Annotated in this window: 30 protein-coding genes, 2 other RNA genes and 3 pseudogenes; 10 read left to right on the top strand and 25 right to left on the bottom strand. The window is 65.2% G+C overall.

The window, feature by feature from the left end; genetic code table 11:
* Nucleotides 1–145: pseudogene (locus WJW29_RS11830) on the bottom strand (IS630 family transposase); the annotation flags it as partial.
* Between the two features lie 41 nt (nucleotides 146–186).
* Nucleotides 187–1,026 carry a glycosyltransferase family 2 protein gene (locus WJW29_RS11825; RefSeq protein ID WP_011407652.1) on the bottom strand — a complete coding sequence of 280 codons (840 nt, stop codon included), beginning with the start codon at nucleotides 1,024–1,026 and terminating at the stop codon, nucleotides 187–189.
* A gap of 610 nt (nucleotides 1,027–1,636) precedes the next feature.
* Between WJW29_RS11825 and WJW29_RS11820 the strand changes: the two genes are divergently transcribed.
* Together WJW29_RS11820 and WJW29_RS11815 are read left to right on the top strand one after the other, a co-directional pair.
* On the top strand, nucleotides 1,637–2,794 hold the full coding sequence (locus tag WJW29_RS11820) for a phosphotransferase (protein WP_011407650.1): 1,158 nt from the start codon (nucleotides 1,637–1,639) through the stop codon (nucleotides 2,792–2,794).
* A 35-nt stretch (nucleotides 2,795–2,829) separates the two neighbouring features.
* Complete coding sequence (locus WJW29_RS11815) at nucleotides 2,830–4,992, top strand: TonB-dependent receptor (protein ID WP_011407649.1); 2,163 nt, start codon at nucleotides 2,830–2,832, stop codon at nucleotides 4,990–4,992.
* Nucleotides 4,993–5,181: 189 nt separating this feature from the next.
* Here WJW29_RS11815 and WJW29_RS11810 read toward each other — a convergent pair.
* A non-coding RNA gene (locus WJW29_RS11810) (sX9 sRNA) lies at nucleotides 5,182–5,253 on the bottom strand.
* Between the two features lie 114 nt (nucleotides 5,254–5,367).
* Between WJW29_RS11810 and pnuC the strand changes: the two genes are divergently transcribed.
* Nucleotides 5,368–5,943: a nicotinamide riboside transporter PnuC gene (gene pnuC, locus WJW29_RS11805; RefSeq protein WP_011407648.1), complete on the top strand. Its 576-nt coding sequence runs from the start codon at nucleotides 5,368–5,370 to the stop codon at nucleotides 5,941–5,943.
* A 105-nt stretch (nucleotides 5,944–6,048) separates the two neighbouring features.
* The gene (locus WJW29_RS11800) at nucleotides 6,049–6,777 is read left to right on the top strand and encodes a UTRA domain-containing protein (RefSeq protein WP_011257733.1); all 729 of its coding nucleotides are present in this window, start codon (nucleotides 6,049–6,051) and stop codon (nucleotides 6,775–6,777) included.
* A gap of 283 nt (nucleotides 6,778–7,060) precedes the next feature.
* Here the strand turns inward: WJW29_RS11800 and WJW29_RS11795 are convergent.
* The 19 genes and pseudogenes from WJW29_RS11795 to xerD form a co-directional block, all read right to left on the bottom strand.
* Nucleotides 7,061–7,140, bottom strand: a non-coding RNA gene (locus WJW29_RS11795) — sX9 sRNA.
* A gap of 60 nt (nucleotides 7,141–7,200) precedes the next feature.
* On the bottom strand, nucleotides 7,201–8,040 hold the full coding sequence (locus tag WJW29_RS11790) for a hypothetical protein (RefSeq protein WP_011257732.1): 840 nt from the start codon (nucleotides 8,038–8,040) through the stop codon (nucleotides 7,201–7,203).
* Complete coding sequence (gene gspD / locus WJW29_RS11785; protein ID WP_011257731.1) at nucleotides 8,037–10,349, bottom strand: type II secretion system secretin GspD; 2,313 nt, start codon at nucleotides 10,347–10,349, stop codon at nucleotides 8,037–8,039. Before gspD ends, WJW29_RS11790 begins: the two co-directional genes overlap by 4 nt.
* Nucleotides 10,346–11,161, bottom strand: a complete 816-nt coding sequence (gene xpsN / locus WJW29_RS11780) for a type II secretion system protein XpsN (protein WP_011257730.1) — start codon at nucleotides 11,159–11,161, stop codon at nucleotides 10,346–10,348. Before xpsN ends, gspD begins: the two co-directional genes overlap by 4 nt.
* Nucleotides 11,151–11,804, bottom strand: a complete 654-nt coding sequence (gene gspM / locus WJW29_RS11775; RefSeq protein WP_011407646.1) for a type II secretion system protein GspM — start codon at nucleotides 11,802–11,804, stop codon at nucleotides 11,151–11,153. Before gspM ends, xpsN begins: the two co-directional genes overlap by 11 nt.
* Nucleotides 11,788–12,909 carry a PilN domain-containing protein gene (locus WJW29_RS11770; protein WP_011407645.1) on the bottom strand — a complete coding sequence of 374 codons (1,122 nt, stop codon included), beginning with the start codon at nucleotides 12,907–12,909 and terminating at the stop codon, nucleotides 11,788–11,790. The genes gspM and WJW29_RS11770 overlap by 17 nt, the downstream gene beginning before the upstream one ends.
* Nucleotides 12,906–13,757 carry a type II secretion system protein GspK gene (locus WJW29_RS11765; protein ID WP_011407644.1) on the bottom strand — a complete coding sequence of 284 codons (852 nt, stop codon included), beginning with the start codon at nucleotides 13,755–13,757 and terminating at the stop codon, nucleotides 12,906–12,908. Before WJW29_RS11765 ends, WJW29_RS11770 begins: the two co-directional genes overlap by 4 nt.
* Nucleotides 13,754–14,389 carry a type II secretion system protein J gene (locus tag WJW29_RS11760; protein ID WP_011257726.1) on the bottom strand — a complete coding sequence of 212 codons (636 nt, stop codon included), beginning with the start codon at nucleotides 14,387–14,389 and terminating at the stop codon, nucleotides 13,754–13,756. The genes WJW29_RS11765 and WJW29_RS11760 overlap by 4 nt, the downstream gene beginning before the upstream one ends.
* Nucleotides 14,386–14,802, bottom strand: coding sequence for a prepilin-type N-terminal cleavage/methylation domain-containing protein (locus WJW29_RS11755; RefSeq protein WP_011257725.1), 417 nt, complete (start codon nucleotides 14,800–14,802; stop codon nucleotides 14,386–14,388). Before WJW29_RS11755 ends, WJW29_RS11760 begins: the two co-directional genes overlap by 4 nt.
* Nucleotides 14,799–15,308, bottom strand: coding sequence for a GspH/FimT family pseudopilin (locus tag WJW29_RS11750; protein ID WP_011257724.1), 510 nt, complete (start codon nucleotides 15,306–15,308; stop codon nucleotides 14,799–14,801). The genes WJW29_RS11755 and WJW29_RS11750 overlap by 4 nt, the downstream gene beginning before the upstream one ends.
* Nucleotides 15,309–15,317: 9 nt before the next feature.
* Nucleotides 15,318–15,749, bottom strand: coding sequence for a type II secretion system major pseudopilin GspG (gene gspG / locus WJW29_RS11745; protein ID WP_011407642.1), 432 nt, complete (start codon nucleotides 15,747–15,749; stop codon nucleotides 15,318–15,320).
* A gap of 267 nt (nucleotides 15,750–16,016) precedes the next feature.
* On the bottom strand, nucleotides 16,017–17,234 hold the full coding sequence (locus WJW29_RS11740) for a type II secretion system F family protein (RefSeq protein WP_011257722.1): 1,218 nt from the start codon (nucleotides 17,232–17,234) through the stop codon (nucleotides 16,017–16,019).
* Nucleotides 17,234–17,413, bottom strand: a complete 180-nt coding sequence (locus WJW29_RS11735; RefSeq protein ID WP_041181968.1) for a hypothetical protein — start codon at nucleotides 17,411–17,413, stop codon at nucleotides 17,234–17,236. Before WJW29_RS11735 ends, WJW29_RS11740 begins: the two co-directional genes overlap by 1 nt.
* Complete coding sequence (gene gspE, locus WJW29_RS11730) at nucleotides 17,410–19,137, bottom strand: type II secretion system ATPase GspE (protein WP_012446069.1); 1,728 nt, start codon at nucleotides 19,135–19,137, stop codon at nucleotides 17,410–17,412. The genes WJW29_RS11735 and gspE overlap by 4 nt, the downstream gene beginning before the upstream one ends.
* 129 nt (nucleotides 19,138–19,266) lie before the next feature.
* Nucleotides 19,267–21,148, bottom strand: a pseudogene (locus tag WJW29_RS11725) (diffusible signal factor-reguated S8 family serine peptidase).
* A 220-nt stretch (nucleotides 21,149–21,368) separates the two neighbouring features.
* Entirely contained in the window at nucleotides 21,369–25,166 is a 3,798-nt protein-coding gene (locus tag WJW29_RS11720) for an ESPR-type extended signal peptide-containing protein (RefSeq protein WP_011257720.1), read from the bottom strand.
* 977 nt (nucleotides 25,167–26,143) lie between these two features.
* Nucleotides 26,144–30,196 (bottom strand): phosphoribosylformylglycinamidine synthase, encoded by a 4,053-nt coding sequence (purL, locus tag WJW29_RS11715; RefSeq protein WP_011257719.1) that lies wholly within the window; start codon nucleotides 30,194–30,196, stop codon nucleotides 26,144–26,146.
* Between the two features lie 398 nt (nucleotides 30,197–30,594).
* The gene (locus WJW29_RS11710) at nucleotides 30,595–31,392 is read right to left on the bottom strand and encodes a DsbC family protein (RefSeq protein ID WP_011257718.1); all 798 of its coding nucleotides are present in this window, start codon (nucleotides 31,390–31,392) and stop codon (nucleotides 30,595–30,597) included.
* 454 nt (nucleotides 31,393–31,846) lie between these two features.
* Nucleotides 31,847–32,818: a site-specific tyrosine recombinase XerD gene (gene xerD, locus WJW29_RS11705; RefSeq protein ID WP_011257717.1), complete on the bottom strand. Its 972-nt coding sequence runs from the start codon at nucleotides 32,816–32,818 to the stop codon at nucleotides 31,847–31,849.
* A gap of 426 nt (nucleotides 32,819–33,244) precedes the next feature.
* Here xerD and WJW29_RS11700 point away from each other — a divergent pair, with 426 nt between their 5' ends.
* A complete protein-coding gene (locus WJW29_RS11700) occupies nucleotides 33,245–33,712 on the top strand; it encodes an RDD family protein (protein ID WP_011257716.1) in 468 nt (155 codons plus the stop codon).
* Nucleotides 33,713–33,822: 110 nt separating this feature from the next.
* On the opposite strand, the pseudogene WJW29_RS11695 reads toward WJW29_RS11700, so the two are convergent.
* The 3 genes and pseudogenes from WJW29_RS11695 to lptF form a co-directional block, all read right to left on the bottom strand.
* Nucleotides 33,823–34,122 (bottom strand): annotated as a pseudogene (locus WJW29_RS11695) (hypothetical protein).
* A 4-nt stretch (nucleotides 34,123–34,126) separates the two neighbouring features.
* The gene (lptG, locus tag WJW29_RS11690; protein WP_011407635.1) at nucleotides 34,127–35,233 is read right to left on the bottom strand and encodes an LPS export ABC transporter permease LptG; all 1,107 of its coding nucleotides are present in this window, start codon (nucleotides 35,231–35,233) and stop codon (nucleotides 34,127–34,129) included.
* The gene (gene lptF / locus WJW29_RS11685) at nucleotides 35,230–36,312 is read right to left on the bottom strand and encodes an LPS export ABC transporter permease LptF (protein WP_011407634.1); all 1,083 of its coding nucleotides are present in this window, start codon (nucleotides 36,310–36,312) and stop codon (nucleotides 35,230–35,232) included. Before lptF ends, lptG begins: the two co-directional genes overlap by 4 nt.
* Nucleotides 36,313–36,419: 107 nt before the next feature.
* Here lptF and WJW29_RS11680 point away from each other — a divergent pair, with 107 nt between their 5' ends.
* The 5 genes from WJW29_RS11680 (at nucleotide 36,420) to WJW29_RS11660 (ending at nucleotide 42,123) form a co-directional block, all read left to right on the top strand.
* A complete protein-coding gene (locus WJW29_RS11680) occupies nucleotides 36,420–37,892 on the top strand; it encodes a leucyl aminopeptidase (RefSeq protein WP_011257713.1) in 1,473 nt (490 codons plus the stop codon).
* Nucleotides 37,892–38,197, top strand: coding sequence for a hypothetical protein (locus WJW29_RS11675; RefSeq protein ID WP_011257712.1), 306 nt, complete (start codon nucleotides 37,892–37,894; stop codon nucleotides 38,195–38,197). Before WJW29_RS11680 ends, WJW29_RS11675 begins: the two co-directional genes overlap by 1 nt.
* A 40-nt stretch (nucleotides 38,198–38,237) precedes the next feature.
* Nucleotides 38,238–38,663: a DNA polymerase III subunit chi gene (locus WJW29_RS11670; RefSeq protein WP_011257711.1), complete on the top strand. Its 426-nt coding sequence runs from the start codon at nucleotides 38,238–38,240 to the stop codon at nucleotides 38,661–38,663.
* 207 nt (nucleotides 38,664–38,870) lie between these two features.
* On the top strand, nucleotides 38,871–41,813 hold the full coding sequence (locus WJW29_RS11665) for a valine--tRNA ligase (protein ID WP_011257710.1): 2,943 nt from the start codon (nucleotides 38,871–38,873) through the stop codon (nucleotides 41,811–41,813).
* A 7-nt stretch (nucleotides 41,814–41,820) separates the two neighbouring features.
* The gene (locus tag WJW29_RS11660; RefSeq protein ID WP_113084415.1) at nucleotides 41,821–42,123 is read left to right on the top strand and encodes a methyltransferase; all 303 of its coding nucleotides are present in this window, start codon (nucleotides 41,821–41,823) and stop codon (nucleotides 42,121–42,123) included.
* Nucleotides 42,124–42,367 lie beyond the last annotated feature (244 nt).

Here is a 42,367-nt window from a genome sequence, read left to right as displayed (position 1 = left end):
GCCCGAACGACGAGGCCACTTCGGCCGGCGATTCGCCTTCGCCCATCCGTTGCAACGCCATCAGGCGCATTTCTTCCAGCACTGCCCGCGATACCAAACGTCCGTCTCTCTTCTTCATGGATGGTTGGACAGCAGACACCGGCATTTGCTCCCTAATTTACTGACTTATGAGTAACGCACAGAAAGTCACTTCTTCTGCAACAAACGCGGCACCTGCGCAGCCGCATGGGTCCAGATCGCAAGCCAGACGCCGAGCTGCGTCATCAAGCCGCGGTGGCGAGCTTCGAACTTGCGGAAATAGCGCCACAATCCACGATGTTTGTGCCACTCCACGAAAAATGGCCGCGCGCGGCTGGAGACGCCGCGCACATGCACTACCTGCAGATCGTTGGCCACCGCAACCAGGGCACCGGCCTGGCGGGCACGCCGGCACAGGTCGAGGTCTTCGGCATGCAGGCGATAACTGCCGTCCCAGCCGTCCAGCCGGTCGAACAGGCTGCGCTGCATGAGCATCAACGCGCCGGAGATGGCGTCTACCGGCTGCAGGGCCCGCGACGGGTCGGCCGGCACCGTCAGATTGGCGGCAGCACGCGGCGCGCGCAGCATCGCCGCAAAATCCGGGTCGCGGCGGCGCACAGCCATATCCGGACGCCCTTGCTCATCCACCTGCTCCACTCCCAGCAGTACCGCCGGATGCCCCGCTGCGCGGTCGCATAGCTGCAGCAAGGTGTCGCGCGCGACCATCAAGTCGGGGTTGATAAAGACCAGCCAGGGCGCCTGCGAGTCGCGCGCGCCCTGATTGCACGCAGTGGCGAAACCGGGGTTATCGGGGTTGGCGATGAAATGCAGCCGCGCATCGGCCAGGGCATGACGCTGCACGACTTCCAGGGTGTCGTCGCTGGAAGCGTTGTCGACCACCCGGATCTCGCTGATGCCCTCGGCCGCGCGCAATCGCGACAGGCAGGCATCGATGGTGCTGCTGCTCTGATAGGTGACAACGACGGCGGCGATCTGGACGGCAGTCATCCGCCCATTATCCGGTGCCGGAGCGGCGCAGCGCCATCTCAAGTTCGCAGCTGCAAGCTACGCATCAGGCGTTGTCGCGGCTGCATTGCGTTGATATTCCCGGGCGGGCTGGACATTGCGCCACGCTCCTGCTTGCAGGCAGTCACTCGCGCCGTATGCGCTTGGCGGCATGGCGACCCATGCTGGCAAAGCGCATACTGCGCGTCGGGAGCCGCCGTGCGGTCTCCGTTTACGACATTTTGAGCGACCTGCAAAACGACTGCGCAGCCACCAGGCGGGCGCGGGCGGCACTCGATGCATGTAACGCGCGTACATCCGCTTCAGAGCACACCGCCCACACCCATCTGATCGCCAGTTGTTTTGCCAATCGCTTTTGGTGCACTCCCACACCTGATTGTTGAGATGACGGCTAGCGATCTTTCGGTTTCGCGCTGCCTTTTCATTCCCTGCATCGCCGCTGCCTGATGGCGGATGCGATGCGACGACGGCCTGGCAGCGCCGTTCTTGTCATTGCCGGCGCGAGTGCCGGGTCCGCCGCTTCGCCCCCTTTCCATTGGTCTATACCACTCACCGGGGCAGAGCGATCCGTGGGTCTGTCAGGAATCAGGCCATGAACGTGCCGCATCAGGTGCATGGCATGAGCCTGGAACTGGCGCTGCCGGACTGGCCGGTGCTCACCACCGATGAAATCCATCGCGTGCTGCATGGGTGTGCAGCCGCAGGCCGGCTCATTGCGGTGCGATGGCAGAGCGCGCGCCCGTTCTCGGCAGCAGCTTGCGTGGACGCTGAAAGCGGCCCGGTCATCGTCAAACGCCACCATCGCAGCGTGCGCAGCGTCGCCGCGCTGCGCGAGGAACACAACTTTATTGCCCATCTGCGCTGGGCCGGCGCGCCAGTGGCGGAGGTGCTGCACGACGCCCAGGGCTGCACCGCACTGACGTACGACGAGTGGGTGTACGAAGTGCAGCGCGTCGGCGCCGGGCGCGACCTCTACCGCGATGCATTGTCGTGGACACCGTTCACCGACGTGGCACATGCGCGGGCGGCCGGCGCTGCGTTGGCGCAACTGCACAGCGCCGCCCAGGGCTTCGATGCGCCGGTGCGCTCCACCAGCGTGCTGGTCGCCAACCTGCGGCTGTTTGCGCAGGCGGACCCGCTGCAGGCGTTGCACGATGCATTGCCAACGCGGCCGCACCTGGCAGCCGCCTTGCAATACCGCCCCTGGCAACACGATCTCGCCACCCATCTGCTGCCCTGGCATGCGCGCGCGTGGCCGCTGCTGTCTGCGCCGGGCGCGCTACCGCCGCTGTGGACGCATGGCGATTGGCACGCGTCCAACCTGCTGTGGGACACCGACGACGGGCACACCCGCGTCAGCGCCATCTTCGATTTCGGGTTGAGCGATTGCAGCAGCGCACTGTTCGATCTGGCGACCGCCATCGAGCGCAACCTCATCCCCTGGCTGCGCCTGGACACCGGCGCACGCGCGCAGGCCGAACTGGCACAGCTCGACGCGCTACTGGATGGCTATGCGCAGCATCGTCCACTGGATGCCAACCAGTTGCGCCGCCTGGCCGCACTGCTGCCGATCGTGCATGCCGACTTCGCCTTGAGCGAAATCGAATATTTCGCCGGCATCACACGTTCGCCCACCAACGCCGACATCGCCTATCACCGCTATTTGCTCGGCCATGCGGACTGGTTTACCAGCGCCGATGGCCAGCACCTGCTTGAGCATCTGCACGCGCGTGCGCGCCGGCTGCCGTGAGCGCCCTCATTTCTCTTTCCTGTCGAGCGTTGTCAATGTCTGCGACCTTCCCCCTGCTCTCCCGCTGCCCGCTCGCGCTGGTATTGGCGTTGTGCTGCACCCCTGCACTGGCGCAGCAGCAACCCGACGCCAATGCCGTCGAACTGGATGCGGTCAACGTGCGTGGCGAGCGCGTCGAGACCAGCACGGCATTGAGCGGATTCGGCGCAACCCGGCTGCTGGACGCACCCGCGTCGATCGCGCTCATCGATCGTCAGCAATTGCTCGATCGTCAGGCACGCGTGCTCAGTGAAGTCCTGCGTGCCGATGCTTCCGCTGGCGATGCGTATGCGCCCATTGGCTATTACGAAAACTTCGTGGTGCGCGGCTATTCGCTCAATGCCGCCAACAGCTACCGTATCAACGGCATGAGCGCGGTGGGCGAACAATCGATCGCGTTGGAAAACAAACAGCAGGTGCAACTCCTCAAGGGTCTGGCCGGGTTGCAGTCGGGCGTCAACGAACCGGCCGGGCTGATCGACTACCGCACCAAGCGGCCCGAGCACGTGCGCAGCGTGACCCTGGGCACCGACGAACAAGGCTCACGCTATCTCGCCGCCGATCTGGGCGACTGGTTCGGTGCCGAACGCACGCTGGGCGTGCGCATCAACGCCGCACGCGAAGACATCGACAGCGATGTCGATCATGCCGACGGCTACCGCAATTTCCTGTCGCTGGCCGGCGACTGGAAGATCACCCCGCAAGCGCTGTTGCAGCTGGACGTGGAATATCAGCATCGGCAACAGCGCTCGGTGCCGGGCTATCAACTGCTGGGTGGCACGCAGGTGCCGCGTGATATCGATGTGCATCGCCTGCTCGGCTACCAGCCGTGGGCACGTCCGGTGGAAATGGATTCGCTCAACGCGCAGTTCCGGTACGCCTACCAGTTCAACGACGACTGGCGCGCCACTGCCGACGCATCGCGCAGCCGCTCGACGATCAACGACTTCTCTGCGTTCGCCTGGGGCTGTTATGGCGCGGCAAGCTGCGCCGACTTCGCCACGCCGAACTTCTTCAGCGCGCAGGGCGAGTACGACGTCTACGATTACCGCAGCCCCGACGACACCCGCGTGCACAATCAACTGCGTGCCACGCTGGAAGGCCGTGTCGCTACCGGCGCGCTGGAACATCGCCTGAGCGTCGGCGGCGAATGGTTGCGCCGCACCATCGACCGTTTTGGCTCAGTCAACGCATTCGTCGGCAGCGGCAGCATCGACCGCGACCCGGAGGTGTTTGCGCAGACCGATGTGCCGCTGGCCCCAAAGCAGCGCCGACTGGATAGCCGCCAGCGCGCGCTCGTGTTGGCCGACCGCATCGGCCTGGGTGCGCAATGGGAACTGTCGCTTGGCGGGCGCTACGTGCAACTGGACGAACGCAGCTTCGATCGCGACGGCCTGCTGGAACGACGCATGCGCAAAGACACGGTGCTGCCGCAGGCGGCGCTGCTGTTCAAGCCGCAGCAGAACGTGTCGCTGTATGCCAGCTACGCCAAGAGCCTGGCGGCCGGCGGCACGGCGCCGTGGTTTGCCGATAACGCCGACGAGATCCTGCCGCCCACCAATGCATATCAGCTGGAAACCGGCGCAAAGATCGACCTGCAGAGCCTGCGCCTGGGCGCGGCATTGTTCGACATCCGTCAGGCCTATCAGTTCACCCAACCGCAGGCCGATGGCGGTCTGCTCTATGTGCAGCAGGGCCGCCTGCACAACCGCGGCCTGGAGCTGTCTGCCGACGGTGCAGCGACCCGGCAGCTGCGTCTGTTCGCCAGCATCGCAGCAATCCGCGCGCGTGCAGAAGACACCGACATTGCCGAGTATGAGGGCCATCAGGCGATCAACGTGCCCAAGCTGCGCGCCAGCGTGCAGGCCGATTACAGCGTGCCCGGCGTCGATGGACTGGCGCTGCTGGCCGGCGTGCAATACAGCGGGCGCAAGTTCGCCGACCGCCTCGGCAACGCCAGCGTGCCGGCCTACGCCGTGGCCAATCTGGGTGCGCGCTACGCCACGGCGCTGGGCGGGCTGGCGACCACCTGGCGTTTGAACGTGGACAACGTGTTCGATAAGCGCTATTGGCGCGATTCCGGCGAATATCAGGGCGATGCGTATCTGTTCCCCGGTGCGCCGCGCACTGCGCGGCTGACCGTGCAGGTGGATTTCTAGATCGCCATGGCATGCACTCGCTACATGCCTTCCCGTGCCTGCGCGGGAAGAACGCGCAAGTGATGCGCTGCTTGGCAGCGTCGGCCGCCGACGCATCCGCAAGATGCTGTGATCAGCGGCTTGTCACCTGCCTTGCTGGCATGTTGCGCGCCGTGCGTTTGCTGCACGCAGCATCCGGGTTCGAAGGGCGGCTACCAGGACCTAGCAAGCATTCGTCAGGCGGGTATGAACGGCGCTGCGGAACCGGAGTTTTTGCGAGATGTACGCCACACCGCGCACTGGACGCCCCTGCATGGCGACTGCGCAGTGGTTTTGTTAGCCGCCCTAAGTTGTCTTACGCATCTCCACCATAATCCACACCGCACCAGATCCCGTATGTCGCTGCTCGAATCCATCGCCGTCGCGATCAACCTGCTGGGCGTGTGGCTGACCGCGCGGCGCATTCGCTGGTGCTGGCCGGTGGGCATCGTGGCGGTGGCGTTGTACGCGTGGCTGTTCTATCAGTGGAAGCTGTACTCGGACATGCTGCTGCAAGGGGTCTATGTGCTGACCCAGCTCTACGGATGGTGGCACTGGCAACGCGGAAGCCCTGCAGACACGCGCATCCGCCCGCTGCCGATGCCGGTGATGGAATGCTGGCTCTCGCTGTGCATCGGCGCCGCGTTCGCTGCGTCACTCGGCGCCTACATGCATTACCGCACCGATGCGGCGCTGCCGTGGCTGGATGCGGCGCTTGCCAGTTTCAGCCTGGTGGCCAGCCTGTGGGCAGCACGCAAGCGTATCGCCAACTGGGTGTTGTGGATCGTACTCGACTGCGTTTATGTCGGCGTCTTCATCAGCAAGGGGCTGCACCCTACTGCCGCGCTCTACGCCGGCTTCGTGGCGCTTGCGGTGTACGGCTGGCGCAGCTGGAAAACCCAACAGAACCCGAACCTGGCTAGCGCACGCTGAGCCAGGCGCGTTTTGTGCACGCGTTCTTCTTTACCATCGCAACATGCACGCCTTCCACCTCATGGCATTGCCTAGATCCCGCGCCTTCCATCAACGGTTCGCCGCATGAGCGTGTCGCGCCAGCACACCATCACCGAAGCGATCTCCGCACAGATTGCAGCAGGCGAATGGGGTCAGGATCAACGCTTGCCGGTGGAACGCGCATTGGCCGAGCGGTTCGGCTGCACCCGCATCACGCTGCGCGAAGCCTTGCAACAACTTGAAGCCGAAGGCCGCATCTACCGCGAGAATCGTCGCGGCTGGTTCGTCAGCGCGTCGCGCGTGCGCTACGACCCCACCAGCATCGCCGGTTTCATGCAGTACGTGGCCGCGCAAGGGCGCAAGCCGCGCACCGAATTATTGAGCGCTACCAGACAGGTCGCGGGCGCTGCCTACGCTGCGGCATTGCGATTGGATAGCCCGTACGACGAGGTTTTCGTGCTGCAACGTCGGCGTTGGATCGATCGTCGCGCCGTGCTGCTGGAAACCAATGTGGTGCTCGCGGCCTGGGCGCCGGGCCTGCTCGAACACGATCTGGCCGGGTCGCTGTCGACGGTGTTCAACCAGCAACTCGGCCTGTTTCTCAGCCGCGCGCAACTGTCGATGCACCCGGCCGGTTTGGACGCAGCACAGGCGATGCTGCTGCAGTCCGCTCCCGGCACGCCGTGCTTCCGTCTGCAGCGGATCAGCTTTGCCGAAGATGGCCGCGCGGTGGAACTGGATATCGAATCCTGGCGTCATGACGCAGTGGATGTGGTGGTGCGGACAGAGGCACCGACGCGGTCGGCGCTGTAGCGACGGGAATCGGGAATCGGGAATCGGGAATCGGGAATCGATTAAGAGCATGCCTCGCCGTCATCTTGGTTGCGGGTGCGGCGCCTCATTACAGACTCATTGCAACTGTCGCGATGGATGCGGGTGGTGTGCTCGGAGCAGAGCGCACAGGTGGCACCTGCAGTGGCTGGCAGCGGCTGCACACGGATGCCGACTGTGCGGTGGTGTTTCGGTCGCTTGATCAAGTGCATCACTGTGTCGATCCGAGGACCCTGCGAAGCACGGTCGCGAGACGACCAAGAGCCGCTAACAACAAGACGTGGCGGGCAGCCGTCAGGTGGCCGTAGCCGGCGCACGGGAAACCGCAGTGGACGAGTGGTGTACGCCGCACAACGCACCGGGCGCAAACATCTGGCTGTGCGCGAAATTGCGTTGTCAGCTGCTCTACGCGTCGAACAACGCGCGTTGCGGATCCGGTGGCGGCAGGTCGGCCAGTAAGTGGGTCAGCTGATCGCGCTGCGCACGCAGCGGGTCGTGCATCAGGAAGTTGGCCAAACGGGCATGCCAGGCCGGCCAGCGGGTAGCCAAGGCATCCATGTCGCCATCGGCCGGGCGGCCCTCGTGTGGCGAGGCGACGAAAGCGGTACCGCACAACACATTGCGCCAGCCCAGCCCGCCCATGCGCAGACTCAAATCCACCAGCGCGGCGTACCACGAACCATAGCTGCTGGCATCCAGGCCGCCGGCCTTGCGCCGTGCAGCGCCACGCAACAGCACCGCGTGCCCGATCGCCGATGGAAGTTCCGGATGCAGCGGCGGCATTGCGGCACAGGCAGCGGCAAGCCGCTCCGTTGCATCCGGCATGGGGTTGAGTTCGCCCAGCCGCGGCCAGCTGCAGGCTTCGCCCACATTGCTCCAAGGCGTGGCGGTGGCAATCGCGGCGTCGCGTGCGAAACATGCGGTCAGTTGCTGCAACCACCCAGGCAACGGGCGGGCATCCACTCCGAGCACCACCACGTCGGCATCGCCGCAAGCGATGAGCATTTCGTCCAGATGCGCGACCTCGCCCAGCATGCGCTGGCGACGGGTGTGATGCGCCTGCAATTGCGTGCGCACCAGCCAATGCTCGATTACTGCGCGCCCACGCGGGCCAGCTTGCGCATCGTCGGCCAGCCATACCCGCGTGCCTGCGGGTGTGGCGGCATCCAACGCCCCCAGACATGCATCCAACGCCTCCTCGTCGGTGCCGACCGGCACCAACACGACCGGCAGCGCTGCACTCATTGCGGTTTCTGGCTGGGCTTCAGCGGCTCCATGGCCTTGAATTTCTGACCATATTCGTCGGTGAGATTGCGCGCTTCCTGCGGGTTGCGCACGATCGAGGGAGTGATCAGCACGATGACTTCGCGGCGGGCGCTGTTACGGCTCTTGGATCCAAACAGCGCGCCAACAACCGGTAGCTTGCTCAGGAAGGGAATTCCGTTACTGCCATCACTGGTCGTATCGTCGATCAGACCGGCCAACATGATCGTATCGCCGCTCTGCACGGCAGCTTCCGTCTTTACACGGCGCGTATTGATATCAACGTTACAAGCGGCGGCATTGACCGTCGCAGTAGCCGAAGTACAGGCAGCGGGACGATCACCAGGACTACTGACTTCCTGCACGATATCCAAGAACACCATGCCGTCCTTGGTCACACGCGGACGCACTTTCAGGATTACGCCAGTGTCGATGTACTGCACCGAGGAAAAGCTGCTGTCGCTTCCGAGACCGGTATTGATAGACGTCGAATTGATCGCAATACGTGAGCCAACATTCAGCGTTGCCTCGGCGTTGTTGCGTACAAAAACAGAAGGCGTTTGCAGAAGACGCACATTAGTCACCTCATCAAGTGCATGGATGATCGAGGCCGCATTCTTGCCCAAGAACGTCCACTGAGCGCCTTTTTCACCGGTGATTTTCCCAGCGATATCTCCCCAAATGTTTCTCCCTGCTGCGCTTGCCAAGCCGGCACCAGCGCCAATGCCGGTGCTATTGGCGGCCGAATCCGCTGCAGCATTCACCGAGTTCTCGAAGTACCAATTCACACCATACTGCAGCTTGCCAGTCAAATTCACCTCGGCCACCTGCGCTTCGATATGCACCTGCATCGGCATCACGTCGAGCTTTTCGATGACATCGCGGATCGAGCTCCAGGCCTGCGGCGTGGAGCGCACCAGCAAGGTATTGGTCTCGGCCACCGCCGATACACCCACCTTGTCGCCGGCCACATCCAGCGTCACCGCGCCGTTGCCATTGCTGCGCGGCGACAGCTGCAGGCTGCCGTTACCCAGACCACCACTGCTGCTGCCACCTCCACTGCTGCCGAAGCTGCTGCCCGACGAGCTGCCATCGCCGCTGTCGCCGATGCTGCCGCCGGTCATGCCGGAGCTGCCACCCATGCTGCTGTCGCGATTGCCGAGCGCGCCGCCAAGCACGCTGGTTTCCGACCCTGGCACCAGCGATGCATTGGAATCGCCGCCGCTGCTGTGGCCGCCGAACACTTCCGACAGACGATCCGCCAGGTCCTTGGCCTTGATGTACTTCAACTCGTACGAAAACAGCCGTACCCCGCCGCCGGCACTGTCGATACGGTCCAGCCACTGCTGGATCTGGTCCAGGTAGCGCGGCTGCGGAGTAATCACCAGCAAGGCATTGGCGTTTTCCAGCGGCATGAAGCGGAACATGCCGGCGCTGGGGGTCTTGCTCTGCTCGCCGAATACCTTCTCCAGATCGGCGCTGACCTTTTCGGCCTTGCCGGACTGGATCGGGAACACGCCCACCGACATGCCCGACAACCAGTCCACGTCGAAGATCTGCACGGTGCGCAGGTAGTTTTCCAGCTCGGCGCGGGTACCGCCCAGGGTGATCACGTTGCGCGCCGGGTCGGTACCGACGATGGCATTCGGGCGCGCATAGGGCTCGAGCACCTTCTTCATTTCGCTGGCCGAGATGTACTTCAGCGGCACCACGCGTACCTCGAAACCGCGCGCGGCCGAGGGCGAGGCGGTGCTGGGCGCGACGGTGCCGGCCAATGCCTGGTCGGCCGGCACGATGTTGTAGCGGCCACCGCTGAACACCATGCGGGCATTGTTCCAGCCCAGCACCATCTCCAGCAGGTTCAGCGCCTGCGCGGGCGAGACCGGATTGGGCGTGGCCAGGGTCACGGTGCCCTGCACGCCGGGCGCGATGACGTAGTTCTGACCAAGCATGTCGCCCAGGATGGCCTTGACCACGGCCTGCACCGATTCGCCTTCGAAATTGAAGGTAGCGCTGCCGCTGCTGGCCATGCCCAGCGTGGGCGCCGGCGCGGACGCGGCGCTCTGGTTGATCATGGTGCCGCTGCCGCGCCGGATCACCGGGCTGGGCTTGGCGCTGGCCTTACCGTCGGCACTCTGCTCGGCGGTGGTTTGAGTGGCGCCGGCAGCGCCGACGTTCGGATCCAAGCGCGCGTCGCGGCGCACGTCCGGCGGCGGAGTGGTGGCGCAACCGGCCAGCAGGCCAATCAGCAGGGATACGGGAAACAGGCGCGGCGTCATGCGTTCACTCATTGGGTCTGACCGGGGGGAGAGCCGCTCTGGCGCTGCTGTTGCAGCTGGCGGCGTCGGGCTTCGATGCGTTCGCGGATGGCACGCATCTGATCGTCGGAGGGGCGTGGAGCTTCCTGCGCGCCATCGCTACGCTGCGGCTGCACGGTTGGCAGTGCCTGCCAGCCGGGCTGTTGCACCGGCGGCACGGATTGCGGTTGCGGTTGCGGTTGCGGTTGTTGCTGTTGCGGCGGCGGCACGGCAACTGCCGCAGCGTCGGGAGACGGCACCGGCGCAGTCGCAGTACCGGCACCACGTGCGGCGGCATTGGCAGTGGGCGGCTGCCCGCCCTGGCCGTTGAACACGTGCAATTCCAGCGTTTGCGTGCCGCTGGGGCCTTCGATGGTGGCGCTACGCGGCTGCAAGGCGAGCAGGCGCCAGCCTTTGACCGCATCACCGCCCAGTTGCACGCGCACCGAATCCTGTGGGTCCAGGCTCAACGTCGCCATCTTGAAGGTATCGGTCAGCAGCACGCCGGTCAGGCGCACTGTCGAAGCAGCGCCGCTGCCGTCGTTGCCGGACAGGAAGAACGGATGCGGCAGGCGGTCTTCGGCGAACGCCGGATGCGCGGCGATTTCCGAATATTTTTCGAACGCGCCCAGGCGCTCCGGTGCCGGTGCCGGTAACGTGGGCAGGCGCTGCACCAAGGCCGGGTCGTCGGGCAGCAGCTCGACGCGCTTGCCCAGGCCGGCAACGGCCAGCGCGCACACCAGCATCGCCCACCCGACCACGGTGGCCAGCAACCAGGTGCGCAGGCCGATCATGTCAAGGCGCATTGCTGGCCTCCGCGGCGTTGGGAGCGGCAGGTGCGGTTTCGTTATTCAGCGGTGCGGCGCTGGCGCCCGGGCGCAGATAACCGGCCAGTTCGAAGGCAATATCCAGACCATTGCCGCTTTCGTTCGGCGAGAGCTGGTAGCGCTGCGCCATCACGTTGAGGTTGTCCACGAACAACCGCGGCGTGCCGTTTTCCAGGCTGTACAGCACCGAAGCCAGTTCTGGCGTGCCGCAGCGCAAACGCACTTGCACCGCCACGCGGGTGAAGCGGTTCTTGCTCTCGGGCTGCAGCGGCGAACGGTTGCTGATGGCGCAACTGCGGTTACCGGGGCTGGCTTCCACAACCGCGCGCTCGAGGCGCTGCACCAGCCCAGCGGAGGCGAGTTCGGCCGAGGTTTCCGGCAAAAAGCCTGGGCGGCTTTCCAGCGTCTGACGCGCCTGCCGCAGCCGCTTGCTGACTTCCGTTGCCTGCTGCAGCTGCACACGCACGCGCAGTTCGCGCTCGCGTAGCGCTTGCAGGTCGTCCTGCACCGCAATCATCGGTTGCGTGAACCACGGGTGCACCAGCACCAGGTAGGCCACGCCGAGCACCAGCAACAGCAGGCCCAAAGCGATCCAGCGATCGCGCTTAACGCTGCGTGGCATCGGCCGCCTCCTTCGCATCGGGGCCGGCAAGTTCGGCGGTGATGGTGAAGCGGTCGACGTTACGGCCGGCATCGCTCTGCAGCACGCCGGTCAGCGATGGCGTGCGCCACAGCGGCGAGCCTTCCAGACGACGCACCAGCGAAGAAGCTTCATTGCTCAATCCGATCAACTGCAATTGCCCGCCTTCGACTGAAAATTTTTCCAGATAGGTGCCACCGGGCAAACGCCGGCTCAGTTCGTCCCAGATCTCCACCGAGGTCGGGCGGGTCGCGCGTTGTTGCTGGAAGAACCGCGCGCCTTCAACCAGATCCATCAATTGCTGGCGTTCGGCAGCGACCTGGCGCGCGCGCGCGGCGTTGGCCTGCACCTTGGCGCGCAGATCGTCGGCGGCCTGGCGGCGATTGTCGAGCAGCAGCCAGCCGGCCACCGCCAGCAAGACCAGCGCTGAAGCGGCAAGCAGCAGATTCCAGCGCTGCATCGGGTCGCTGCGGCGCAGGCGGCGTGCCGGCGGCAGCAGGTTCACACCAAGTGGCAGGCCTTTCGCATCGGTGACATCGATGCCCGACAGCGCGCTGTTCCATGCGTCCGGCACACCGGCCGGGCCATCGATCATGCGCCGCGGCACCACCACCAGTTCGGCATCGAACTGGCCGTCTTCGCGCACGTCAAGCACGCGCGCATCGAAATACACCTGGTCGGCGGTGAACGGGGTTTGCCGATCGATCTCGAAACGCGCCACATCCTGCAACCGCGCCGCGGCCGCGGCAGGCAGGCGCAATGGCCGGCGCAGCGCGTGCGCGGCCGGCAACAGCCAATGCCGCGGCAGGCTTTCCAGCGCAGTCGGCAGCAAGCTATTCACTTCCTGCGGATGGACCGGCCACGGCAGACTGGCGACGCTGTCGCAGCTATGGTCGCGCTGGCGCAGCAACTGCAGCGCGTCGCCGTCCTGTTGCAACAACAGGCGTGCCTGCGACAAACCCAATTGCCATTGCCACCGCTGCGGCAGCCAGGCCAGCAGCGATTGTTGCCACCAACGCCAGAACCCTCCGGCTCCCGGCATGGCGCGTACGCCGATACGACCCAAGGTATCCCGCCATGCGGTCATTGCACTGCTGCTCCCTCTTCCCAACGCAACACGGTATAGGCCGACCCTGGTAATGCGGACGCGCCGGTCGACACCAACGCCCGCAACACAGCCTCGCGTCCCTGACTCAGTCGCGCCCGGCTCTCGATACTATAAGTGCCCGAGCCACCGATCGTCGCGTCGCTGCCCGGCAAACCCAGCGGCGCGTCACGCTGGGCCAGCAGTTGCTGCGCGTCCAGCCCCATCGCGGTGAGCACCGGGGCCGGCGCAAAACGCGCTTCAGGCCGCGAACGACCGCTGTACAGCGTGACGTTGGGCAACAGCTTGCGATACAGCTCGCCATCGATGCCCAGCACCAGGCGCAGTTCGCCCAGCGTTTCGAATGGGCTGTCTTTTGCGCCATACGGCAGACCGGCATCGGCGTAATCGCGATCTTCTGCGCCACCGCCGGGCTGGCTCAATGAATCGGTATCGCGCCAATCGACAATGGCACCGGCAATCCGGGTGGCGCTGGACTGGTCGCCACCGACCGCGCGCACCAGACCGGCCAGCAAGCCGGGCTCGGCCATGTTCAGATCCACCTTGCCGCTTTCATCGGTGATACGAATCTCCACGCTGGCATCGTCCATTTGCCAGCGATAGCGCCGGCCGTCTGGACGCCAGCGTGCCTGGGTGTCGGCGTCTTGCAAGCGAAACAATGCGTATTCCAGGCCAGCGCGCGCGTATTCCTGCGCCTGCGCGCCGTTGCGCAGCATGCTGCCCTGCAGTGCTTCCACGCGTGCAGTGAGCGCGAACGCACCGATCATCGCGGTGAGCAACGCGATCAACCACAACACCAGCACCAGCGCGGCACCGCGCGCGCGGCTCATTGCCCGGCCCCCGGGTTGCTGGATTGCGGCAACGCCACCACCATCGGCGGCCATGCGGCATCGTCACTGCGGATCTCGATGCGCACCATCAACGGCAAGCGGTCGTGCCATTCCCACTGCGGCAGCCACGCGCTCAGCCGGCTGGTTTGGGGATCCATACCGCGATAACGGAAATTCACCTGTTGCACGCCTTCGGCAAGTTTTTCCGGCGGCAGCGGGCTACTCTCTTCGATCGTCTTGCCGGATTGCAGCATGGTCAACGCAATCAGCAGGTTGCGCTGATCGCCATCGCCGGCCACCGACAGGTCGTGCAGATACGGCCCGCCGCGGCCAAGATAATCCGGTACGTCTGCGGCAAAGCGCAGGCGCTGCGGCTCGCCGATGAACAGGATCGGCTGCTGGCTTTGCGTATCGATGCCCATGGCGATCGGCAATGCCGCAGCCAAGCGCTGCCGCAGGAATTCTTCCACCGCACGCACCCGCTCGCTGCGTTGTGCGATCGCTTCGCCGCGCTGACTCACCGCACTGGCCGAGCGCAAGGTGGCAAACGCCAACGCCAGCCCACCGACCAACAACATCGTGGCCAGCAACACTTCGATCAAGGTGAAGCCCGCGCTGCGCGAACGGCTCATGACGGGTTGCCCTGCGCGCTGGCGGCCACCAGCCGCAAGGTGCGCCATTGCAGCATCTGATTGGGCTGCTCGCCCCAACGCACGACCAAGGTCAGTTGCAGCAGACGATGCGCGCCGGGCGATAGCGGCGCCTGCAGGTTGCGCCGCGGTTCGTCGTAAGGGCGCACATCCATCGACCAGCGAAAGTGGCCGTTCTCGAAGGTGCCTTGTTGCTGCGCGGGCTCCAGCGGCTTTTCGATGCCTTGCACCGCCAGCAGCGATTGCGCGTGCAACGTGGCGCGCGTGCTTTCATCGGCTGCGCGCACCTGGCGTGCGGCGCCGGACAACGACCCCAGCAACAGGCTCAATGCCAAGGCCAACAACGCAAAGGCGACGATCACTTCGATCAAGGTGTAACCGCGCTGACACTTCATGGCGATGGCGTCCGCAAGGGGCCCGAACGCACCTCGCCGGTGATCCAGCCCACGTCGACACGCCATCTGGCGTCCTTGACCTGCAAATCGATGCGCCCGCCGGTAGATGCGCCATCCGGGAAAAACTGGATCGCGCCCTGATCCTGCCGCGACTGCACCTGGCGCGCGCCAGTGAACCGGATCTCCAGCGACGGCGGCAGATCGCCATGATGGCCGCCGGGTGCTTCCCAGCGACGCTGCTGCGGGTCGATCAAGAACCGCTGCGGCGTGCCGGTGGCAATCGCCTGGGTGCGCGTATAGCGCAGTTGCGAGGCGATCGCCTTGCCGGCGGTGCGCAGGCGCATGCCGTCGATGCCGCCGTTCAGTGCCGCAGCGGCGAGCACGCCGGCCATTGCGATCAACGCGATGACCAGCAGCATCTCCAGCAACGAGGTGCCACGCGTGCGTGCCCGACCAGGGCCGCCCCCTCCATGCGGATGAAACAACGGCTGACACGCAACGCGCATGACGAGAGCTTATTGGTACTTGATGTCTGCGTCGTAACTGCTGCCACCGGGCTTGCCGTCCTTGCCCAGGCTCATCAGGTCGAACGGCTGACCGTCGCCGGGCACGCGGTATTCGATGGCGTGGCCCCATGGGTCGTTGAGTTCGGCCGGCTTGGCGTAAGGCCCCAACCAACCGCTGCTGTCGCCGGGCTGGGTGACCAGGTCATCGAGCTTGCTCGGCAACTTGCCGGTATCGAGCTGAAAATTCTCGATCTTGCCGGCCAGGGTCTGGATCTGCGACTTGGCCAAATTGGCCTTGCCGCGATCGGCGCCGCCGAGCACGCGACTGCCGACCAGCGTGAGGACCGCACCGATCAGCACGATGACGATGATGATTTCCAGCAAGCTCATGCCGGCCTGGCCTGCGCGCGACGGACTGCGGGTAATGGAACGCTTGATCATGAACGATTTCCTTGCACGTCGATGAAGGATGCCGCCGCCAACAAATGACACGGCGACCATTGCAATGGTTCCCGCATGGGTGTCGTGCGGTCACCGGAACGTTGTGGTGAATACGCTGCCCGGTCAAGACGACTGGCACAGCGCCGCGCGCGCTTGGCCGTTGGGCCCGGCGCGCGCGCAGGAGATGCAGTGTACGAGCGGTCCAGGCCGATTCCGAGCGCCGGCTGCGTTCGCCTGATGGCTGCACCGGTGCAGTGACCTCCGCTCTCAGCCGATTGCATTGGTGAGGTCATACAGCGGGACGAGTACTGAAATGATGACAAGCCCCACCACCGAGGCCAGCACCAGCGTGATGAACGGCACCAGCGCAGCCAGTGCGCGGTCGATGGCCTGCGCGGTTTCCAGCTCGAAGGTGTCGGCGGTCTTGAGCAGCATCGTATCCAGTGCGCCGGATTCTTCGCCCACCTGAATCATCTGCAGCGCCAGTCGCGGAAAGCGCTTGCCGCGTGCCAGCGACATCGACAGGCCATGGCCGTTCTTGACGTCGTCGGCCGCGTTAGCGACATCCTCCACCAACGCCAGATTGGACATCACATTACGCGCGATGCCGATCGCCGCCAGCAGCGGCACGCCATTGCGCAGCAAGGTGCCCAACGTGCGTGTCAGGCGTGCGGTTTCCAGCCGCGCGATGAGGCTGCCGACCACTTTCTGGCGCAGCAGCCATTCGTCCAGCGACGCACGGAATGCGGCATTGCGACGCTTGCGATCCAGCCACAGCCCCAGTACGCCCGGCACCACGATCAGCACCAGCCACCAGTCGCGCACCAGCAGGCCAACGCTCAACACCGCCTGGGTAAACCACGGCAGTGCCACATCCAGGCTTTCGTACATCTGCGCAAATTGCGGCACCACATAACCGAGCAGGAACAGCAGCGCGCAGCCCACCACCGCGAGCAGGATCGCCGGGTAGATCAACGCGTTGATCACCTTGCCCCGGAGCGCACGGCTGCGCTCCAGATAATCGGCCAGCCGTTGCAGCGTGTCCTGCATGCTGCCGCCGGCTTCGCCCGCGCGCACCATGTTGATGTACAGCTTGGAAAACAGCCCGTGCTGGCGCTCGAGTGCGGACGACAATGGCGCACCGCCGCGCACGGTATCGCGCACATCGCCGATCACCCGCCGGCTTTTTTCGTCTTCGGGCAGATCCATCAGAATCGACAGCGCGCGATCCAGCGGCTGCCCGGCCCCGATCAACGTCGCCAGTTGCTGGGTAAATTGCACCAGTGCCGCGTTATCGAACGGCTTCTTGCGCAACAACATGCGCAGCGATGGCGAATCGTTTTCGCCGGTGGCCAGGCGCGTTTCCACCGGCAGATGGCCCTGTTCCTGCAGACGCAACGCCACCTCGGCGTCGCTGGCCGCTTCCATCTGGCCGTCGAGCATTTCGCCGTGCGCGTCCAGGGCTTTGTAGCGGTAGAGAGGCATCAGACGGTGGGGCCGGGAATCGGGAATCGGGACTTGGGAATGGGCAACAGCGCATCGCAGCGCACTGCCGACATCGCGCACGCATCGCTGTCCACGCACAGCGAAGCCGGCGGATTGATGTGCTGGCGGGTCGTTGGTCCGGTGCCTGCAAAGCGCGTTCCTGCCAGCTTACCGATCACGCATCCTCCGTGACGCGCAGGACTTCTTCGATGGTGGTTTCGCCACGCAAGGCCTTGGACAAGCCATCCTCGTACATGGTGCGCATGCCGGCCTGGCGGGCCAGTTGTTCGATCTCGCCCATGCCGGCGCGGCGCATCACCGCGCGGCGCAATTCGTCGTTCATCACCAGGAATTCGACGATGGTGGTGCGGCCCAGATAACCGGTGGGTGCGGTGGCCGAGGGACGCGGCCGATACAGGAAAATCTCGCCCTCGGGCTGCAGACGGCGCAGATTGAAGCGTTCGATCTCTTCGGGCGATGCGGCGTAGCGTTCGGCATTGGCCAGATCGAGTTTGCGCACCAGCCGTTGCGCCAGGATGCCGTTAATGGTGGAGGTGAGCAGGTAATCCTCCACGCCCATGTCGAGCAGACGGGTGATGCCGCCGGCTGCGTTATTGGTGTGCAGCGTGGACAGCACCAAATGGCCGGTGAGCGCGGACTGGATCGCGATGCGCGCGGTTTCCAGATCGCGCATTTCGCCGATCATGATGATGTCCGGATCCTGACGCACGATGCTGCGTAGGGCGTTGGCGAAATCCAGCCCGATCTGCGGCTTGGCCTGGATCTGGTTGATGCCTTCGATCTGGTATTCCACCGGGTCTTCGACGGTGATGATTTTTACGTCGGAGGTGTTGAGCTGGCTCAACGCGGTGTACAGCGTGGTAGTCTTGCCCGAACCGGTGGGACCGGTGACCAGCATGATGCCGTGCGGTTGTTCCAGCACCTTGCGGAACTGCGGCAAAAACGCTTCGGTAAAGCCGAGCTTGTAGAAGTCGAACACCACCGTTTCGCGATCGAGCAGACGCATCACCACGCTTTCGCCATGCGCGGTGGGCACGGTGCTGACGCGCAGATCCAGCTCCTTGCCCTGCACGCGCAACATGATGCGGCCGTCCTGCGGCAGGCGGCGTTCGGCGATATTGAGCTTGGCCATGATCTTGATGCGGCTGATCACTGCGGCAGTGAGCTTGGCCGGCGGGCTTTCGCCTTCCACCAGCACGCCGTCGACGCGGTAACGCACCTTGAGCCGGCTTTCGAACGGCTCGATATGGATGTCGGAGGCACGCAGTTCCACCGCGTGCTGGATCACCAGATTCACCAGCCGGATCACTGGGGCTTCGGAGGCCAGATCGCGCAGCGCTTCGATGTCGTCGCTGCTGTTGGCATCGCCATCGGCGGTTTCGACGATGGTGCCCATCGCACTACGGCCCTGGCCGTACCAGCGCTCGATCAGATCGTCGATTTCCGAGCGCAAGCCAACCTGCAACAGCAGCGTGCAGCCCGTGGCAAGACGCACTGCATCGATGGCGTAATCGTCGTAGGGATCGGCGATCCACAGCTCCAGCCGGCCAGCGCGTTCGCCAACCGGGCAGAGATGAAATTGTTTGAGAAAGCGCAGCGACAGACTCTGCACTTCAGACAGCATTTCCGGCGGGGTGTCGCCAAGCTGGCGTACATCCACCAACGGCAGGCCGAGCACCTCGGCGCACGTTTCTGCATGATCGCGTTCGGACACCAGACCCAGGCGGCCGAGCAAGGTGAGCAAGCCCATGCCGGATTCGGTCTGCAATTGGCGCGCCCGCAGCAGATCGGTGTCTTTCAGACGACGGCGTTCAAGCAGCGCATCGACGATGCGCATTTCCGCATTTCGATGCTCGATAGGATCGACGGCAACCGCGTTCACACTCGTCTCCACTGGTCCGGCGCCGACTGTAGCAGTTTGCCGGGACGATCAACCGCACGCATCTGAATCGCCTTGAAAAGCAATGCCCCCGGTGATTGGCAGGGGGCATCGGCCACACTATTTCGCTACTTACTGTCGTGCAACGAGCGTCAGCTTCGCGTAGCTCGCCGCACAGACCAACTTGATGTAGTATGTGCCAGCCTTGGGTGCAGTGAAACGCACGGTTTCGCTGTTGCCCGGGCGGGTCGACTTGGCGTCGTAGCTGGTCGTGCTGGGCTCGGCCCCAAAGCTGACGTACATCGACACATCGCCGGTGCCGCCGTAGGTGATGAAGCTGAGCAAAGCACCGGCCTTGGCGTCGAAGCGGTACAGCGTGGAGCTGCCGGCGGCGCCGCTCAGTCCAGCCACCGGTGCCTTGTTGGTCAGTTCGATAGCGCTCGGTGCGCAGCTCTGGGTGGCCGGGTCGCACGGCTCTTCCAACACCGCTTTCAACGCGGCCTTGGCATCGACGATGCCGCTACCGATCGGGGTGCTGGCCGGCGGGGTCACCGGGAAGCGACGGCTGGTCTTCTTGAGCAGCGCTTCGACCGCAGCCGGGGTCAGCGGGCCTTTGCCCAGACCGATCGCCGCGCTCTGCACCAACGCCACGACGCCAGCCACGTGCGGGGAGGCCATCGAGGTGCCGCCTAAAGCTATATAGGGATAGCGATCCGAGGTCGGCGGGTGGCACCGGTGTAGCCGGCCTGCCAGATGTAACCGCCCGGATTGCCATCCACGCTACCACCGCCGCCCGGGCCGGACAGGTCGACCTTGCTGCCGTAGTTGGAGTAATAGGTGACGCCGCCGGTGATGCGCGTGGCGCCAACGGTGATGGTGTTATTGCAGCTGGCCGGCGAGTGGTTGGCTGCGTCGTCGCCGTCGTTACCGGCCGCGACCACCACGGTGGTGCCACGCGATACGGCGCCATTGATCGCCAGCTGGGTGGCCGAATCGCAGGGACCGCCGCCGCCCAGGCTTATGTTGATGACTTCAGAGGGTTGGTGTTGGCCGGCACGCCTTCAACGGTGCCGCCGGAAGCCCACACGATCGCATCGGCGATGTCGGAGCTGTAACCGCCGCAACGGCCAACCACGCGCACCGGCAGGATGCTCGCCTTCGGCGCCACGCCAGCCATGCCCAAGCCGTTATTGGTCGCTTCGGCCACGGTGCTAGAGACATGGGTGCCGTGGCAGGTGCTTGCCTGCGCTGTCGACCCGATTTAGCACACGTTGTCGGCCTCCTGCCAGTCGCCGTAATCGAGTGCGCCCGGCACGCGCGCATCGGTAGGACGACGCGAGACTTCAGCGTCGGTGATGAAGTCATAGCCCTGCAGGATGTTGCCGGCGAAATCCGGATGGCCCGGCAGGATGTCGGTATCCAGCACCGCCACCACCACGCCGGCGCCCTGCGACAGATCCCACGCGCCCGGCGCATTGATGCCGCCGTGGGGATTGCTCGGGTGCCACTGGTGCTGCGCGTACAACGGTTCGTTGGGAACAAGGTGCGGGCTCACATCGGCGGCGGCAACGCGCTTGCTGATGTCAATCGGGCGCAGCATGCGGTCGATCTGCACGTCGGCCACGGACGGGTCGTTCTTCAGCTCAACCACCACCTTGTCCACCTGCGCGGCGGTCAGCGTGCTGGACAGCTTGATCAGGTCCGAGCCAATGCCCAGCTTACGCACGTAAATCGCCTTGGCGACGGCAGCGCTGCTACGCGCACTGGTGCTGCCACCAACGCGGCCCACCGCGGCCTGCACGGCGATCAGCTTGCTGCTGCGATCGGTTGCAGCAGCGGTGTTGTCCTTGTAACGCACGATCAACCGGCTACCGAACGCTGCGCCGGCCGGGGCTGCCTGGGTCGGTTCCTTGACCAGCAGTTTGGGGGCGGCAGCGAGGGCGCCAGACGCACCAAAGGCCATCATCAGGATGGCGCCGGTCAGCGGGTTGAGACGGAAATTCTTGTCGATCACGGTGAAGTCGTCTTCGTATTTTTCGTGAATCAGGCTGGGAGCAGCCAGCGCAATCGCTGCGTCCCGCGGTGCCGTGCGCTGCGTCCTTGCCGGCCACCCCTGGTACAGCCATCACTCCATGCGAATCCGTTGGCCGGCCCAGCCACGGTCCTTGCCCGCTCCCTCAGGCTTTACACATCGCGACGGCGCACCTGGCGCCGCCGCGTTGATGCAATTACGCTTACCAGCCGAAACCGGCACCCACGCCAATCGAGCTGTCGCCACTACTGAGCGCGCCGCCCACGGTGACCGTGGCGCGCGGGCTGATGGCGCGCTGGTAGCCCACCGACAATGCGGATTCGCCGTTCTGGAAACCGACACCGGCACCGATGCGGTTCGGCGAAGCGATACCGGCCACGCTGGCGGACATGTTCAACATCGCCGAGCTCATCGCACCCTGGCGGTCCAGACGCCGGTTCTGACGGCGCAGACGATCTTCGATATCGCCCTGATAGCTTTCGAAGCTGTCTGCCATCGCATTGTAGCGGCTGTCGGTGTAGCTATTGGCGGCGGCAACGCCGTTGTCCAACTGGCCCTTGTTGACCGCATCGGTGGCACGCGTACCGGCGGCCACATTGGCTACCTGACGCTCGCCGCCGACGCTTCCCACCGACACCGTATTGGCACGATCGGCAACCGAGCCCTGACCCAGTGCGACAGCACCTTGTGCAGTGGCACGTGCGCCCTGGCCGATCGCGGTGCCGGACGCGGCGGTCACTTGCGCGCCATCGCCCATGGCCACGGCATTGGTGGCCACGGCCGCGATCTGCGTATTGGCACCTACCGCCGTGCTGCCGTCGGCATTGACGCGTGCATTGCTGCCGATTGCGGTGTCGTTGGCGCCATGCGCATACGCGCTGCCACCAATCGCCGTGCCGGTGACGTTGTTGGCCACTGCTGCCGTACCGACCGCCGTGGAGGTGGCTGCCGGCGTGATGCTGCCGACCACGGCGGCGGTGGGTGTGCCCTGCACACCGGCCGTTGCATCGATCGCAGTGCTTGCGACGTTGCTGGACACAGCGCTGACCGCAGTCGCCGCCATTGCCGGTACTGTTGCGGTGCGCAGCGACGCGGTGCGTGCTGCGGTGTTGGCGGGAGTGCCACCACTGCGTGCGTCCAGTTCGGTGACCTTGCTGTCCAACGCAGTCAATGCCGCACCGACGTTGTTGTAGCTTGCACCCTGGATCAAATAGGTCGGCGCCACGAACACACCCTGCGCACCGATCGCCGCACCGCCGCCGAGGAAGCTGGCTGCATTGCTCAACGACTCGAACAACTGGCCGCCGTTGATCGCATCGGTGCTGGCACTGGCAACCGCGCCGGCGCCCACATTGACGATACGGCGCGTGGCCGGGCCACCGCGACCGTTGCCGCTGCCCACCGACACCGTATCGGCATCGTAGGTGCTCGAGCCCGAGCCCAATGCCACCGAATCGGCACCGGTTGCACCGGCATTGGCACCCAGTGCCACGCCGTTGACTGCGCTCTGGCGCACGTACGAGTTGTAGCCCACCGACACCGCATTTTCGCCGATGACGTTGACCTGACGACCGACGCCGGTGCTGTTGATGCCGGTGGCCGATGCATCCACACCGATCAGACTGGCGCCCACCGCCTTGGCGCGGCTACCGCCACCCAAGGCCAGCGTGTTGTCGGCTAGCGCGGCTGCGCTCTGGCCCACCGCAGTGGCATTGACGCCGTCGGCATAGGAATCCCGGCCGATGGCGGTGGTGTAGTCCGCAGTGGCCCAAGCACCGGCACCGAAGGCCGCTGCGCCCTTGCCGGACGCTTGTGTCGGGATCCAGCCGGAGAACGCGCTGCCGCCGACGGCCACGCTCTCTTCGCCGGTGGCTTTGCTGATTTCGCCAATGGCGACCGCGCTGGCACCGGAGGCCTGCGCCGCCAAACCGACGGCGGTGCTGTAATCGCTCGACGCCACCGCGCTGTAGCCCAGCGCCGACGACAAGCGACCGTTGGATTGGCTGAAGCCACCTAAGGCGGTACTGCCGACATTGGAGGCGGTACTGTTGAAACCCTCAGCAATGGCATGAAGGTCGGACGCGACCGCTTTGCTGCCGAGTGCGATGGTGTAGGCCGAAAGCGCCTGCGCGCCCGCACCATTCGCCGTGGCGCCGATATCGCTGGCCACTGCGTTGCTGCCGACCGCGCTGCTGTTGTCGCCCAGTGCCCGCGCGGTGTTACCGAGCGCTGCCGCGCCGATGCCGTCAGCCACTGCGCCGACGCCCACTGCCGTGGCTTTGCGGACCACGGCATGCGCGCCCGCACCCAACGCGGTGGTGCCGGTACCGACGGCCTTGGCGCCCTCGCCTGCAGCCAATGCGTTTTCGCCCTCGACATAGGCACCGACATCTTTTTTGGCGCTGCCACTGGCCTTGAAGTACTTGCCGGTGGTTTGCGCGGTTTCGGCAACGGCGTTGAGCTGATTCAGATTCACCGCGTCGGTACCTTGCGTACCGGCCGCTACATTGGTGATCTGACGCTCGTTACCGGCTGCGCCGACCGACACGGTATTGGCGCGCGTGGCGACCGAGTTGGCGCCCAACGCAACCGAATTGGCGCCACGTGCGGTGCTGAAATACCCCAGCGCCGTGCTCAGTTCACCACTGGCCAAGGATTGCGGGCCCACGGCGGTTGCGCCTTCGCCCGGCGCATACGCGAAGTAGCCCACCGCGGTGGCTTCGGTGCCGGAGGCTTCGCTCAGCGTGCCGACCGCGGTGGCGTAGGTACCCGACGCAATCGCGCCGGCGCCAAGTGCAGTGGAGGCTTCGCCACTGGCCTGGGTCTGCACGAAGAGGCCCAGACCAGGAATCAGATCCACCGGACCGCCGACGGCAGTGCTGCTGGTGCCGCTGGCGCGGGTTTGCGTGCCAACCGCAGTGGCGTAATCGCCCGCCGCATTGGCGACCGCACCGAAAGCAGAGGCCTGCGCACCGGCCGCATACGCACCCACGCCGAACGACGATGCCGCAAAGCCATCGGCCTTGGCGCTGGCGCCAACTGCGGTTCCGCCGACGCCGGCGCTGGTAGCGCCGGTGGTGACCGGCACGCCGCCATTGGTGATCAACGGCTCGCCATCTTCATTCACTGCAGCGCCGCCCACGGCCACGCTGGCCGGGCCATTGGCCTGCGCGTTATGGCCGAAGGCTGCGCTGTTCTGCCCGGACGCCAGCGCATTGGTGCCGACCGCAGTAGCGTTCTCGGCCACCGCATTGGCGCCGGTTCCCAACGCTGTGGTCGCCGTGCCGACGGCATTGGCGCCCTCGCCTGCAGCCAGTGCGCTATCGCCTTCGACATAGGCGCCTACGCTCTCTTCGCCCGGGCTCGCCTTGAAGAACTGCGCGGTGTTTTCAGCAACATCGGCCACGTGGCGCAGCTGCGCCACGTTGACCGCATCGGTGGCATTGACGCCGGCAGTGACATCGGTGATGCGGCGCGTGGCCGGGCCACCGCGGCCGTTGCCACTACCGATGGACACCACGTCGTCTTCGTAGGTGCGCGAGTTTGCGCCGCTCACGCCGGCATTGGCACCAGGTGCCACGCCGTTTTCGCCGCTCTGGCGCACGAAGCTGTTGTGGCCGATGGCTAGGGCGTTTTCGCCGATCGCATTGGTCGGGCGGCCAATCGCACTGCTGTTGACGCCACTGGCGCTGCTGTCGGCGCCGGTGGCCACTGCGCCGGTTGCGCTGGCATGGCTATTGGCGCCGATGGCGGTGGCCTTGCTGGCCGGTGCCGATGCGCCGCGGCCCACTTCCACCGATTGCGCATTGGCGGGAAGCGGCGTGGCGAATCCGGCGCCACCCAGCGCCAGAGCGATGGCGGCAGTCAGTGCCAGGCGATGACGGCGATCGATGAACGAGGCTGACGCAACGGCTCCGGGGCTGTCACCACTAGACAGTTCCGAGGCGACGGCCCACACACCAAGCGATTTGTTCCAGACCTTGCGATAAATCTGATTCATCGGCGCACGATTCCTGAGTTGTTGGACTGATTTTTGGCGAACACCACGCAGCGAAAGGCTTTACAGCCTGCGACTCACCACGGTGATGCGCGCTATGGGCCTTGCGGCGGGACGGCTTGCGCCTGCTCCTTGGTTGGTCGAAAAGTGAACGCCACCCAACCATAGAGCTGAGCAAAGTGTTAACCACCATCATTTCAGGCGTCAAGTTTTTGACATTAAACAAAGAGAAGTGCATTTTTCATCACAGTTCTGGCTGCCTTTATTAGATTTTTTGATAAATCCTTGTAAAACAGCAACCTAGGCCATGTCCGTAGAGACATTTCAGGGCTGAATAGGCAGAAAAGGAAAAGACAAAAATTCCCGTTCACGGGACACCTGCAGACTTGATTGCGCAAATAAGGCATGGGTGGCGGGCTGTTTGTGTGCCAACGTGTCGCACGGGTAACACACCGCCATCTATCGCGTGGAGCACGCCCTGTCTCGCGCCAAGGAAATGACGATGCTGCGGGACAGCGGTGCCGAGCTTCGGATCATTGGCGCACCAACAGGCTGGCCGCTTCCATGGCGAGGCCCTCCACTGTGAGGGGCCTCGGTGGCGGCACGCAGTGTGATGAAGTGCCTCGTCTGGCTAATGCCGTGACGCATGGATGCATCGGCACCAAGACAGTTTTTGCCGAGGACGTCGAACTGCCCCGGCTCGCGCTCGTAGGCAGTCCACATCAGCTACGCAGTGCTGCATGCCTTGCATCTCCACGCGCAACAAGCCGGCGATGGCGACACCTGCGAACACCGTTGCGCTTTAAAAACCATCGTGGTCAATTTGCTTGAGAATCCGCGAGTACCGCAACACGCGGAGAAGCTTCTACCGCCCCGCACCTACAGGCAAAGCGCACTCTGCCAAAACGACAACGGCCGCGTGCATCCCTGCACACGGCCGTCGAGTGAGGCATCAGCGGCTGCAGATCAGCCGCACGCCATCAACCGCACCACACCCGCGCATTGCGGAACATCCGCATCCACGGCGAGTCGTCGCCCCAGTCGGCCGGATACCAGCTCAAATTTGCGCTGCGCGGCGTGCGCTCGGGATGGGGCATCAGGATCGTGACGCGGCCGTCGCTGCTGGTCAGCCCGGTGATGCCGTCGGGCGAGCCGTTCGGATTGAGCGGGTACTGCGACGCCACCGCGCCGTTGCCATCGATGTAACGCAATGCCACGCGTGCAGCGGCCTGGTCCACGGCAGTATCGAATTCCGCGCGGCCTTCGCCATGCGCCACCGCCACCGGAATCCGCGAGCCGGCCATGCCGCGCAGGAAGATCGACGGCGACTCCACCACTTCCAGGAGCGCAGTGCGCGCTTCGAACTGCTCGCTACGGTTGCGCAAGAAGCGCGGCCAATGCTCGGCGCCGGGAATGATGTCCTTGAGCTGACTGAGCATCTGACAGCCATTGCACACGCCCAGCGCGAACGTATCGCTACGGGCAAAGAACGCGGCAAACGCATCGCGCAGCGCCGAGCGCTCCAGGATCGAAGTCGCCCAGCCGCGGCCGGCACCCAGCACGTCGCCGTAGCTGAAACCGCCACAGGCCGCGAAGCCGACGAATTCGCTCAGATCCACGCGGCCTTCGATCAGGTCGCTCATGTGCACGTCGTAGGCACGGAAACCGGCACGCTCGAAGTTATAGGCCATTTCGATCTGCCCGTTGACGCCCTGCTCGCGCAAGATCGCCACCGTGGGCCGGGCACCTGTGGCCACGAACGGCGCCGCCACATCGTCGGAGGGGTTGAACACCAGCTTCGGACGCAGGCCCGGCGCCTTGAAATCACGCGCCAGCGCGCGCTCTTCGTCGGCGCTGTCGGGGTTGTCGCGCAGCTTCTGCATGGCATGGGTCACCGACCACCATGCATCGAACAACTCTTCCCAGCGCCACTCGGCCAACACGCGGCCCTGCCCGCTCACGCGAATGCGCGGCGTGCCGGTGGGGCGTGCAATGCGCTGCGCGCATTCGGTCAATGCGTGGCGTTCGACCAGATCGGCGAACGCGGCACGGTCTTCGCTGGCGATCTGCACCACGGCGCCCAATTCTTCGTTGAACAGGCTGCGGAACGCATCGTCGCCCCACGCATCCAGCGTGATATCCAGGCCCTGCCGCGACGCGAACGCCATCTCGCACAACGCGGCAAACGCACCGCCATCGCTGCGATCGTGGTACGCCAGCAACAGCCCGCTGTCGCGCGCGTCGCGGATCAGCTCGAAGAAACTGCGCAGACGCTGCGCATCGTCCAGATCCGGCACATCGCCGCCGAATGCCGGCAATGCCGCGTCATTGGCATACACCTGCGCCAGCACCGACCCGCCCAGCCGCTGCTTGCCGCCACCCAAGCCGATCAACCACAGCTCGCTCTCTTCATCGCTGCGCAACAACGGCGTCAGCTGCGTGCGCACATCGCCGACTGGGGCGAACGCACTGATGATCAGCGAGACCGGTGAAACGCTCTTGTGAGCGACGGGAGTGGGCAGCGGAGATCGGGGATTCGCAACAGCGGAGGACTCCGGTGTTTTGCCAATGCCGAATGCCGAATCACCAATGCCGGCTTCAACCCACTGCGCCTGCATCGACAGCGAATCCTTGCCCACCGGCACGCTCAGTTCGAGTGCCGGGCAAAGCTCCATGCCGACCGCGCGCACGGCGTCGTACAACAGCGCGTCTTCACCGGCATGGCCGGCGGCGGCCATCCAGTTGGCCGAGAGCTTGATGCTGTCCAGCCGATGCATCGGTGCAGCGCACAGGTTGGTGATCGCTTCGCCCACGGCCATGCGTGCGGACGCGGCCGCGTTCAACAGCGCCAACGGAGTGCGCTCGCCGATCGACATCGCTTCGCCTTCGAAGGTGTCGAAACCGGCCATGGTGATCGCGCAATCGGCCAGCGGCAGCTGCCACGGCCCGATCATCTGCTCGCGCGCAGTCAAGCCGCCCACGCTGCGGTCGCCGATGGTGACCAGAAAGCTCTTGGACGCCACGGTGGGATGCGCCAACACGCGCAAGCCAGCCTGCTGCAGATCCAGCGACGCGGTCTGCAGCACCGGCCACTGCGGCGCGGCCGGATGCACTGCATCGCGATGCATCTTCGGCGCCTTGCCGAACAGGACATCCATCGGCAGATCGATTGGAAGCTGGGAGTGGGGAGTGGGGAGTGGGGAGCGGGGAGAAGCAGGAGCGCTTTCAGCACCCGAGAGTGCGCCGTTGCGCATCCCGAATCCCGAATCTCCAATCCCGGAGTCGAAGACTCCATAGCCAACCACCAGCCGCTCCTCCGTCGTGGCCACGCCGACCGCGGCGAACGGGCAGCGCTCGCGGGCGCAGATGGCGGCGAATTCCTCCAGGCGCGCCTGCGGCACGCCGAGCACGTAGCGTTCCTGCGATTCGTTGCACCACAGTTCCAGCGGCGACAGCGACGGATCGTCGCTGAGCACACGGCCCAAATCGATGATGCCGCCCACGCCCGAATCGTGCAGCAGCTCGGGAATGGCGTTGGACAGCCCGCCCGCGCCCACGTCATGGAACCAGCGGATCGGGTTGTCCACACCCAGCGCCACGCAGTGGTCGATGACCTCCTGGCAGCGGCGCTCCATTTCAGGGTTTTCGCGCTGCACGCTGGCAAAATCCAGCGCTTCGGCACTGTCGCCTGCGGCCACTGAACTGGCCGCGCCGCCGCCCAGGCCGATCAGCATCGCCGGGCCGCCCAGCACGATCACCGCATCGCCCGGCTGCAGGCGCAGCTTTTCGACCTGATTGCGATCGATCGCGCCCAGGCCACCGGCCAGCATGATCGGTTTGTCGTAGGCGCGGGTCAGGCCCGGGCCTTCGGCGAGCTCGAAACTGCGGAAATAGCCGAGCAGGTTCGGCCGGCCGAATTCGTTGTTGAACGCGGCACCGCCCAGCGGGCCGTCGAGCATGATGTCCAGCGCGGGTGCCATGCGCGGGTTCAGTGCGCGCGGCGCTTCCCACGGTTGCGGCAGGGTCGGAATGCGCAGGTGCGAGACCGAAAACCCGGTCAGGCCGGCCTTGGGCTTGCCACCGCGGCCCGTGGCGCCTTCGTCGCGAATTTCGCCGCCCGCACCGGTGGCCGCGCCGGGGAACGGTGCGATCGCGGTCGGGTGGTTATGCGTTTCCACCTTGATCGCAAAGGCCGACGGCAGCACCGCTTCCCTGCGGTATTGGCCACTGGCCGGATCCGGGCGATAGCGCGCGGCTGGCACGCCTTCCACCACCGCGGCGTTGTCGCTGTAGGCCGACAAGGTGTGCTGCGGGGTCTGCTGGTGGGTGTGCTTGATCATGCGGAACAGCGAGCGCTCCTGCGGCTTGCCGTCGATGGTCCAGCTGGCGTTGAAGATCTTGTGCCGGCAGTGCTCGGAGTTGGCCTGCGCAAACATCATCAGCTCGACATCGGCCGGGTCGCGGCCCAGCGCGGCGAAACGTTCGCGCAGGTAGTCGATCTCGTCCTGCGCCAGCGCCAGTCCCAGGTCGCGGTTGGCCTGCTCCAGCCCATCCAGCGGCACGCGCTGCAACTGGCCCGGGGCGGGCACATTGAACAGCGCCTCGGCCGCAGCAGCCGAACCGAGCAGCGATTGCGTCATCGGGTCGTGCAGCAGCTTGGCCACGGCGGCCTGCGCGACCGCGTCGTCCGGCCAGCCGGCCAGATCGATGCGGGTGCCGCGCTCCACGCGCTGGATCGGCTGCCCGGCGCCACGCACCAGCTCGGTGGCCTTGCTCGACCACGGCGACAGCGTGCCCAACCGCGGCACCACATAGCGCGAAGCGGCATCCGCATCGCGCACGGCGGGCGCAGCATTGGCCTGCAGAATCCGCCGCAAGGTGGCCTGGTCGGGCGATTGCCCGGCCTCGGCGCGGATGAAGTACACGTGCCAGACGCCGGTGATACGCAGCGCGGGGACGAGGGTTTGCAGGCGGGTTTCGAGCCGAGCGCGGCGGAACGGCGAAAGGGCGGAAGCGCCCTCGAGGACCATCATGTCCGAGGAACCGTGTCAGAAACGGGGCTGCAGATTGTAACGGAGCTGATGGATCGACGCCGGACTGCGCGGGCGCAGGCGGGCAATGCGTGGGGTGATGCGGCCGTGTGGCGGGGCCAAATCCAGCCCTGCGCGGCACGGGTGACCGTGGCTGGCTGACTCGCGGGCTACGAGGCTACATGTCGACGCATTGGCTATTGGCTATTGGTTTCTGTCCAGCCAGCCCGCGGGCTGGCTGGCAGTTGGGCGCGAACTACCAGGTTCAGGCCCCCGATCCCTCCAGCCTGCCCCAAAAAACGCAGAAGGCCGGAATGCATCTGCATTCCAGCCTTCCGTTCGATCGCGCCGGCCACCGATGTGACCCGCCAAGCGGCATCACACCGCCGCTCCGCCGTGGATCAGCGGCTGCCGCCGGCCGTGGCGACGGCGCGCTTTTCCAGCGCCTCACGCAGCTGCGCTGGCGGCAGGTAGCCACCAAGCTGCGTGCCGTCTGGCGCAAAGATCGCCGGCGTACCGTTGACACCCAGGCGCTGGCCCAGGGTGTATTCCATCGACACCGGGTTCTTGCAGTCCTTGGAAGCCACCGGCTGACCGGACTTGGCGGCCGTCAGCGCTTGCTTGCGATCGGCAGCGCACCACACCGCGATCATTTCCTTGTGGTCCTGGCTGCCCAGGCCCATGCGCGGGAACGCGAGGTATTCCACCGCGATGCCCTGCTTGTTGAGCTCGCCGATCTCGCTGTGCAGCTTGCGGCAGTAGCCACATTCCACGTCGGTAAAGACGGTGACGGTGTACTTCGGGTTTGCCGGCGCAAAGACGATGCGGTCGGCTTTGGGCACAGTGTCCAGCTGCTTGCGGCGGTAGGCCAGCAGGCCCGGGCTGGCGGCGAATTGCTTGTTCTGGATGTCGAACGGCTGCGCCTGGATCAGGTAACGGCCGTCATCGCTGACGTACAGCACCTGCCCACCGACGACCACTTCGCGGAAGCCGGGGAATGGTGCAGCACCGAGGTAGTCAGGCTTGAAATCCGGGTCCAGCGCCTTGAGCGCCGTGCTCACGCGCTGATCCACGTTGCCGGCGGCGGCGGGCGCGGCGGCGGGCTTGGCGCCGACAGTGCTTGCCGCAGGCTGCGACGATTGTGCGCAGGCGGTAAGGCTGATCGCGCCCAGCAGCGCGGCGATGGCAAGACGATACATTCACGCATCCAGATGGAATGAGGTGCCGGCATTCTTGCACAGCGCAGATGAAGCCCGGCAGCGGCCGCGACATTTGGCAACACGGCAAGCGAACAACTGCTGCGGCGATGGGACAGACGCGATGCACAGCGCGGTTTCGCGGCTCTGGCGGCAGGTCTGCACGTTGGCAGCACAGAACGTCCTGAAATTTCCTAATCGTCCAATCCTGCTCGCTCCGGCGCTTTACAGTGCGGGTNNNNCCCCCCCCCCGCCACTCTGCCCTGACCGCTGGCGTGATGTATGGCACGAGGAGGCCACGCTCCCGGTCGAGCGCGGCTGATGCTGCATCGCAAACTCCGTCAAGCGTTGTTCGAGCTGCCGCTGGCCGCTTGATTTGACCGGGCACGTATTTCCCAGCCGGGCCCTCAGCGCATCAGCAGTGCGCCCACACGCGACTGGTCAAACGCCGCGCGGACTAACCACGCGGATGATGGCTGGCGTGCAGCTTCTGCAGATGCTGGCGCGCCACCAGCGTATAGATCTGGGTGGTCGACAACGAGCTGTGGCCCAACAGCATCTGCAGCGCGCGCAGGTCGGCGCCGTGGTTGAGCAAATGGGTGGCAAAGCTGTGGCGCAGCCCATGTGGGCTGACCATCGCCGGGTCGATGCCGGCCACCGCTGCGTAGCGTTTGACCAACGCCCAGAAGTGCTGACGACTGAGCGCTTGGCGGGCGGCGTCGATGAATAACGGCACCTGGCCATCCACCGCCGCCACCGGCTTGTTCGCGGCCAGCAGCGGGCGCGCCTCGCGCAGGTAACGTTCCAACCAATGCTGGGATTCCTCGCCCAGCGGCACCAGCCGGTCCTTGCTGCCCTTGCCGGTGACCCGCAACACGCCCTGGCGCAGATTCACCCCGACTGCCGGCAGGTTGACCAGCTCGCTCACACGCAGGCCCGCGGCGTACATCAGCTCCAGCATGGCGCGGTCGCGCAGGCCCGCAGGAGTATCCACCTCGGGGGCGGCCAGCAGCGCCTCGATCTGACTTTCAGTCAACGCTTTGGGCAGCGAGCGCGGCAGCTGTGGCGGGTCGATCAGCGCTGTCGGGTCGTCGCTGCGCACGCCATCGCGCAGGCACCAGCCGTAGAACGCACGCAAGGTCGACAGCAGCCGCGCCGTGCTGCGCGGGGAGTAATTGGCCTGGGCACGCCACCGCAGATAGTCGAACAATGCCACGCGGTCGATGCCGAGCAAACCGCCGCCGGCGCCGGCGCGCCAGCGCGCCAACCCTTCCAGATCGCGCCGGTAGCTCTCCAGCGTCTGCCGCGCCACGCCTTGCTCGGCCCAAAACCGGTCGAGGAAACGCTCGATCACACCGGCATCGGCCGCCTGCAGCGGCGGTAGCTGCTGGGCGAGTTGGCGGCGTTCGGCAGGACTGCTGGCAGACATCGCAACAGCATAGAACGTGGCGCGCGCGTTGCGAGACAACGCGTTGCAGATCGCCGGTATGCGGCATGCTTAGGCACACTGGCTTACGCTGCACAGCGTTGTGATGTGTGACCAGGCCACGCCATCCGCACGCAGGGGCTCTTTGCGTGCCTCTTTGTGCGTGCCTCGCACGACGTGCGCAGCGGAAGGGACGTACGCGTGCGTGTGAGGCGGTGCGATCAGGCAGACAAGACGCAAACACGAATGGTCTACCGGGAATGCGGCGGCCCACCCACCGTATTGATGCCACGACAAGGAGCCGCCGGGCGTGGGCTTGCGCCCGATTGCCCGGAGCGACGCAGCGAATGCGTCAGCGCGGGCAAATGCCAAAGCGCAGCGACCGCAGCGCGGCGTTGCACAGTGACTGGCGACCGTTATGCTCGCGCCATGACTTCGCTCTCTTCGCCGCGCATTGCACGCACCCCTGCACTGGTGGGCTGGCGGCTGCTGGCGCTGTGCTACGACGCCTTGCCAGTGCTGGCGCTGTCGATGCTGATCTCCACTGTATTCACGCTGGGCTTTACGCTCGCCGGGCACCCAGCACGCGAAAACATCGCACCCTTCAGCGGCTGGCAATGGCTGTTGTGGCTGTGCTGCTGGATCACCGCAGGCATCTACGCCACCGCGAGCTGGCGCCGCGGCGGACAGACGCTGGGCATGCGCCCGTGGCGGCTGCGCTTGATCGGTCCACAGGCCTCATGGCGTGCGCTGTGGATACGCTATGCCGTCGGCACCTTGTCGCTGGCGCTGGGCGGGCTAGGATTCTGGTGGGCGTGGCTGGATCGCGACCGGCTGACCTGGCACGACCGTGCAAGTGGGACCCGGCTGCAGCGCAGTGCCAAGACATTGAAGTGATCAGGTCGGCAGTCCACAACCCGCATCTCGCCGATCCCGCTTGTTCGATGCATGCGAACTGCACCTGGAGTGCGACGGGACTGGCGGCGGCGACCCAGCCAGGCTGCGGCTTATTGAGCGCCCAACAAAAGGCGCGCAATCAACCACTGAACTGCATGCCCAAACGCATACAGCACCGCTAAAAATGGCGGAATCAACAAAACATAAGTTGTCGCCCAAGGCATGTTGGTTAACCAGGCATACGCGTGGAGAGCATCCAGCGCGATCATCTGAGGCGTCAGCGGCAGTTGCAGAAAAACGAATTAGCCCTTGGGATCGCCCTGTGCACTAAGCGCTCCCCACACGCAAAACGCAGTCGCCGCCAGATACAGCAGGCAGAGCGCCACTCCCACCATGCTCACCCGCCGCATGCGGTCAGCTACTACGCCTGCGGAACAACCACGCCGATACACCCAGCATCACCATCGGCGGTAGCGCATAGGCGATGCGGTAATCGAGCTTGAGCGCGCCGGCCATGCGGCCGAAAAACAGCTGCAGCAGCCAGAAGCCCAGCGCGAACAGGATGCCCAGGAACAGACGCTTGCCCAAGCCGCCGCTCCGCAGCGAACCGAACGAGAACGGGATTGCCGCCATGCACAGCGCCAGCACGTTGAGCGGATAGAACCAACGGCTCCAGTACTGATCTTCGTAATCGCGCGCATCCAATCCATTGCGGCTGCGGTATTCGATGCTCTGCTCCAGATCATGAGCGGACAGATTGCGCGGCTTGGCGAGGCCAGCGGCCAGCGCTGCCGGATTCAGTTGCGATTGCCACGGCAACTCGGGGAAGGTTTCGCGCTGCACCGAGCGTTCCTGGAAGGTGTCGCGACGTACCTGGCGCAGAGTCCAACGGCCATCGCGATGTTCGGCCACCGACGCATAGGTCAGCTGCTGCATTCTGCCGCTGGAGTCGAGGTGATACAGCCGCACATCGTGCAGATCCAGTGCGGTATCGCCGCCGTCGAGCAACTTCTCTTCACCACTCAAGGCGTTAAGAAAGGTGTCGCCCTCACGTGCCCACAGGCCGGCATAGAGCGAAGCGGCCATATCGCTGTTGTAGCGGGCACTGGCCTTGAGCGTGTCCGCCTGGTTCTGTGCCCACGGCCCGATGGTTTCGCCACTGATCACCATGCTGGCGGTCAGCAGCGCCATCGCTGCGACTACCGAGGCGGACATGCGTTTGCGCGACACGCCCAACGCGCGCAGCGCGGTCAGCTCGGAGGTGGCGGCCAACTGGCCCAGGCCCATCAGCGCGCCAATCACCGCTGCAGTGGGGAACAAGGTGTAGGCCCGGCGCGGCACGGTGTAGGCCACGTAAGCCACCGCATGGCCAAAGGTGTAACTGCCCTGACCAATGTCCTTGGCTTCGCTGGCAAAGGCGTTGACCAGGTCAAGCCCCAACAGCACCGCCCACGTCAGCAGCACGGTGGACAGCACCACCCGGCCGACATACCAATCATGGACCCGCGGCGTCAGCTTCATGCGCGCGCCCTCGGCCGACGCACGCGGCCATCGCGCGCATACGCCCACACCGCCACTGCCAGCAGCGGCAGCGTCAGCCACCACAGGCCCAGCGCGGCCGGGGCCTTGCCGTTGGCGATCCACTGGGTGCCGACGATCATCAGATTGGTGCCGACCATGTAGGCCAGGAACGCCAGCATGATGCGTCCGTAGCGCTGCTGCCGCGGCGCGCTGCGCGACAGCGGCAAGGTCAGCATTGCAAACGCCAGCGCCAGCAGCGGCGGTGCCAGGCGCTCATGCAGCTGCGCGCGTGCGGCGGGCCGCTCGTCGGACAGCAACTGTGTGGTCCACATCACTTCCGGGTCGTTGGCATCGTGCAAGCGGGTGCGGTCGGGCAAGGCAATGTCGCTGCTGGCGAACTTCATCAAGCGATAGTCCAGCGTCGCACCGCCGGCCGGACCCTCGGTACGGTAGCCATCGTCCAGGTGCAGGTAACGGTCGGTCTTGCCTTCGAAGAACAGGGCGCCGCGGTCGGCGGTGACCACATCGATGCGGTCGTTCTGTTGGCGCTGCAGGAAGATCTTGCCCAGGCCCTTGCCGTCGGCAGAGATCGTCTGCATGTACACCACGCCACCATCGGACAACGGCGTGAACTGGCCCGATTCCAGGCCGGCCATCAGCACGCTGCGGTTGGCATCTTCCAGCATCGCTTCGGCGGTGCGGCTCGCCCAGGGGCCCAGCCACAGCGAGCACAGCCCGATGACCACCACCACCGGTACCACCAGCATCAATAGCGGGCGCAACATGCGCGTGGGTCCGACACCAATGGCGGTAATGACGGCCATTTCTGAATCGCGGTACAGCCGCGCCAGTGCCAGCAGCAAGCCCAGCATTAATGCCAGCGGCAGGATGATGGGCAGGTAGGCCACGAATTGCAGCCCCACCTGCGACAGCAGCAAGCGCGCCGGGATGCGGCCATCGGCGATATTGCCGAGGATATCGACCAGCACACCGCCGACGCTGACGACCAGCAGCACAATCAAGGTGGCCAGGAAGCTCTGGGTGAAATCGCTAAGCAGGTATCGATCGAGCTTCGGCATGGGGTGGGCTTGTTTTAAACTCTCGAATTCGTTCGCGGCGCCGCCAGCCTAGTTAGGTTGGCGTAAACAGCCCGCGATTGTACGGATTTGCCTACGGAATCTGATCAATGGCCCTGCAATTCACCCTGAACCAAGACGCGCCGGCAAGCGCTGCTGTCGACTGCATCGTGGTTGGCGCGTTCGCCGACAAGACCCTTTCGCCCGCCGCCCAGGCGCTGGACAGCGCCAGCCAGGGCCGTCTGACCGCCCTGTTGGCACGCGGCGATGTGGCCGGCAAGACCGGCAGCACCACCCTGCTGCACGACCTGCCCGGCGTCGCCGCCCCGCGCGTGCTGGTGGTCGGGCTGGGCGACGCCGGCAAGTTCGGCGTGGCGCCGTACCTCAAGGCCATCGGTGATGCAACCCGCGCGCTGAAGACCGGCGCAGTCGGCACCGCCCTGCTCACCCTGACCGAACTCACCGTCAAGGCCCGCGATGCGGCCTGGAACATCCGCCAGGCAGTCACCGTCAGCGACCATGCGGCCTACCGCTACACCGCCACGCTGGGCAAGAAGAAGGTCGACGAGACCGGCCTGACCACCCTGGCGATCGCCGGCGACGACGCCCGCGCGCTCGCCGTGGGCGTGGCCACCGCCGAAGGCGTGGAGTTCGCCCGCGAGCTGGGCAACCTGCCACCGAACTACTGCACCCCGGCCTACCTGGCCGACACCGCCGCCGCATTCGCCGGCAAGTTCCCGGGCGCCGAAGCCGAGATTCTGGACGAGGCGCAGATGGAAGCGCTGGGCATGGGTTCGCTGCTGTCGGTGGCACGTGGCTCGGCCAATCGCCCGCGCCTGATCGTGCTGAAGTGGAACGGTGGTGGCGACGCGCGCCCGTACGTGCTGGTCGGCAAGGGCATCACCTTCGACACCGGCGGCGTCAACCTCAAGACGCAGGGCGGCATCGAGGAAATGAAGTACGACATGTGCGGTGGCGCCACCGTCATCGGCACCTTCGTGGCCACGGTCAAGGCCGAACTGCCGATCAATCTGGTGGTGGTGGTGCCGGCGGTGGAAAACGCCATCGACGGCAATGCCTATCGCCCCTCGGACGTGATCACCAGCATGTCCGGCAAGACCATCGAGGTCGGCAATACCGACGCCGAAGGCCGGCTGATCCTGTGCGATGCGCTGACCTACGCCGAACGCTTCAACCCCGAAGCGCTGGTGGACGTGGCCACCTTGACCGGTGCCTGCATGGTGGCGCTGGGTCACCAGACCGCCGGCCTGATGAGCAAGCACGACGACCTGGCCAACGAGCTGCTGGCCGCTGGCGAGCACGTGTTCGACCGCGCCTGGCGCCTGCCGCTGTGGGACGAATACCAGGGTCTGCTGGATTCCACCTTCGCCGACGTCTACAACATCGGCGGCCGCTGGGGCGGTGCGATCACTGCCGGGTGCTTCCTGTCGCGCTTCACCGAAAACCAGCGCTGGGCGCATCTGGACATCGCCGGCGTGGCCAGCGACGAAGGCAAGCGCGGCATGGCCACCGGCCGCCCGGTCGGCCTGCTGACGCAGTGGTTGCTGGATCGCGCCGCCTGATGTCGCCGCGCGCGGCACTGGCGCTGATTGCCGGCTTCTCCGTCGTGAAGGGCGCAGCCAGCGCGGTGCCGGGCTGGACCAGCCCTGGCATCGACCTGCTCTGGATCGTCGTGCAGCTGTTGCTGTTGTTTGTGTGGCTGGCGGCCGACAGCCGCCGGCCGGCCTGGATGAATATCGGCATCGTGGCATCAGCCGTGCGGTTCCTGCCGGTGTATCTCTACCGCCCGGGCAACGCCTGCGTGCATTCGGCGGCCCGTTGTTGGCCGTGCTCGGCTGTGCTGCCCTGTTCGTGGCCGCCGGCATGACCACCAAATTCCTGCTCTCCTCTCGCTTTGTGACCGCCTGATGCCCCGTGCCGACTTCTACCTGATCGCCAAGCCGCGCTTCCTCAACGAACCGCTGCGGCTGGTGTGCGAGCTGGCGCGCAAGGCCAACAACGCCAACCTGTCGACGCTGATCCTGGCCCGCGATGCGGAGCAGGCCGAGGCGTTGGACGACCTGCTGTGGGCGTTCGACGACGAAGCCTACGTCCCGCACCAGATCGCCGGCACCGACGAGGAAGACGAGCTGGCCCCGGTGCTGATCGCCGCCCCCGAGTTCGCCGCCCCCTCGCGCCCGCTGGTGATCAACCTGCGCGACGACCCGTACCTGGGCGCCTGCGACCGCGTGCTGGAAGTCGTGCCCGCCGACCCGGCCGCCCGCGAACCGCTGCGCGAGCGTTGGAAACAGTACAAGGCCCTGGGCCTGGAACTGACCAAGTACGACATGTGAATGGGGCGGGGATTGGGGAGTTGGGATTGGGGATTCGTCACAGCGGGCTTGCGCGCATCCACAGGCTGCAGCCAACGACGCATCCGAAATCGCCACCCTCCGTTCCACCGCACCATCGCTGCCATTGATGCGTGGGTTGCCAGTCATGCTCGCCGGCCCCATGACGCAACCAATCCCGAATAACGAATAACCAATCCCAGCCCCTCTATGACCACCCTCGCCTCCAGCTACGACCCCTCTTCCTTCGAATCGCGCCTGTATGCGCAGTGGGAGGCGGCAGGTTACTTCGTGCCGTCCGACACGGGTGAGCCGTACACCGTGCTGCTGCCGCCGCCCAATGTCACCGGCACGCTGCACATGGGCCACGCGTTTCAGCAGACATTGATGGATGCGTTGGTTCGCTACCACCGCATGCGCGGGTACGACACCTTGTGGCAGGTGGGCACCGACCATGCCGGCATCGCCACCGAGATGGTGGTGTCGCGCAATCTGGCATTGGAAGGCAAGGGCGAAACGCGCGACTCGCTGGGGCGCGAGGGCTTCATTGCCAAAGTGTGGGAATGGAAGGCCGCATCCGGCGACACCATCGAGCGCCAGATGCGTCGGCTGGGCACTTCCAGCGATTGGTCGCGCAGCACCTTCACAATGGACCCGCAGCCGTCGGCCGCGGTCAACGAAGCGTTCGTGCGCTGGTACGAGCAAGGCCTGATCTACCGCGGTCAGCGCCTGGTCAACTGGGACCCGGTGCTGAAGACCGCGATCTCGGATCTGGAAGTGGAAAACGTCGAAGAAGACGGCTTCCTGTGGTCGATCCGCTATCCGCTGGCCGATGGCGTCACCTACGAGCACATCGAGCACGATGCCGACGGCAACGAGACCCTGCGCGAGACCCGCGATTATCTGGTGGTGGCGACCACGCGCCCGGAAACCATGCTGGGCGATACCGCTGTAATGGTGCACCCGGAAGATGCGCGTTATCTCACGCTGCATACCGCACGCATCGTGCTGCCGCTGACCGGCCGGCACGTGCCGGTGATCACCGACGATTATGTCGACCGCGCCTTCGGCACCGGCGTGGTCAAGGTCACGCCTGCGCATGACTTCAACGATTACCAGGTGGGGGAGCGACATAATCTTCCGCTAGTAAACCTTTTCACCGCAGATGCGAAGATCATCGATCCACGCAAACAGTACCCAGATGACGAATCCCCCTTCGTCAACGCTGGCATCGATTGGCGCGAACTTGACCAAATTCAGCGCAAGCGTTTAGGTCAGCACCTCGCCTACAAGATTCCGGCGCAGTACATCGGTCTTGATCGTTACGACGCACGCAAGCTGGTGCTGTCCGAGCTGGAAGACCTGAGCATCTTGGTGGAAACCAAACCGCACAAACTGCAGGTGCCGCGCGGCGACCGTACCGGCCAGGTGATCGAGCCTTACCTCACCGACCAGTGGTTCGTGAAAATGGACGCATTGGCAAAGCGCGGGCTGGAACTGGTCGAAAGCGGCCAGATCCAGTTCGTGCCGCCGAACTGGATCAACACCTATCGCCATTGGATGGAAAACATCCAGGATTGGTGCATCAGCCGTCAGCTGTGGTGGGGCCATCGCATTCCGGCATGGTTCGACGATGCCGGGCATTGCCATGTTGGCCACGACGAAGCCGAGGTGCGTGCCAAGCATGGCTTGGGTGCGGAGATTGCGCTGCATCAGGACAGCGACGTGCTGGAAACCTGGTTCTCCTCGCAGCTGTGGCCATTCTCCACGCTGGGCTGGCCGGATTCGCAGGCGATGGCCGAGCGCGGATTCGCGCGTTATCTGCCTTCAAGCGTGCTGGTCACCGGCTTCGACATCATCTTCTTCTGGGTGGCGCGCATGATCATGGCCACCGACAGTTTCACCGGCCAGGTGCCGTTCCGCGACGTCTATATCACCGGCCTGATCCGCGATGCGCAGGGCCAGAAGATGTCCAAGTCCAAGGGCAACGTGCTCGATCCGCTGGACATCATCGACGGCATCAGCATCGAGGATCTGGTGGCCAAGCGCACCAACGGCTTGATGCAGCCGCGCATGGCCGAAAAGATCGAAAAAGCCACGCGCAAGGAATTCCCGGACGGCATCATTGCCCACGGTGCCGACGCGCTGCGCTTCACCATCGCCGCACTCGCGACGCATGGCCGCGACATCAAGTTCGATCTGGGCCGCGCCGAGGGCTACAAGAACTTCTGCAACAAGCTGTGGAACGCCACGCGTTTCGTGCTGATGAACACCGAAGGCGCCCGCTTCACCGGCGTGCCACAACCGCGCACCGAAGCGGAAAAGTGGATTCTTGCGCGCCTGGACAAGGTCACTGCAGAAACCCACGCGCATTACGCCAACTATCGCTTCGACCTGCTCGCGCAGTCGCTGTACGAATTCGCCTGGAACGCGTTCTGCGACTGGTTCGTGGAACTGGCCAAGCCGGCGCTCAACAACCAGGACACCGACGCGGCCGCCAGCACCCGCCACACGCTGCTGTACGTGTTGGAGTCGTTGCTGCGCCTGTTGCACCCGCTCACCCCGTTCGTCACCGAAGAGTTGTGGCAGCAGGTCGTGCCGCGTTTGGGCATCACCACCGCGACTATTTCATTGCAGCGCTTCCCGCAGGTTGGCGATGTCGATACCAGCGGCTATGCCACCGCCGAAGCTGATGTCGAATGGCTCAAGTCGATGGTGTCGGCACTGCGCCGCGTGCGCAGCGAATTGAACGTGCCACCGTCCAAGCAGGTGCGCCTGCTGCTGCAGGCCGACACTGCCGACGAACGACCGCGCGTTGCCCGCTTCGCCTCGCAGCTGTCGTTCCTGCTCAAGCTGGAACGCATCGATTGGCTGGACGCTGGCCAGGACACACCGCCGTCTGCCGCCGCCATCGTCGGAGAACTCACGCTGCTGGTGCCGCTGGAAGGCCTGGTCGACATGGATGCCGAACGCATGCGCCTGGACAAGGAAATCAAGCGCGTGAAAGGCGAGATCGGCAAGTGCAACGGCAAGCTCGGCAACGCGACCTTCGTGCAGAACGCACCAGCAGTAGTGGTCGATCAGGAGCGTGCACGTCTGGCTGACTGGACCACCCAACTGGCCGGTCTGCGCGAGCAACGTGGCAAGCTGTAGGCCCACGATGTCCCCCTTGCCGCCGCCGGTCTGCGTCGCTGCCGGCATGCTAGGCGCATGGGCGGCTGCCCTCACGTGGCCGCAATTGTGCATCTCGCTGCCCGGGCAGCGCGCGTGCGCGCTAGCCATCATGCTGCTCGGCGCGCTGATCAACGTCGTGCCGAAATGGCGATTCCGTCGCGCCGGCACCACGGTCGATCCGCGTCGGCCGCAACGATGCAGTGCGCTGGTGCAAACCGGACTGCATCGTTATTCGCGCAACCCGATGTACATCGGTAACGCCTTGCTGTTGGCGGGCTGGGCCACCTAGCTCGGACATCCGGCTGGCGGCGTGGCACTGGTCGTGTATCTGCTGTACATCGACCGGGTGCAGATCCGACTGGAGGAAGAAGCACTGCAAGAGCGCTTCGGCGCGGCCTACCAAACCTACTGTCAACGCGTAAGGCGCTGGCTATAGACCGCATCCATTGCAACGCCTCACCTGCGGTTTTGGCGTGCTGGAACTGCCAGTTTTCGTTACGCTAGGTCCTGGTTTCTGGCAGTTTTCGCCCATG

This window comes from Xanthomonas sp. JL1 (assembly GCF_038405005.1).
The sequence above is the reverse complement of the archived record's forward strand: the minus strand, read 5'-3'. Positions and strand labels throughout refer to the sequence as shown.

What these genes read in the sequence shown, in the direction of transcription:
- WJW29_RS11825 (WP_011407652.1), bottom strand. Translation starts at nt 1,026, where the DNA reads ATGACTGCCGTCCAGATCGCCGCCGTCGTTGTCACCTATCAGAGCAGC.
- WJW29_RS11820 (WP_011407650.1), top strand. Translation starts at nt 1,637, where the DNA reads ATGAACGTGCCGCATCAGGTGCATGGCATGAGCCTGGAACTGGCGCTG.
- WJW29_RS11815 (WP_011407649.1), top strand. Translation starts at nt 2,830, where the DNA reads ATGTCTGCGACCTTCCCCCTGCTCTCCCGCTGCCCGCTCGCGCTGGTA.
- pnuC (WP_011407648.1), top strand. Translation starts at nt 5,368, where the DNA reads ATGTCGCTGCTCGAATCCATCGCCGTCGCGATCAACCTGCTGGGCGTG.
- WJW29_RS11800 (WP_011257733.1), top strand. Translation starts at nt 6,049, where the DNA reads ATGAGCGTGTCGCGCCAGCACACCATCACCGAAGCGATCTCCGCACAG.
- WJW29_RS11790 (WP_011257732.1), bottom strand. Translation starts at nt 8,040, where the DNA reads ATGAGTGCAGCGCTGCCGGTCGTGTTGGTGCCGGTCGGCACCGACGAG.
- gspD (WP_011257731.1), bottom strand. Translation starts at nt 10,349, where the DNA reads ATGAGTGAACGCATGACGCCGCGCCTGTTTCCCGTATCCCTGCTGATT.
- xpsN (WP_011257730.1), bottom strand. Translation starts at nt 11,161, where the DNA reads ATGCGCCTTGACATGATCGGCCTGCGCACCTGGTTGCTGGCCACCGTG.
- gspM (WP_011407646.1), bottom strand. Translation starts at nt 11,804, where the DNA reads ATGCCACGCAGCGTTAAGCGCGATCGCTGGATCGCTTTGGGCCTGCTG.
- WJW29_RS11770 (WP_011407645.1), bottom strand. Translation starts at nt 12,909, where the DNA reads ATGACCGCATGGCGGGATACCTTGGGTCGTATCGGCGTACGCGCCATG.
- WJW29_RS11765 (WP_011407644.1), bottom strand. Translation starts at nt 13,757, where the DNA reads ATGAGCCGCGCGCGCGGTGCCGCGCTGGTGCTGGTGTTGTGGTTGATC.
- WJW29_RS11760 (WP_011257726.1), bottom strand. Translation starts at nt 14,389, where the DNA reads ATGAGCCGTTCGCGCAGCGCGGGCTTCACCTTGATCGAAGTGTTGCTG.
- WJW29_RS11755 (WP_011257725.1), bottom strand. Translation starts at nt 14,802, where the DNA reads ATGAAGTGTCAGCGCGGTTACACCTTGATCGAAGTGATCGTCGCCTTT.
- WJW29_RS11750 (WP_011257724.1), bottom strand. Translation starts at nt 15,308, where the DNA reads ATGCGCGTTGCGTGTCAGCCGTTGTTTCATCCGCATGGAGGGGGCGGC.
- gspG (WP_011407642.1), bottom strand. Translation starts at nt 15,749, where the DNA reads ATGATCAAGCGTTCCATTACCCGCAGTCCGTCGCGCGCAGGCCAGGCC.
- WJW29_RS11740 (WP_011257722.1), bottom strand. Translation starts at nt 17,234, where the DNA reads ATGCCTCTCTACCGCTACAAAGCCCTGGACGCGCACGGCGAAATGCTC.
- WJW29_RS11720 (WP_011257720.1), bottom strand. Translation starts at nt 25,166, where the DNA reads ATGAATCAGATTTATCGCAAGGTCTGGAACAAATCGCTTGGTGTGTGG.
- purL (WP_011257719.1), bottom strand. Translation starts at nt 30,196, where the DNA reads ATGATGGTCCTCGAGGGCGCTTCCGCCCTTTCGCCGTTCCGCCGCGCT.
- WJW29_RS11710 (WP_011257718.1), bottom strand. Translation starts at nt 31,392, where the DNA reads ATGTATCGTCTTGCCATCGCCGCGCTGCTGGGCGCGATCAGCCTTACC.
- xerD (WP_011257717.1), bottom strand. Translation starts at nt 32,818, where the DNA reads ATGTCTGCCAGCAGTCCTGCCGAACGCCGCCAACTCGCCCAGCAGCTA.
- WJW29_RS11700 (WP_011257716.1), top strand. Translation starts at nt 33,245, where the DNA reads ATGACTTCGCTCTCTTCGCCGCGCATTGCACGCACCCCTGCACTGGTG.
- lptG (WP_011407635.1), bottom strand. Translation starts at nt 35,233, where the DNA reads ATGAAGCTGACGCCGCGGGTCCATGATTGGTATGTCGGCCGGGTGGTG.
- lptF (WP_011407634.1), bottom strand. Translation starts at nt 36,312, where the DNA reads ATGCCGAAGCTCGATCGATACCTGCTTAGCGATTTCACCCAGAGCTTC.
- WJW29_RS11680 (WP_011257713.1), top strand. Translation starts at nt 36,420, where the DNA reads ATGGCCCTGCAATTCACCCTGAACCAAGACGCGCCGGCAAGCGCTGCT.
- WJW29_RS11675 (WP_011257712.1), top strand. Translation starts at nt 37,892, where the DNA reads ATGTCGCCGCGCGCGGCACTGGCGCTGATTGCCGGCTTCTCCGTCGTG.
- WJW29_RS11670 (WP_011257711.1), top strand. Translation starts at nt 38,238, where the DNA reads ATGCCCCGTGCCGACTTCTACCTGATCGCCAAGCCGCGCTTCCTCAAC.
- WJW29_RS11665 (WP_011257710.1), top strand. Translation starts at nt 38,871, where the DNA reads ATGACCACCCTCGCCTCCAGCTACGACCCCTCTTCCTTCGAATCGCGC.
- WJW29_RS11660 (WP_113084415.1), top strand. Translation starts at nt 41,821, where the DNA reads ATGTCCCCCTTGCCGCCGCCGGTCTGCGTCGCTGCCGGCATGCTAGGC.